We start from the raw sequence: 52,708 nt of genomic DNA on the forward strand, positions 1-52,708 counted from the left end.
TGCCTGAGCTGCCTGAGCTGCCTGAGCTGCCTGAGCTGCCTGAGCTGCCACTGCTGCCGTGACTGCCACTGCTTCCGCTACCTGTGCTACCGTGACTACCTGAGCTACCTGAGCTACCCGAGCTACCCGAGCTACCTGAGCTACCTGAGCTGCCTGAGCTGCCTGAACTGCCTGAACTGCCTGAACTGCCTGAACTGCCCGAGCTGCCTGAACTGCCTGAGCTGCCACTTCCGCTGCTTCTCTTTCTACCTTTCTTACCTTTTGGACCTTTTTTACCTTTTGGTTTTTTTCCGCTACCGTGACTGCCGCTGCTTCCACTACCTGAGCTTCCACTACCTGAGCTACCTGAGCTGCCTGAGCTACCTGAGCTGCCTGAGCTACCTGAGCTGCCTGAGCTGCCTGAGCTGCCTGAGCTACCTGAGCTACCTGAGCTGCCTGAGCTGCCTGAGCTGCCTGAGCTGCCTGAGCTGCCTGAGCTTCCGCTTTTACCGCTGCTTCCGCTGCCGCTTTTGCCTGAGCTGCCTGAGCTACCTGAGCTTCCGCTTTTACCGCTGCTTCCGCTGCCGCTTTTGCCTGAACTTCCGCTTCCACTTTTGCCAGAACTTCCGCTTCCACTTTTGCCAGAACTTCCGCTGCTTCCACTGCCAGAGCTTCCGCTGCTTCCACTGCCAGAGCTTCCACTGCTTCCACTGCCTGAACTACCGCTGCTTCCGCTTCCACTGCTACCCTTGCTACCTTTAGGACCTTTATGTCCTTTAGGGCTTTTATGTTTTTTAGGACCTTTTAGTTTTTTTCCACTACCAGAGCTCCCGCTGCTACCGCTACCAGAGCTTCCGCTGCTACCGCTACCAGAGCTTCCGCTACTTCCGCTACCAGAGCTACCGCTGCCACTTTTGCCAGAGCTTCCACTTCCACTTTTGCCGGAGCTCCCGCTTCCGCTTTTGCCAGAGCTACCGCTTCCGCTTTTACCAGAGCTTCCACTGCCGCTTTTGCCACTGCCAGAGCTTCCACTGCTGCTTTTGCTGCTACCGCTTTTACCACTGCCAGTAGATCCTGAACTGTCTGAACTTGACTTATTGTTACCTCCTTTTTTACCAACAGGATTATTATCTAGAAACCCAACTACACCATTTTCTTTAGCTTGTGAAAGTAATTGTTCAATATCAAGCTTTAGTACCATTATTCCACCACTTTCTTAACAAATTTTTCTTTTCTATTTCAATTTATGATGATTTTATCTATTTGACATAGACAATCATATATTTTTAAACCATATTTTTTAGTGTTTCTATACACAACCACCCAAGAGAATGCATATATCTAAAAAAAATGTTATTTAGGAGAATTCAAGTGTTAAAATATGAAATTTTAATAAATCCGAAGTGGTTGAAAAAATTGGATAAAGACATTTGGAATGATGAATTAGTCCCTGCAGTATTAAAGATAGGAGAAGATCGTTTTAATGTAAAAATTTCCTATCGAGGAAATGTAATAAGGGATAAGAAAAAAAAATCTTATCGAATTGTCTTTCAAAATCCTTACAAGGTCAACGGGGCACATGAAATTCATCTTAATGCGGAATTTTCAGATGTATCATTAAGTAGAAACAAATTATCGCTGGATTTTTTTGATCGAATCGGAGTCATATCTCCCCACTCCCGGCATGTTCTGCTGAATATCAATGGATACAGTAAGGGCATTTATTTAGAGATTGAATCTTTTGATCAATATCTTCTTGAAAAAAGAAAATTGCCGGATGGTCCGATTATTTATGCAACCAATAATCGAGCCAATTTCTCCTTATTAACTAAGAAAAAAGAAATAAAAAAACGATTAGACCAGGGATATACATTAAAATATGGTGATAAAGAAGATATCCTTGATTTAAAAAACTTTATTGCGATGATTAATGCCCTAAACAATCAAGATTTTGAAAATAAAATCCCACATGTATTGGATGTCGAGAAATATTTCAGATGGGTCGCTGGAGCTGTTTGTGTCCAAAATTATGACGGGTTTATCCATAATTATGCATTATATAAAAATGGTAAAACCGGACTATATGAAATTACTCCTTGGGATTATGATGGGACATGGGGTAGAAACCTCCATGGCAGAAAACTTGTTTATGATTATGTACCATTAACAGGATTTAACACACTTTCAGCAAGACTTTTCCACTTTAAACACTTTAGAAAACAATATAAAGAAATAATTTCAAGTATTTTGGAAAACGACTTCACTCTGGATGTCCAAAAACCAATTATTAATGAATTATTTAATTATTTAAAACCCCACATGAGTCTAGATCCCTTTATTAGTTCAAACCCAGCAACATTAGAACAAGAAAAAAAGGTTTATTTTAATTTTATTAAAAAAAGAAGCTCTTACCTTAAAGAAGAATTAGCTTTATTCGTATAGATAAGAGGTATATGAATCTGATCATATACCTTTTTTTTGCCTATTTTTACCCAAAACAGTAAAAAAAGGCTACTTTATTAGTACAACATCATTCCGTGATACATATAGATGCAGTGTAAATGTTTATTTAATTTAAAGGAGGATAATTCTTTTATGGAGAGAGAAATGATGGAACAATTTATAGGGAAAACAATTAGGGTTGACCGCGGAGGTCCAGAATCAAGAAATGGTAAATTACTGGCAGTATTTGAAGACTTCTTTGCCATCTTAACTGAACACGATGGTGTCGTATATTATAAGACAAATCATGTCAGAAGTATCACAGAAAGTGCTAAAGATGATATGAAGTTTGGTTTGAAGGTCCCAAATAAACTTGATTTTAAAACGGCCGAAAACTTTGTGAAGCTTTTAGGAAAAATAAGATTTCAATGGGTGAAAATTAATCGTGGCGGTCCTGAATCATTTGAAGGCGTACTAAGTGATGTAAACAAACACTTCGCTTCACTGATTGTTAAAGAAGAAGTTGTCCGTGTCTCGATGAAACACATTCGAAACATAAGCTACGGACTAAAAGTTGAGAAATCAAAAAAAGATCATTCCAATAAATCTAAAGGGAATGACAAAGGACGTAAGAACGACGATAAAAAAGACAGCAGTAGTTAGAACAGCAGTAACAAGAACAATGATAAATAAGATCACGAATAAAAATTTTGTCGCTTCTCCACTAGAGGAGCGACTCATTATCTCTTTAAGGAGGATTAAACATGGGGATAGATAAATTTTCAGCTGCATTGGATTTATTAAAAGGCTTTAGTGTAAATCTTTATGTAGGTGAAGACGTATTTAAAGGAAAACTAATTGGTGTTGAGGCAGACCATGTAGTGCTGGAAACCGAAAATAAATACATTTTTTATTATAACATTGATAAAATTCAAGCAATCACAAAAAATACAAGAGAGTTTCAACCTGAGAAAACAACGGCAAAATTTCTAAAAACACAGAGTTTAACAGATTTACTCCTTTCCTTTCAACATACTTGGGTAACGATATTGACTATCAACAAACAAAGATTTACTGGTGTATTAAGCGAAATTGATACAGACTTTGTTACTTTAATTAACGGTGATGAACGGATCTTAATAAAATTAACACATGTGTCCAACATCCTCAAAGGTATTATTAAAGAAGAGGCTGTGAAGACGTCTTCATCAAATAAAAACGAAAATAATAATAAAGATTCTAATAAAAAAGAATCAAAGGATCGTTCATCTTCTTCCGGTGATAAAGATGACTCAAAGAATCATTCATCTTCCTCCGGTGATAAGAAGGACTCAAAGAATCATTCATCCTCTTCCGGTGATAAAAAGGACTCAAAGAATCATTCATCCTCTTCCGGTGATAAAAAGGACTCAAAGAATCATTCATCCTCTTCCGGTGATAAAAAGGACTCAAAGAATCATTCTTCTTCTTCCGGTGATAAAAAGGACTCAAAGAATCATTCATCCTCTTCCGGTGATAAAAAGGATTCAAAGAATCACTCTTCTTCTTCCGGTGATAAAGAGGAATCGAAACAAAAAAATTCGAGTAGTAAAGAAAAGTTTGCTAAGAAAAAAGAAGAGACCGTTAAAGAAGAAGTGGTTGAACCTAACAATACAATGGTTTGGTCACAACCAATAAAAATAGAAGCTACAATGGTTCAAACCAAGGATGAGTTCATTACTAATAAATGTAAGATTACGAAATCTCAAACAGACGAAAAGGAATCGTCCAAAAATTCCACTGAAATGAAAAAGTCAAATGATATGAGCACTAAAGATAAAAAGTGTGAAGAAGCTAAGTCGACCAAATCAATATCTAGCGAACAATCGAAGGAAATGAAACAAGTAAAAGAAGTAGTTTTTATACAAAATACAGAAAATCAGCCTGCTCCACCGTATAAATTACTACAGAATGAAATAAAATCAACAAAAACAAAAGAAGAAGCAGAGAAAGTGGTTAAATCAACAACTACACAAAACCAAGCAACTAAGAAAACAGAAGATAATAAACCAAATGATATGAACAATAATAGTAACAATCAGAATGTATGGAAACAAAAGGAGAAAGAGCAAAGAGTTCTTCGTTTTTCCGGCGAACCAGTTAATACTGACAGCAAAATACCATTCCCGTTTTCCGGATGGCCAAACAGAAACAATCGAACATCAAGATTGAATTAATGAAATCTCATCGTAATAGTGAAAATATATATAAGATCATTCCTTCATATTTCCCCTGTTAAATCCCCAAAAACCATACAAATAGGAGTTGGGCAGTTCTAATCATTATACATGTTATAAGTAGTTAGTGATATCAGCCCTCCTCTATTTGTAAAATGGGATTACCTAGGAAAGGATGTGAAAAAATGAAGTTGAAAGATAATATTGGAAAATATATCAGACTTGAGATTTCGGGAAAGAAATTCATTGGTGGAGTACTGATTGATGTAGGAAGCGATTTATTGGTCGTTTTTAATGGATATGACTACCTGTACATCCCTGTTATTCATTGCCAAAATTGGCGGTATTTAAAACAAGATGAAATTAAAGAATTTGATGAAATTACCCTTAATGACGAACCCACACCTATTTATAATAATAACGAAGAAATTTCACTAAGAAAAACTCTGACAGCTGCTAAAGGTATTTTTACAGAAATATATGTAACAAGCAATCAAGCACTACATGGTTATATCATAAGTATTATGAATAATTATTTTGTTTTCTACTCGCCAATATACAAAACCATGTTTATATCTCTTAACCATTTAAAATGGCTAATTCCATACACAAATAATCAACGTCCATACGGTCTAAGCAATGCAAATCTGCCAGTAAATCCGAGCAATATCACCTTTGCTAGATCGTTTGAGGTTCAAATTGAAAAACTAACTGGAGAATTGATCGTCTTTAATATCGGAGAGAATGAAAATGTTATCGGAAAGGTAAAAGGGATTAAGGATAATTTTGTGGAATTAATCGGTGCAAAAGAAGATCCAGTCTTTATTAATCTTCAACATATTAAAACAATCCATTTGACTTAACTGGTTTATTTTTTCTTTAGCTTATTTGTAAACAAGCTTTTAAAACAAAAAACAGAGTGTCTAGAGACACTCTTTTTATTAAACTATTTTTCTTTTACATAAGCAGTTTCCGTTTTTCGAGTAAATGACAATAATTCAAACGCAATTCCGTATAGGAAAGTAACAAGGAACATCGAACCAATCATATCAAAAATGACATGCTGTTTAACAAATAGGGTTGAAATGATAATCAAAGTCCCGACAACATGGATACAAACATTGTTAATTAGATGTTTGTTTTTAATATGAAGTGAAGCAAGCATGATAACAAATGTGGTAAGTACATGGATACTCGGAAAACAATTAAATGGACGATCATTTGCATAAATCCACAAAACAAGTTGATTAAAGATATTATTACCTTCAATAGTTGGTCTTGGGACGGTGGTTTGAAAAAAGAAATAAATAACAAAACAAATCAGTTCTGCTACAACAATTAAAATTAACGTTTTAAGGTATACTTTTGTGTCCTTAAAACAAAAGTAGATTAAATAACAAAAAATATAAGCATACCAAAGGATATATGGAATGATAAAGACCGACAAAAACGGTATCACTTGGTCAATTGACGTACTAATATCGATTGCTCTATGTGAACGGGAATTTAATAATTCATAAATTTTGGCTAGAAGAGGAATTACAAGCAAAAATAGTAAATAGGGAGCTTTTTTTATTAAACTTTTCAATCATATTCCTCCCTTAATATATAAAAACCTAATTTTCTAGTTTACTATACAGAAATAGTCGAACACACTCCATGGTACCACAAATACGGTAAAAATAAACGAAATTTCCATACATCCCTCAAATTTTTTTAAAATTATGCTAAACTAAATTACAACACAAACTTAGTTGTGAAGGTGGTGGAATGGTGGACCGTATTATCTTGTTTGATGGGGTTTGCAATCTGTGTAACAACAGTGTGAAATTTATAATAAAAAGGGACACCTCGGGCTATTTTAAATTTGCCTCACTCCAAGGAGAGACTGGCCAAAAATTATTAAAAAAGCATAGCTTAAACTATGACCTAAATAGTTTCGTCCTAATTGAAAAGGAAAAGGTCTATATAAAATCAAGTGCTGCTCTTCGTGTTTGCAGTAAATTAGGCGGGGCTTGGCGCATATTTTCGATTTTCCGCTTCCTCCCTCCACTTTTCAGGGATTTCCTTTACGACATAGTTGCAAAGAATCGTTATAAATGGTTTGGAAAAGAAGAAAGTTGTATCCTCCCTTTGCCAAAATGGAAGCAGAGATTTTTGGACTAAGGGTGAATTGTTTAATACATCGGTAACTGGTAAATGGTGGCAGACACTCTAATTCTAACTAATATTTTATTCCCTATAGCATAGATATTATTAATACTATTTTTTACTGTAGGAGGGTATTTATGGAGGTTGTCGTTAGAAAAGGAGATTCATTATGGCATTACAGCCAGATGTTTCATATAAATTTGCAGCTAATAATTGATTCAAACAGAAATGTCGATCATAATAATCTTTCTGAAGGCCAACGTGTACGATTACCAGGCTTTTCTGCCCAGGATTATCAGATTCGCCCTGGCGATACCTTATGGAGTATTGGTCAACGGAGATCGCTTCCCCTAGAGGCTATTACTTTGGTTAATCCTAACCTGGATGAAAAAAATCTAAATGTAGGTCAATCCATTAAGGTTCCAACTAGGATCACTTGGAGATTAGTGGATAGTGGCCAAAGTTATGATTACATCAAATTGATGAATGATATCAAGAGATTATTAGATGTTTATCCGTTTATGCAGATACCTGTGATTGGTAAGACAGTTCTTGGGAAAAAAATTCCAGAGATCGTCATTGGAACGGGGGAAAAAAGAGTTCATTATAATGGATCATTTCATGCCAATGAATGGATAACCACATCAATCATCATGACCTTTTTAAATGATTATTTATTAGCTCTGACAAATCATAATCTGATCCGTGGGCTACCCATGTTTCCACTTTACCAACAAAGCATTTTATCTATTGTCCCAATGGTAAATCCAGATGGAGTAGACCTCGTTCTACATGGCCCCCCAGAAATCGAAAATTGGAATAAAAGAGTGGTTGATTTCAATAAGGGCAGTACAGATTTTACGGACTGGAAAGCTAATATTCGAGGGGTTGACCTAAATGATCAATTCCCGGCTAGATGGGAATTAGAAAAGGCAAGGAATAAGACTGAGCCTGGACCAAGAGATTTTGTCGGTGAAAAACCTTTATCAGAGCCTGAAGCAATGGCAATGGCGAAACTAATAAAAAAACGAAATTTTGTAAGAGTTCTAGCCTTTCATACACAAGGTGAGGTCATCTACTGGGGGTTTGAAAATCTTGAACCTCCTGAATCAGAGGACATTGTAAAAGAATTTAGCCGAGTAAGTGGTTACGAGCCCATCAAAACGATCGAGAGCTATGCCGGTTGCAAGGATTGGTTTATTCAAGATTGGAAACGACCAGGATTTACGATTGAACTCGGGCGAGGAATAAATCCACTTCCATTGTCACAATTTGATGAGATCTATCAAAAATCACTGGGAATTTTCTTGGCGGGACTTTATATGTAAAAAAGGAGGCCGAAAAACTCCTGCCTCCTTTCCCTCTGAATAAAATTAGGCTTTTGTATAATTAAGATCCCAAATCACACCAAAGGCATCTTTTACCTTCGCATATTTTGCTCCCCAAAAAGTATCTTGCAGCTCCATATATACCGTTCCTTTTTGACTAAGAGTATCATATATCCCACGGATTTCATCTTCGCTTTCGAATTCCAATGTTAATGAAATATTACTCCCTACTACGACAGAATTCCCCGGAAAGGCGTCTGAGGCCATTAGGAAAAGATCATCCTTTTTAAATTGAGCATGGATTACACGATCATGCGCCTCTGGCGGTGTCGGATAGTCTGCCTCTCCATAGGTTTGAAGATTTGATATTTCGCCGCCGAATACTTCACGGTAGTACTCTAATGCCTCTTTTGCATTTCCATCGAACATTAAGTATGGTGTCGCTTGACCCTTCATTTATAACACTCCCTTTTGATTAACATCAATATTATTTACTACACTTACCGCAACAAGACCTGCTTTTCCTAAAAATTAATTTTTATTTCCTCCGACTTCTGATCCCTGATAAGATGCCTTATGAAACTTCTCAATTAACTTAAACAGTTCCTCACCCTTTTCAGGCAAGTTGGTGTCAGGCACCATGTTCAAAAACATAGCTCGGTAAGATTCGGGCACCCATTTGTAATCATGTATGTAATCAGTTAAGGTAAAACCGCACTTTTTCCAAAAACGATTCCTTGAAAGTGTCTCAGGCGTTTCTTCGGATTCAACTTCAATCAACAGACTTTTCATATTTCCTTTGGTCATTGACCATTCTTGAATATACTTCATCATTTTCATGCCTATCCCACGATGCTGCCATTTGTGGTGGACAGCCAAATAATCAATTAGCAGGGCCAGCGTTCCTTCCAACTTCCCGGTCAATGCCATCGCCACTATTTGACCTTCTTCAAATCCTATATGTAGGAAACAAAGCTGTTTCTGAAACATATTCCGAATGATCTTCTCCGGCTTCGCTCCTTTCCCATCGAAAGCTTGATGGTAAATAGGACTTACCTGTTTCCAAAGTTTTTCATCCCATTGATTTATTGTTTGAAATTCCAAGGCAGTTTGCCTCCTACATTTTTCTTTTATTACCAAAATACCCAGTAAGGAAGATTTTTATAAAAAAAAGGACCTTTGAAATAAAATCAAAGGTCCAAATGAGAACTTGGTGGTCTAGGCCAAGTCCTTAATTAGGAGGTCTAAACTCAGAAGAATTTAAACATCTTTATATTACCATTTTCAAAATTTTCTTTCAATCATTATTCCTTTAAAGTGTAAAAGTTTCTGCAATTTTATAAAAATAAATTTTTTCCTTGTTGACATACCTGTATATACAAGTTAGAATGAAATCGTAATCATAACATGTATATACAAGCAACGATCGTTTATGAAAACGTACACATTGATTGTATATAGAGTGATAAAAAAATAGAGGATAGAAAATGGGGACATGCCCATTCAAACAGGGGGAAAGACAAATGACGAAGTACACAGATCCTTCAAATGATCTATTAAAACACATTGGCGGTAAAGAAAACATTGCAGCCGTTACCCATTGTGTTACAAGAATGCGGTTCGTTTTAAACGATCCAAGCAAAGCGGATATTAAAGAAATCGAGTCCATTAAGCTTGTAAAAGGTACATTTACCCAAGCCGGACAATTCCAAGTCATCATTGGGAATGAAGTATCTAGCTTTTATAATGAATTTGTAAAAATTGCTGGTGTGGATGGAACTTCTAAAGAAGTAGCAAAAGAAGCAGCCAAACAGAATATGAACTGGCTGCAACGAATGATGGCCCACCTAGCCGAAATCTTTACCCCATTAATTCCTGCACTAGTTGTCGGAGGTTTAATCCTTGGCTTTAGAAACATCATCGGTGATATCAAATTACTTGATAATGGAACAAAGTCCATCATCGAGGTTTCACAGTTCTGGGCAGGTGTTCATTCCTTCCTATGGTTGATTGGTGAAGCGGTATTCCACTTCCTTCCAGTCGGAATTACCTGGTCGGTTACGAAAAAAATGGGAGGTTCACAAATCCTAGGTATCGTCCTTGGTATTACACTAGTATCTCCGCAATTGCTTAATGCCTATGCTGTAGCAGGTGCAAAGGATATTCCTGTCTGGGATTTCGGTTTTGCAAAAATCGAAATGATTGGTTACCAAGCACAAGTAATTCCTGCAATTTTAGCTGGATTAGTGCTTGCTTTCTTAGAAACTAGATTACGTAAAATTGTTCCAAATTCCATTTCCATGATTGTCGTTCCATTCTTAGCGTTAATTCCTACTGTTTTAATCGCTCATACTGTTTTAGGCCCTATCGGTTGGAGCATCGGTTCTGGAATTTCTCATGTAGTGTATTCAAGCTTAACCTCTTCATTTGGCTGGGTATTTGCGGCAATCTTCGGGTTCGCATATGCACCACTTGTTATTACTGGGTTGCACCACATGACGAATGCGATTGACTTACAATTAATGAGTGAACTTGGCGGAACAAACCTATGGCCAATGATTGCACTATCTAATATTGCCCAAGGTTCAGCTGTACTTGCGATGATCTTTATCAATCGTAAAAATGAAGAAGAAAAACAAGTATCGATTCCAGCAGCCATCTCTTGTTACCTTGGAGTAACAGAGCCAGCAATGTTCGGGATTAACTTAAAGTATGGCTTCCCATTCCTTGCTGCGATGATTGGTTCCATGATTGCAGGCGTTGTCTCCGTTGGTAGCCACGTTATGGCTAACTCAATCGGTGTCGGTGGTCTACCAGGATTCCTTTCCATCCAAGGTCAGCACATGACGATGTTTGCCATTTCAATGGTTGTAGCCATTGTCGTTCCATTCCTACTAACAATTGTTTTTGCTAAAACACGCATGAATAAATTTTCTTTTAAAAAATAAAAGCTAAATCACATATTTAGGAGGGAGACATGCTCCCTCCTTTTCTCCATTAAATTACTTAATATAAAATAGGCAGGTGTTTGAAATGTCAAATGAATGGTGGAAAAAAGCAGTCGTCTATCAAATCTATCCAAAAAGCTTTCATGATACGACTGGAAATGGAACTGGAGATATTCAAGGCATTATTGAAAAATTAGACTATCTAAAAGAACTCGGTGTAGAAGTCCTTTGGCTTACTCCCATCTATAAATCTCCTCAAAGAGATAATGGTTATGATATCAGCGATTACTACGCAATTCATGAAGATTATGGAACGATGGATGACTTTGACAGGTTACTAGCTGAAGCACACAAACGCGGCTTAAAAATCATCATGGATATTGTCATTAATCACACATCAACAGAACATGAATGGTTTAAACAAGCACGGTCCACTAGAGACAATCCATATCGTGACTTCTATATCTGGAAAGACGGCAAGAACGGCAAGGCTCCTACGAACTGGGAATCAAAATTTGGTGGTTCGGCATGGGAATATGATGAGACAACCGAACAGTATTACTTACATTTATTCGATGTGACCCAAGCAGATTTAAACTGGGAAAATGAAAAGCTTCGTGCAGCCCTATACGAAATGATGCACTTTTGGTTAAAAAAAGGTGTCGATGGCTTCCGTCTCGATGTTATCAATTTAATTTCCAAAGACCAGAATTTCCCTCAGGATGACAGCGACGGCCGGAAATTTTATACCGATGGACCAAGAATCCATGAATTTTTACATGAAATGAACGAACAAGTTTTTTCAAAATACGATATTATGACGGTCGGTGAAATGTCATCTACATCGATTGATAACTGTATTAAATACACGAACCCAAACCAAGAAGAATTAAACATGACATTTAGCTTCCATCACTTAAAGGTCGACTATCCCAATGGTGATAAATGGACGAAAGCGGACTTTGATTTTCATACCTTAAAACAGATTTTATCTAATTGGCAGGTTGGAATGAATCAAGGCGGCGGCTGGAATGCCCTCTTCTGGTGTAATCATGACCAGCCACGGGTCGTGTCCCGTTTCGGCGATGATCAAAAATATCATAAAGAATCGGCTAAAATGCTGGCCACCACCCTTCATATGATGCAGGGAACCCCTTATATTTATCAGGGCGAAGAATTTGGGATGACCAATCCTAACTTCAACTCCATCGATGAATATCGAGATGTAGAGTCCTTAAATATTTTTAACATCAAGAAAAATGAGGGTATGGACCAACATGAGATTATTGACATCCTAAAACAAAAATCCCGTGACAATTCAAGAACACCAGTCCAATGGAATGCAAATGAAAACGCAGGCTTCACAAGCGGGACTCCTTGGATTCAAACGGCAAGTAATTTCCTGGAAATCAATGCGGAGCAGGCACTTAAAGATTCAGACTCTATCTTTTTCCACTATCAAAAACTTATACAATTACGAAAAAAGTATGATGTGATTACAGTTGGAAAATATCTCCCTATTTCTAATGAAGATGATGCTATATTTGCATTTGTTAGAACAAGTGGCTCTGAAAAATTACTAGTGATCAACAATTTTTACGATAAAGAGAAAGCATTCGTTCTCCCTACTGATTTACATCTTGATGAGTATGATAGTGAGATGTTACTCTCTAATTATGAGGATTCGGCACCAATTGGCCCGGAAATCTCCTTGCGGCCATATGAGTCGGTTGTGTATTACCTGAAAAGATGAACGGAGATGTCATAATGACGAACAAGTACCTAACGATCTACAACATTATTGTCGAGCAAATAAAAAGTGGAGAAATTCCGCCACAAACGCTTCTTCCCTCTGAGAACGAATTAAAAGATCAATTCGATACATCGAGAGAAACGATTAGAAAGGCGTTAAATTTGCTTTCGCAAAATGGCTATATCCAAAAAGTTAGAGGAAAAGGTTCGATCGTAATCGACATCAGCAAATTTGATTTTCCTGTTTCGGGGCTGGTTAGTTTTAAAGAACTGGCAAATAAAATGGGAAGTAAACCAAAAACGATTGTGAACGAGCTCTCGTTGATCAAGCCCGATGGTTTTGTCAGGCAGCAGCTACAACTGGGAAGTAAGGACCTGGTATGGAAGGTAGTTCGTACAAGGGAAATGGGCGGAGAGAAAATCATTTTAGATAAAGATTTTTTATCTAAAAAGCATGTTCCTTCGCTAACAGAAGAAATTTGTGCGGATTCCATTTACCAATATATTGAAAATAAATTAAACCTTACCATTAGTTTTGCCAAAAAAGAAATTGTCGTGGAAGAACCTTCATTCGAGGATCGCTCCCTATTAGATCTTGAAGGCTTTCACAATGTAGTCGTCATAAAAAACTATGTTTATTTAGATGATGCCACCCTCTTTCAATTTACGGAATCAAGGCATCGGCCTGATAAATTTCGGTTTGTAGATTTTGCTCGCAGATCCCATTGATTTCAGTAAGGAGACCTCCAATCCAATTTCGAGGGTCTCCTTTTTTTTACTTCATTTCATATTTAGAGTTTCGTATTAAAAGGATTTTGTCCATGATGTTTGTTACAATAGACGTAACCAAAATCTTGAGGTGAAAATAGTATGTGCGGCCGATTCACGTTAACAGCTACGTTCGAGGAAATCATTGATCGTTTCGATATTATATCTTTTCTTGAAGAAGAAAATTATTCTCCGAGTTATAATATTGCTCCATCTCAGGCCGTAATTGCCGTGATTAATGACGGCAAGTCAAATCGGATGGGATTTTTAAAATGGGGCTTAGTCCCGCCATGGGCAAAGGATGCTTCCATTGGCCATAAGATGATTAATGCCCGAGCAGAAACATTATCGGAAAAGCCAAGCTTCCGAACAGCCTTCAAAAAGAAGCGTTGCCTAGTCATCGCCGATAGTTTTTATGAATGGAAACGACATGAAGATAAAAGTAAAACCCCGATGCGAATTAAACTAAAATCCGATGATCTGTTTGCCATGGCAGGCATTTGGGAGTCTTGGAAATCACCTAAAGGAAAAACGCTCTATACTTGTTCTGTGATAACAACCGACCCCAATGAACTAATGAAAGATATTCATGATCGGATGCCCGTTATTTTGAAGCCAGACGATGAAAAAACATGGCTGGATCCATTCGTCTCAGATACCAATGATTTAAAAAAACTACTTATCCCCTTTGATGAAAACTTAATGGAGACTTACGAAGTATCTTCCTTAGTAAACTCACCGAGAAATAACAACGTTGAGCTTATTCAAAAGATTTGTTAGTACTTTTTAAAAAAATATGCTTAAATTTTAAAAATATTTTTTCCATATGGACATGTTTACTACATGCATGTCCAAGGTTCTACATATCATGTATTAACCCATAAAAGTTTTCCTTCTTTAGAAAGTGGTAATCGGCCACTTTCTTTTTTTTGTGGGAAAAAATGGGCAAAGTGTAGCTATCCGAGCTATAATAGCGGTAAGGAGAGTAAAAAATGAGAGGAGATTTCCTATGGACCAACTGGTAAAAAAATTCTATGACCTGCCAACAACTTGTATATCCGATGCGATGGATGGCTTAAATAACCTCCACCCTGCGATTAAACCTCTAAAAGAAGAATATAAGCTTACTGGAAGAGCTTTAACGGTGAAGATTCCTGTCGGTGATAATCTTGCCGTCCTAAAGGCAATCCGTGCGTCAAAACCAGGGGATATTTTAGTTATTGATGCTAAAGGAGATCCATATCGTGCCATTGCTGGTGATTTTGTTGTTGGCATGGCTCAAACACTTGGAGTCGGTGGAATCGTAGTTGATGGTGTCATTCGTGATATTGTTGGAATCAAGGGCTTGAACTTCCCCGTCTTCTCGAGGGGCACTACCGTTGCAGCTAGTGGTAAAGCAGGAGTTGGAGAGATTAATATCCCGATTTCATGCGGCGGAATGACCGTACATCCAGGCGATATCATTGTTGGGGACGCTGACGGCGTCGTGGTCATTCCACAAATGGTCGAACAAGCTGTATTGGAAAAGTCCATCGAAAAGTTAAAAAACGATCAGATTAGAGAAGAGCGTATAGCGGGTAATCGTGAGGCTATTATGAAACATTTAGATGAACTCATTAATAGGTAAAAAACTAACAAACCCCTTTTCCATACAGAACTGGGGTTAGCTATTATCTTATCCGCTCCCTTTCGTGTCCCACCATTCCCGAACCTCAAAAATGCCGATGACTTCATTTTTTGCTTTTTCAAAAACCTCTACCGTTTCGTTAGTGGAATAAGAGAAAATATAGTGGGTGGATGATTCGCCCATTAATCGAAAGGAACTGATTTCCCCATCTTTCATTTCAACCATATACACTTTCCCGGTCAAAACATCATTTGCTTCGGCTAAATTTTTCATGAATGATCATCTCCTTACATTACTTTACTCTCAGATTATCTGATTACATGCTTCATAATATGAAAGAAATTCGAAAAAATAACGAATATTAGTAACACTTTTAGAGAGAACAAACACCTACCTTATTTTTCATATAGGGAAATAATAAAAATAATTCGATTCCCTTTCAAAACCAATTTTTTCATAGAGTCTTTGGGCAGTAATGTTTTCCTGGCCTGTCTCTAGCATAACTCCTTTTGCTCCTGTTTCCTCTGCAAACAAAATCGCCTTTTGTATTAATTTTTCCCCAGCACCTTTTCCGCGGAATTGTTCCTTCACATATAAATCATTTAATACCCATGATCGGACCATGCTAACAGAAGAAAAGGATGGATATAACTGAACAAAACCAACGGGATGTTCCCCATCAACAGCCATAAACACAACGGATTCGTCGTTCAGTATTCTTGCTTTTAAAAACTCTCGTGCGCCCTCCAAGTCGGACGTTTGCTCATAAAATACCCGATATAAATCAAACAATACAGACAACGAATCGAGATCACTAATAGTTGCTTTTTGGATAATCAATTTTTAATTCCTCCTAGTTAAGAATAATTTACTAATCTACGAGATTGAGTGAAATTCACAATATTACAGAAGGATAATCTTAAGTGAATGCAGAATATTAAATCATTATTATTGAACCACGATATTTGGTCGTTTGTTCAACTCTGTAGAATAATTTTGCTTGGGGGTAAATAGACATGAACGCTTCTATAGACGTAAGGCACGCTTTGTCTGAAAGAATTATTCCTTTTAATGATAGGCTAGCACCACTATTCATTCGAGACAGATTACATTCTCTAATTCCGGAAGGCACAGAACATATTTACGTAATAGGGATTGGTTCAAATGTCATAAGTGGTGACAGTCTAGGTCCATTTGTAGGTACCTTACTACATAATCTATACCCCAAACACTTATCAGTAATCGGAAACCTTGAATCTCCCTTAGATGCACAAACGCTTATCCCACAGGTTTCTCGGACCCTGCCCCAAAATAGTTTTGTCATTGCCATTGATAGTGTTCTAGGGTCTGAAAGAATCGTTAACACTATTGTTGTTCGTGACGGTTCATTGTTGCCTGGAGCGGGATTAGGAAAAAAACTTCCTCCGATGGGAGATTGCAGCATTATGGGGGTTGTGCAGGAAAATGATCCGCGATTGGAATGCTCTCTCCTTTCCACGAATCTGCATCTAATTTTCACTATGGCAACAAATATTGCCAAAGGGATATCACTAGCTGTGAGGCAATATTACAAATATCCTTCGCTCCATCCGATTTTGCATAATTGCTGGTAATGGATGAGGTCGATTTAGGGACACTTCTTATAATACCAAATATTTCAATTAATTGAAACGAACCACTTCAAGAGAGAATGAAAAAATGGCCCGGAGGTTCCTCCGGACTACTATCTTCCTTCATTTACTATTCCTTTTGATCCCATAAATAATTAACAACGGCATCATATTGTTCTTTTGATAATGAACCTGGAGCGGACTTAGGCATCTTCTTTTCTACAAAACTATAAAGATCCTCTTTCTTTTGAAAATCGGCATGAATTTTCGTTGAATCCAGTTTTACTTGACCACCAGTAATGTCACCCGAACTATGGCAGGTAATACAGCTTTTTTGAAAGATGTCATCCCCTGCAACCGTGCTAGCGGTTTCACTTGTTGGTTTACTAGACGGTTCTTTTGATGTGTTATCATCATTACAGGCACTCAATAAACCAATCATTAAAATAAATAATCCCAAACCAAAAATCTTTTTCAACCTGCCACCCCTTTTTTGGTTTCCACGGGATTGCCTTCATATTGGAAATAGAGGCCTACTGGCAATCTCACAGGTAAAAATAAACATGCCCTATGACATATTATTTCTAAAGTCCTATGATTATTCCTTTATAAATACTATGGTAAAGATACTTAATTTTCTATTTGGATTCCACTATAAGACTTTTTTAACTGAGTGAGTTTTTTGTAAAGAAAAAGGATAGATAAAGCAGATAACCTGCCTTTATCTATCCTTTTTTCATTTATTCACTTTCGGATTCATCTTTATTAAACCAAAGTAGATCATTATTATCCTCTTCACCATTATAGTTAATAAGGATTTCTTCCCCTGCTTTGATATCCTTGTACGCGTAAAAATCAAACGTGTGATTCGGGAAGTTAATTTCATATGTAGCATTGGGCTCATATGAATGGTTAAACAACATCCCGTATCCTAAAAGAAGTGCGGTGTGGTTAATCCCATATTCAAATGCATAATCAGCAAGCAGTGTTTTCTCTATATGAACATGCTCCTCATTAGGATAAGGAATAACGGGTGCTTCATGGATCAGCTCCCCTTTTGCAATATCACGAGTCGCAAATACCCCTCTATTTAATTCCCCATCACTAAGCTTCGAAGTCTTAATCTCAATCATCTTAATCACCTATTTGTACTTTCCATTAAAGTTTTTAATCATAATATAGCTTGCCATTATCTACAGAAGAAAGCAAATGTTTTTTCTTTCCACACATTTTTCGCTGGTGCCTGACACCAAGACAGATAAAACTACAATCATCAAAAAACTGTCAAAAGATATTCTTCACAGCTTTAGGTGAATAGGTCATTTTTTTGAAGAGGAAAACATAAAATAGGAATATACGTTCGCAACAGGAGGCGAGGACATGGAGAACTTGATCACAGGAGAAATGTTGGTTAAGTATTACGAACTGAATAAACAGAAAAAAGAAATAGAAATGGAAATGAATGAATTAAAGGATGCCTTTCAAAATTACTTTAATAATCTAGTAGGATCTAATCATAAAGGTGAAATTACCATAAGCGGCTATAAGCTTCAACGGCAAATACGAAAAACAGAAAAATATGACGAGGTTGAAACCATTAAAAGATTAGAAGAATTACAGATGAATGAACTTATCCAAGTCGTGAAAAAACCAGATGATGTAAAAATCAAAGCCGCTCTTAACCTAGGCTTATTAAATCCCGATCATTTAGAGGGCTGCATAGTATCGACTAGCTCCCCTGCTATTTCAGTGAAACCAATCACACCAAGATAAGTATGATAAAGACCCCTCATCTACCCTTTTGATGCAGGGGTCTTTGTTCATAAAAACGTTGTAAATTAATGGAGGAATTTAGGAAGCAATAAAGATGTTGAAGTTACTTTTAAAGTATGGGATGAAATGTGGCATGTTTTTCAAACGTTTGCTTTTCCAGAAGGTCAACAGGCGATTGACGAAATTGAGGATTTTGTTCAAAAGCATTTGGTGTATTAGGTTTCCTTCAATTCATTAACTTTTTAAGAATATAACAAGTTCCATCTTCGGCAAAAAATAAAGATTCCCCTTCGTTCACGTTGAAATTAACATTTTTTTTGTCATAAATCAGTTTTGCTATTTTTTCATATTTCTCAACGACTTCTATTGGCGGGTTCACAATGATATCTTGTTTTCCATGTGTGGTAACAAATCCTTTTGGGTTATATTTCCTTTCGGGCTTTAATTCAGTGCTCCAACTGCCATCTAGAAGAACGGAACATGCGGTAAACTTTGTTTTTCTGGTTTGAACAGACCAAAGTTTTCGACAATTACATCGATGTATTTTGAATTTCATCACCCAATACCCTCTTTCAAACTGAAAAATTCAAAATATGATTATTGTAAATTGTATTCCCGCGGTTTAAAAATTATTTATAGTAGTCTGATTGAAGATAGGTCCTCCTAAGAATTTGATATTGTTCCAGTTAGTGGTACAATTACCATTGACGTTTATTTACAAAGGGGTTATCGCAAATGTCTGTTGATGTTTATCTTAATTTTAATGGAAACTGTCGTGAGGCGGCAGAGTTTTACGCAGAGGTTTTTGGTACAGAAAAACCACAAATTATGACTTTCGGGGAAGTCCCTCCGAACCCAGAATATCAACTTCCAGAAGAAGCAAAAAACTTGGTTATGCACACACGACTGAACATTGATGGAAGCAACGTCATGTTCTCTGATGTTTTTCCTGGAATGCCTTTTGTAGCAGGTACCAACATTAGCCTTGCTATTGTAAATAAGGACTTGGATAAAATTAAATCTTATTTTAACAAACTTCAAGAAGGCGGCACGGTAGTCATGGAGCTTCAAGAAACATTCTGGAGCAAATGCTACGGCTCCTTAAAAGATAAGTTTGGAATTGAATGGCTATTTAATTATGATAATGGCGAAAGCGTAATGTAATTGGGTTTAATAAGGAAGACCGGGCAAATTTGCCCGGTCCTTTTTTGGTTATTTTGAATTTTTTATAAGGGCATCATACGCTTCCTAAAGTTACCGTTAAGCCTCGATTTGCTGACTTAATTTTGCTTGCTCTTCGTCTTGTCCCCACCCTTTGCAAACATCAATCCATTCTTTAGCAAATGAATACTGATATAATTCATCTTTCGTTAATTCGATTGCAGAGTTCGTGCTGCCACAGGCGGGGAAAACTGTCTCGAAGCGCTGCATTGATACATCCAAATAGACTTCAAGCTCATTATTCAGCCCAAACGGACAAACACCGCCAATGGCATGACCAGTTTGTTCGAGAACTTCATCTGGTGAGAGCATCCTTGCTTTGAAGCCGAATTGATGACGAAACTTCTTATTATCAATTTTTGCATCACCTGCAGCAACAATTAAAATAGCTTTTTCCTCGCTCCCTCTAAAAGATAAAGTTTTCGCAATTCGAGCTGAAGCTACTCCAATGGTCTCGGCAGCCTGTTCCACTGTGGCACTCGAGGTATCAAATTCCATTACATCTTCATCACGATCCCATTGTTTAAAATGGGCCTTCACACTTTCCAATGACATCTTATACATCCTTTCCCTAACGTATTATTAGAATAATATCATACTTTAAAGGGATAAAGCGAAAAGACGTCTTATACCAGTAAGTCTGGTAATGTTTATATTTTTATTCCCAAATTTTATATTGATTATCAATATTGTCAAAATCAATTTTTCCTTTTTTCATCTTTGGAGGACAAATCGAGTTATATTTCAGGATTCTTTCATTAATGGCATCTATCAAGTTCATTATTTCAAATTCAGCGGATTCTAGTTCTTTTAATGTTATGGCTTTAGAAATCTCAAGTCTGATTTCCTTTTGTAAAATTACAAATGGCGGGAGATAACCAGCATCGCTAGCTGTGTTGAGGAAATTGAAATAGACATCCCCAGAAAATAGAAGGGATGGAATGGGTTTGCCGAATCGTGGGTGCTTTTTGATTTCCTCAGCTAATTGGGAATCACTTACTATTTGATCCATCAAATCTGCATGACCAGCTTTCTTATAGACCATAAATTCTCTTCTCCTCTCAACTTCTTACATATATTTTCTTTATTCGCTACTTCCCTCCCATAATCCTTCGATTAAAATTGATTTTTCCTTAAGTTTTTTAAACTGTTTCCTAAAAAGTGATATAATCATTGTTATATTTAAAAAATTAAGATATTAGTATTGTTTCATAATGGAGGGATCAAATGAATTCGCAAGTAGCAGTAATGTCCTCCCCAAGGATAAAAGGCATTTTTTTAGTATTGATTGCTGCAACATTTTGGGGTGTTTCAGGAACTGTCGCTCAATACTTATTTCATCAACAAGGATTTAGTACCAACTGGCTAGTTGTTAACAGGCTGATTTTTTCAGGTTTTGGCTTGTTATTTTTTTCTCATACAGTGGGTAAACAGAATATCTGGGCCATTTGGAGAAATAAACAGGATATCTTCCGTCTAGTAATCTTTGGTGTAATTGGCATGTTTGGCGTACAATATACGTATTTCGCTGCTATCGAACAAGGAAATGCAGCAACGGCAACCATTTTGCAGTACCTGGCACCAGTAATCATTGTCTGTTATTTAAGTTTTCGTGCAAAGGAGTTACCTAAAATACATGAAGTAATTGCGATTGGATTAGCCATCTTCGGAACCTTTCTACTCGTGACGAAGGGTAATATCCATTCACTCTCCATTTCATCCTCTGCCTTTACATGGGGAATTCTATCTGCTTTTGCACTCGCTTTTTATACACTCTATCCTGGAAGTTTGTTGAATAAATGGGGGTCGCTTCTTACTGTTGGTTGGGGAATGATGATCGGTGGGATTGGCTTTAGCTTGATTCATCCTCCATGGAAGTTTCAAGGCCATTGGAGCTTAACGTCCTTTCTAGCTGTAGTTTTTGTGATTATTTTCGGTACATTAATCGCCTTTTTTTGTTTTATGGAAAGCCTGAAATACATTCGTGCTTCTGAAGCAAGTCTTCTCGCTTGTGTTGAGCCATTATCAGCGGCCTTTTTAGCCGTAGCCTGGCTCCAAGTATCATTCGGCTCTGCCGAATGGATTGGTTCCATTTCAATTATTTCAACTATTTTTATTTTATCTGCTGTTAAACGGTAATCACAGTTATAAAAATGGTGCCTGACACCACTAAATATAAAAGAAGCAGACCTACAAAGGTCTGCTTTCATATTTACTCACCTAAATCAACGTTATGGTAGACTTGTTGAACGTCTTCTAGGTCTTCTAATACATCAATCATTTTCTCGAATTTAGCTTGTGCGTCTTCAGGAAGGGCGATTTCATTTTGCGCAAGCATCGTTAGTTCAGCCACAGTAAAATCAGTAATCCCCGCATTTTTGAATGCTTCCTGCACGGCATGGAATTGTTCTGGGTCAGCATAAACAATCACCGACTCATCTTCTTCAATAATGTCTCGTACGTCAACATCTGCTTCCATCAACAATTCAAGTACATCGTCCGCCGTTTTTCCTTCGACGCCGATAACAGCGGTTGCATCAAACATATAAGCAACTGATCCACTTACTCCCATGTTTCCGCCGTTTTTACCAAATGCAGCACGTACATCGGAAGCCGTGCGGTTCACGTTGTTTGTCAGGGCATCAACAATAACCATCGACCCGTTTGGACCGAAGCCTTCATATCGAAGTTCAGAATAGCTTTCCTCAGAACCGCCCTTAGCTTTTTCAATTGCTCGGTCAATAATATGTTTGGGTACATTGTATGTTTTTGCACGCTCTAAAACAAATTTTAAAGCTTGATTCGATTCAGGATTTGGTTCACCCTGTCTAGCAGCTACATAGATTTCAACCCCAAATTTCGCATAAATACGGCTTGTATTTGCATCCTTTGAAGCTTTCTTTTCTTTAATATTGTTCCACTTACGTCCCATTATGAACACTCTCTTTCCGCTTTTGAATCTACACAAAATTATTAATATGAAACTAGATCTACTTCAAGTCATGTTCCATATAATAATTAAGTGTTCATTACTTATTTGATTGTTTCTATCATTGACAAATAATATTATACAGTAATTGCATCATTTGTTAAGAGTCTATTACTTAAATTCAGTTAAGAAATTGCTTTTAGTATAGATTAAATGACAAAAAGAGGTCGAAACCGATGAGTTTCGACCTTTTTAATAGCATTAGATAACTAAACCAGCATTTGAAACAGAGTACTATCTTTATTGACTTCGCGATATAAAAAGCCCTTCGCTTTGATTCGTTCAATCAATGGTGTGTAGTCTTCCTTATCCTTTAGTTCAATTCCAACCAAGGCTGGACCTGTTTCTCGATTATTCTTTTTCGTATATTCAAAATGGCTAATATCATCGTTTGGTCCAAGGACATCATCCAAAAACTCACGTAACGCACCCGGGCGTTGCGGGAATTGGACAATAAAATAATGCTGCAGTCCTTCATAAATTTTTGAGCGCTCTTTGATTTCCTGCATCCGACCAATATCATTGTTACCGCCACTTACGATACAGACAACAGTTTTGCCCTTAATTTCATCTGCATACATATCCAAGGCTGCTACAGAAAGGGCTCCAGTCGGCTCCACAACGATGGCATTTTCATTGTATAACGATAATAATGTTGTGCAAACCTTTCCTTCCGGAACAACAAGAATATCATCAACGATTTCTTTGCAAATGCTAAAGGTCATTGATCCCACCGTCTTCACAGCTGCGCCATCCACGAACGGGTCAATTTCTTTCAATGAGGTAACTTCCCCTTTTAAAAATGATTCCTTCATACCAGGTGCACCTTGTGGCTCGACACCAATTAATTGCGTTTCTGGAGAATAGTGCCTTAAATACGTGCCGACCCCAGACAAAAGCCCTCCTCCGCCAATTGCGGCAAACAGATAGTCAATTTTTTCAGGGCAATCATTGAGCAGTTCAACGGCAACCGTCCCTTGTCCAGCAATCACATCGGGATCATCAAAAGGATGAATAAATGTCCGATTTTCCTCTTGACTGCATTCCCTTGCTTTTTCATAAGCATCGTCAAAGGTATCCCCAACCAAAACAATCTCAACATCATCTTTTCCCCAAAATTTAACTTGTTTTACCTTTTGCTTTGGTGTTGTACTTGGCATAAAGATTTTCCCATGAATATTTAAGAGATGACAAGAATAAGCAACCCCCTGCGCATGGTTTCCTGCACTTGCACAGATAATTCCATTCTTTAACTCATCTTCATTAAGTTTCTTAATTCGATTATATGCCCCGCGGATTTTAAAGGAACGAACGCTTTGTAAATCCTCTCGTTTTAAGTAGACATGGCAGCCGTATCGTTCTGACAACAAGTGATTGTATTGCAGGGGAGTTGGTGAAATAACATCCTTAATGGTATGGCTGGCAATAATAATATCCTCCACATTAAACACTTTCTTATCAACTTGTTGATTCATCTTCCTTTTCCCTCCTAATTTTTTGCATCCATAAAGAAATTTTCATAAGAATAAATACATTTTTTAAACACAAAAAACTCGCCCCCATAGTATAGGGACGAGTTAACTCGCGATACCACCCTACTTCCGCAACAAACAAACACTGCGGCTCTCGATCAACGTACCATTCTAAGTACGTGTTCCATTGTAACGGCGGAATTTCCGGTCTAGCTTACTTAACAGTTTCAGCTACACATCTCCGAGATGATCTTCGAATACGTCCTGACATCGACTTTCAGCAACTGTCGACTCTCTGTAGAACAAGGGCCTAATCTACTCTTCTCATCATTGATTCATCTTCAATTTTTATAAGGGTACCATTGAAAAAATAACTTGTCAATATTTTTTGACTATTTTAATTATTTTGTTAATTATAAAGCGCTTACATTGTTTTTAGGGTTCTTTCGCCTATTTCATTCCCTTAATTTTTATATTTTATTTCGCCACCGATGATCGTCATATCAATCTCAGTTTTGAGTAGTTCGTCAGGATTCTCTATTGTAAATAAATTATTAGAATAAACCGTTAGATCCGCTAGCTTACCTCTTGAAATCGTCCCTTTAAGATTTTCTTCATTGGTAGCGAATGCACCCCCAACTGTAAAAAGCTTAACGGCTTCAAGCATTGAGAGTTTCTCTTCGGCATTCCAGCCTTCATGTAGATCCCCAGGAGTTCTACGGGTAACCGCAGCATGAATACCAAGAAGAGGGTCTATAGGTTCAACGGGTGCATCGGAACCGCCAGCACACAAAACGCCCGATTCAAGTAACGTTTTCCATGCATATAAAAAGGGCTCCCTCTTTTCGCCTACTCTTTCTTTCACCCATGGATAATCACCCACCACGAACCTTGGTTGAATATCAGCAATCCGGCTCATATCTACTAATCGCTGAACTAAATCATTCCGAACCAGGGATGTGTGAATAATCCGATCACGGTAGTCCACTTTTGGAAATTGATCCAGTATATCTAAAATATTTTCTAAAGCCTTGTCTCCAATCGTATGGACAGCTAGTGGCATGGCGTGTTCTCGTACCTCTTTAACCACTCTATAAAGGGTTTCTTGGTCATACATGGCATCTCCAAACTGACTCGGGTTATCGTGATAGGGCTCTGATAGGAGCGCCGTTCTTCTCCCAAATGCTCCATCAGCAAAAATTTTTATCGCTCCTATTTGTAGTTTGTCATTTCCATAGCCAGCATACATTCCTCTTTCTTTCAATAGATTAAGATAGGGGTAATCAATGAGCAGATTACAGCGTAAACCTTGGCCTTCCTGGTTAATTAATTCATCATACATTTTATACGTGGAATCCAGACCGCCTAAATAAGCAGGATCATTGGTATGTACACTTGTTAGTCCCTTCTTCACCGCAAATTGCATCGCTTGCTGTAAGCCATCCTTTAACTCTTGATAGGTTCGTTCCGGGATGTATTTTGTTATTAGCTGGGAAGCCGATTCGAGCAGCATCCCTGTCGGCTTTTTGGTAATCGGATCAAGTACAACTGTTCCGCCGGTTGGAATAGGAATCTCCGGATAATACTGACTCATTTCAAGTGCCTTGCTATTCACTAAAAATGTATGGTGACAAATCCGTTTTAGATAAACAGGACAGTGCGGTGTAACAACGTCTAACTCATCTATGGTAGGAATAGTTCCTTCCGTAAAGAGATTTTCATCCCAGCCCATTCCGACAAGCCACTTTCCAGGCGCAACGGTATTCGCCTTTTCCCTAATTTTATCAAGCATTTCGCTTTTTGACTTTACACCGGTTAAATCAAGGTCTAAAAAGTTGAACGCCACACCAGAAAGGTGCAGGTGGCTATCAGTCAATCCGGGGGTAACCATTTTCCCCTGCAAATCAATAATGTTTGATCCATTTCTGCCCCATTGTAGGCTCATTTCGTGGTGAGACCCTATATCTATGATTCTTCCATTCTCAGCGACAATGGCTTCCACTACTGGTTGATTCGCGTCCAAAGTATAGATTGTCCCATTTGTAAAAATTGACTTTGTCATAATATTCTCCCCTTCCTTCATTATATTTCAGTTTTACCATATTGAAAAAAATGTGTAAAACTAATATGTTATGGAATTAGAAATGGAGGTAAGCCAGATTCTATCTTCTTTAGAGATAGAATCTGGGAATTACGACCAATTCGAACTCTATTCATATAAAGCTGCTGCCCCTTTTTGATAAACGGATTTTCCGCCCATAAATGTCTCCACTACCTGTATTTCATCAATCTTCACAGGGCTCACTTCAAAGATATCTTGGTCAAGTATAATAAAATCGGCATGATAGCCTGGTGCAAGCTGCCCAACCCTCGGAATGCGGGTAATTTCTTGAGCGGCCCTAGTGTAAAGAATGATGGCTGTCTCTAAATCTACTTTTTGTTCTTGCCCCGTGTCTTTCCCGTCATAGGCCCGGCGTGTAACAGCAGCTTTAATTCCTACAAATGGATTTACCGGATCGGCCCATGCGGTCGCAGGTGCATCAGATGAAAAGGCAATCTTGATTCCTACTTCTAGCATTGACTTTACAGGATAGGTCTTCTTTGTCCGCTCGGCACCTAGGTTATTATGGTAGCTTTCAATTTCTGCAAACAAGAAGATTGGCTGGGTAACAAAAGCTATTCCGGTTTCAGCTGCACGTTTTAATGCTTGCAGTGTTGGCATTGCTGCATGTTCAATCCTTATCGAAGGGGCATCTTTTAGCCAGCCTTGTTTACCATAAAATGTGTCAACAATTAAATCAATTGCCTGCTCACCCATGGCATGAACAACTAGCTGAACATTGTTTTGCTCTGCTGCCTCTGCCGCCGCCAATAATTCTTCCTCGGTTGTCATTTGGATCCCATAATTCTCCCCCTCACCTAAGAAAGGCGGATTTACCCATGCGGTTTGGCCGGATACACTTCCATCTGAGAATAACTTAACCCCGCCAATATGGATTTGGTTTTCAAGGCTAGTTTTTTCGTTTTCCAAGATCGGTTGTTTCTTTAAATCTTCCCAAATATAGTAGAGTACTGTACGTTGCTTTAGTCCTTTTTTGACTGCATCATTGTACATTTCCAAATAATCAGTTGGTTCCGTTCTACCCATTGCATCGGTGATCGCTGTAATTCCATGTGAGAGCAGCACATTACTTAACTCGGAAAGTATTTCAGCGTTCTCTTCGAGTGTTTTCACAGGCATAATCCGAGTGACAAGGTCCTTGGCATTCTCACGTAAAATGCCAGTGGGTTCACCGTCTTCATCCCTGTCAATCTGACCGCCTGGCACTTCAGGTGTATCCCTTGTAATTCCTGCTAATTCCAAAGCCTTGCTGTTAACAACCACAATATGTGCACACGTCCGTGTAATAATAACAGGTACGTCTGCAGCAGCTTGGTCTAAATCCCAGCGTGTGGGTGAACGTCTTTCCAGCAACTTTCCTTCATCATATCCCCAGCCTTCAACCCATTTATCCTTCCCTTGAGCACCGCGCAAACTTCTAACCTCTTTAATTAAATCTTCAATGGAATGAATAAGCGGAGGCGTACAAGCTATATGCTTGGATGCATTAGCAAGGTACAATGGGTGTAGATGAGCATCGATTAAGCCTGGCAGCACCCTAAGGCCATGGAGATCGACACATTCACCTTCAATTTTTTCTAAATCAGTTTGACTGCCAATCCATGCTACCTTACCACCACGAACGATCATCGCGGTTGCATGCGGTTTATCAGGATTAGCTGTAAAAATCTTTCCATTAATATAGGTACACTCAGTCTTTTTATTGATAGTCATTGTTTTCTCTTTCTCCCTTTTCTGAAAATTTAGCAAGTTGCATTGATTGTATAATTTATCAGTTACGCACTTAAATCCATTTCTATGTCTTCCTCCTTATACCCTCTGTTACCAACAGCTCCGATAAATACTGAGGCACAAAGTAGACCAGTAAAAAGGTCACCCGTCTGATAGGCACCAGTAAAAGCATTAGAAAATGCGTTTGGAAGTTTTGTATCAATCGGTGCTGCAACTGGATCGAATGTACCTTTAAAGATGATGAATAATAAAATAACTAATAATCCAGGTGTCAGCACTTTTCCCACTTTATCGATAAGATTTGATCGGTCATTGGCAAAATAATAATTAAGGGCAAAGAAGATAATCATCGTTCCAACCGCAGGAAAATGCGGAAATAGTGTATGAACGCCTATTTCATGAGTGGTAGCAGCCGTTCGAGGGACGGAAACGACCATGGCAACAATCGGTATAAATCAAACCGAGAAACGATAATGGTAAAAATTTTTTTATTTCGTAAAAGTATTTTTACCATAAAAAAAAGATCAAGGACTTCCCACACAATAAAAAATGCCCACGGATAAGAGGACATTTTTCTATTCATAGTCATTGGGACTAACAATCCAATGACTATGATTTTCTTAGCTTCAAACTCTATTGCTCAATAATGCTTGTCGATTTGGAACTTACGGCACGCGTAGCTTTTACCTTGTTCTTTGTGTCTGGGCTGTATTTCACCTCCAATTTATGGAATATATAAGTGAATATCCCAACAAGAATAAGATAAAATAAGCCAGTTACCATGTAGGTTTCCAATGGCCGGTAATTGGCTCCAGCAATTGACATCGTAGCACCCCATAAATCTGTCATACCAATATAGGCCACTAGTGCTGATTCTTTCAGCAATAGGATAAATTGGTTTCCAAGTGAGGGTATAGCCCGTTTGAAGGCCTGCGGTAAAATAATTCTTCGCATCGCTAACTTGTAAGTCATCCCAAGAGAGCGTGCTGCTTCCATCTGACCATTATCAATCGATTGAATGGCACCGCGGAAGATCTCCGATATATATGCCCCATTGTGAACGGATAAGGCGATGACCCCCGCCCAAAATTGCGGTAACGTTAAGATGGACGAAATTCCAAAATAGAGAATACAGATTTGGACTATCATAGGCGTTCCACGAACGAGGATTAAATAACCTTGCGCAATGAGGTTTAGGAATTTAATATTAGAGAGTGAAAAGAAGGCAAACACAAGGCCGATAATACTTCCTAATATAAGTGAACTAACGGTTACCTTCATTGTTACTAATAATGCTTCAAATAGTGAACTATAGTTTGATTGAAAAATTTCTAGCATGTCAAATCCCATCCAGTCAACAGATTAATTATTATTTTTTGATTCAACCTGCATTATTTCTCTGTTTCCATAAGATTGTAGCCAAACCACTTTTTACTAATCTTTTCATAAGTTCCATCTGCAATGATTTCGTCCAATGCTTTGTTGATTTTATTAGTTAGTTCTTTATCTTCTTTGTTCGTTGCGATGGCTTGATTATCTACTTGTAGTAATTCATCTACTGCCTTAATTTTTAAGTCACCTTGAGTAATGCCCACTTTACCAAAAATATCATCACAGATAACTGCATCAACACGTCCTGTCGCTAAGTCCATTAAAGCAGTCATATCCCCTTGAGAATAAACCATGACTTTATCCTGTTCGGTTAGCTCTTTTGCTAGCTTTTCATAGATTGTTGCTGGTGTAACCCCAATTTTCTTACCCTTTAAGTCTGCTTTCGACTTAATTTCAGTATTGTTAGCACTTATAAAAATTCTTGAACCAGATTTGTAGTAGGGATTCGTAAAATCTACAGCTTTCTGACGTTCTTCCGTTACTGTCATACTTCCAAGGATTGCATCAAATTTTTTATCTCTAAGTCCTTGAATAATAGTCTCAAATGGAAAGGTGATTGCTTTTGGTTTCATATCCATTTTTTTAGCCAATGCTTCACCAATTTCAACATCGAAACCTGTTAGTTTCCCATCTTCCTTATAATTGAAAGGCTTAAATAAACCGCTCATGGCATAAACGAATTCTTCTTTTTTCTCAGGAGTATTTGTTTCCTTCGCTGAACCACATCCCGCAAGAACGATGGAAATCATTAATATAGCTGACATTAAACGGAGAATCGTTTTCTTTTTCATTTTATTGCCCCCTGTTTTCTTTTATTTATTTTAAAATGCTATTTAAAAACTGTTTTGTTCGCTCGTTTTGCGGATGATCAAAGAAATTGTTCGGATGCTCTTGCTCCAAAATTTGTCCATCATGCATGAAAGCCACCCGATCTGCAACCTCACGTGCAAAACCCATCTCATGGGTAACGACCACCATCGTCATCCCATCATTTGCTAATTGCTTCATAACTTGCAGCACCTCGCCAACTAACTCAGGATCTAGGGCTGACGTTGGTTCATCAAAGAGCATGATTTTCGGCTTCATCGCAAGTGCTCTCGCAATTGCTACCCTTTGCTTTTGCCCGCCTGACAAGCTATCTGGATAGACATCTGCTTTATCTCTTAATCCTACTTTTTCTAGTAATTCATAGGCGTGCTGCTTTGCCTCGTCCACTTTTCTCTTTTTCACAAAGATGGGTGCTTCAATAATATTTTCTAGAACTGTTTTATGAGGAAATAAGTTAAAGTGTTGAAAAACCATGCCAACCTCTTCACGGACTTTATTCAGATTTGTTTTATTAGGGTCGATTGGTTCTCCTTCAATCTGAATCTCCCCGTCGTCATATACTTCTAAAAAATTTAGACAACGGAGTAAAGTGCTTTTTCCCGAGCCACTTGCCCCTATTAATACAACTACTTCTTTTTCATTAACCGTTAAATCGACACCCTTTAATACGGTTAATGAGCCAAAGGATTTTACCAAATTTTTCAATTGAATCATTTTTTGCTCCCCCTTTCTACGAAACGATGGAAATTAGTTATAAATTCTTATCAACTGTGGTTTTGCAGTTGATTACTTTTCCAAACACCTCCTTATCAACATGAGGACTTTTACATACTTACTATTTATTAATGCAATTCCTATGCCAACTTTTATAATATTTAAATTATTTAGTCAATTAGGATTGGCTAATCTATGCTACTAAAATGCTAAAAATCATTTAGAACTCTCCCAAAATTTTAAAACATAAATTATTTTTTACCCTTAGAATTTTCTGATAATACCTTTTGTTTTTTTCAACTATCTTTCTTTTTAGTGTAAAAATTTTTACTTATTCGTAAAATATTTTTAACGACAAATAACTAGTTTTTCATTTGAATCAAAAAAACAGCCACAGATTTTATACAATCCGTGGCCGTCCCTTTTTGTTTTTCATTGATATCATATGACCGTTTATCCTAGTTGGTACTTTTCGATTTTATATTTTAATAGTTGTTTCGATAGACCCAATTGTTTGGCCGTTTCTGTTAATTTTCCATTCGTGCTGCTAAGTTCTTTCATTATCAGCTCTTTTTCAAATTGTTCTACCGCTTCTTTTAAGGATTCGATCTTATTATCCATTTGATCACTTGTAGGTGATTCGTGATATTCCCTCATTCTTTTTGGAATATCCTCTATCGTGATATGATTGGTAGAAACATTATTATATGCCGTTTCAACCGCATTTTTTAATTCTCTTATATTCCCTGGCCAAGGATACCTATTAAAACACTCAATAACCTCAGGCTGACACCCTTCAATATAAATATTCATATTATTGTTATAAAAATCGATATAATATTCGAGCAGCTTTTCTATATCTTCTTTTCGTTCCGCTAAGGTTGGTAAATCAATCTGGACAACTCCCAATCGATAAAAAAGATCCTCTCTTAACCGTTTTTCTGTAACTAAAACATCTGGGTCCTCATTTGTTGCTGAAATCACTCGAATATCGACACTAATATTTTTATCTCCACCTATTCTTCTAATAACCTTTTCTTCAATAGCTTTAAGAAGTTTTACTTGAAGATAAAAATCTAAGGAATTAATCTCATCTAAAAACAATGTGCCGCCTTCTGCTTGTTCGAATAATCCTGTCATAGCGATCGCACCAGTAAAGCTCCCTTTTACCGTGCCAAACAAAGTACTTTCTAATAGGTTTGGCGGAACCGCACCACAGTTTAGTGAAATAAATGGTCCTCCATAACGATCGCTCAAATTATGGATCGACTGTGCAATCATTTCTTTTCCTGTGCCTGTTTTACCGTTGATCAATACAGTTGAATTTGTCATAGCAATTTTTTTAATTTTATTTTTAATTACTTCCATCTTTGGATTGACACTAATGATATTATCAATGGTGTAGATGGTATTGTTTCTTCGATAAACCTTATGACTTGCAAATTTGTCCAAGGATTGGATGTTTTCTTTTGTATAAAAGTGTTTTGAGAATTCAATTGCCCCAATTATTTTTTCATTATCTTTAATTGGATAGGTAGAATTTATCGTAACAAATAGATTTCCATTTTTCATGATTAGCTCTTGTTTTACATTGCATACCGCTTTTCCATTTTTTAAAACGTTCATAATGGTACTATTTTCATGCGAAAGGTTCTTATAAGAGGAGGTTACATGCTTTCCCATAAATTCTTCAGGTCTAAGGCCGATTTCTTTTAGTACATTTAAATCCGCTAAATCATTAAAGATAATAATCCCATTTTCATCTACAACTAAAACATTGTCATAATCTGTTAATTGTTGAAAATCCTTCAAATTAATATTCAAAATTCAACCTCCTATCCCAAGGCTTAATCATTATATAAACAATATTTTACCACTAGGCGGCGGTACTCATGCAAAAACTCTTTCCAAATAAACGGAAAGAGTTTTTTAAAAGTATATCGAATTCCTTAATCTGATCCTGTAATTAACAAATCATCTTGGATGGTTGCTAGGACTGTTTGAGTAGTAACTTCTTGGCCCTTCTTAATAGGTAAAGATGTGATATACCCGCTGATCCCGATCGAAATCTCTTCAATTCTACCGTTCTGGGTTTTTATTAAAAATAGTTTTTCCCACTCATATACATGGTCGTTTTCCTCTGTTAAAACAGTTTCTACGATCCCAGAACATGGACTGAAAATAACTTCTTCCACCACTACTGACAATTTTCGTCACTCCTTTTTTAATTTCGTACAGTCATAGAACAGATAGAGATTTTTCCGACCATCCTTGTAGGGAGATTTCAATCATTTAAAGATTACTCTATTCCTTTTATACCCATCCTCTGAAACGAGAGGCCTCAGCAACTTTCTTTATTCCCACCATATAAGCTGCTAAACGCATGTCTACTTGATGTGTTTTAGAAGTTTGATAGATATTCTCGAAAGAGTTGACCATTACCTTCTTCAGCTTTTCTTCTACTTCTTCCTCCGTCCAATAATAACCTTGATTATTTTGCACCCATTCAAAATAAGATACAGTTACCCCGCCTGCACTTGCAAGGATGTCAGGAACAAGGATAATACCACGCTCGGTTAGAATCTTTGTTGCTTCGAGTGTTGTCGGACCATTCGCTGCTTCCACTACAATCGCTGCTTTAATATTAGCAGCATTTTTGGCTGTGATTTGGTTCGAGATAGCTGCCGGCACTAGAATATCACACTCTAATTCAAGTAGCTCTTGGTTTGTGATCGTATTCTTAAATAGTTGAGAGAATGTACCGAAGCTATCCCTTCGATCAAGCAAGTAATTAATATCAAGTCCGTTTGGATCGTATATTGCGCCATACACATCGGATACAGCCACAACCTTAGCACCTGCATCATGCATAAATTTGGCCAAATAACTTCCCGCATTCCCAAAGCCTTGAATGACTACACGGGCTCCTTGCAACTGTTTTCCTATTTTCTTGACTGCTTCTTCAATACAGATTGTTACTCCACGGGCAGTCGCTGTTTCGCGGCCTTGAGAACCTCCAAGGACGATTGGTTTCCCAGTAATAAATCCTGGTGAATCAAATTCACGTAAACGGCTGTACTCATCCATCATCCATGCCATAATTTGTGAATTAGTATAAACATCTGGTGCTGGAATGTCTTTTGAAGGTCCCACGATTTGGCTGACCGCACGAACATAGCCGCGGCTTAAACCTTCAAGCTCTCTAAAGGACATATTTCGCGGATCACAAATGATACCGCCTTTACCGCCGCCATAGGGAAGATTCGTTATTCCACACTTTAAGCTCATCCAAATGGACAACGCTTTTACTTCTTCTTCATCCACTTCAGGATGGAAACGGACGCCGCCTTTAGTTGGGCCGACCGCATCATTATGCTGGGAGCGATAGCCCGTAAATATTTTGACAGAACCATCATCCATTTTTACTGGAATGCGGACTGTTAACAATCTGATCGGTTCTTTTAATAATTCATACATTTCGCTATTATAGCCCAATTTTGATAAAGCTTTTTGAATAATCGTTTGGGTTGATTTGAATAAATTTAATGATTCTTGTTCTTTTTGTTGTTCCTTTTCCATTTCAGTTACTATCGCTTTAACAGACATGATTGACACCCCGTCGTATAATAGATTATTAGTTTTTTTATTTAAAAATTAACTTAAAACCGTTTTGATTTTTTCAAAAGCCCAATCGATTTCTTCTTTCGTAATGGTAAGCGGTGGAGCAAAACGAATAACTGTGTCATGTGTTTCTTTACATAATAAGCCTGTTTCTTTTAACTGCTCACAATAAGGTCTTGCCGCTTCAGTAAGTTCAACTCCGATAAATAAACCTCGGCCTCTTATTGTTTTAATTTTTGGATTATCGATAGATTGTAATTGTTCAAAGAAGTATTTACCTAATTCAAGCGAACGTTCTGCTAGTTTTTCCTCTTCAATTACATCCAATGCTGCAAGCGATACCGCGCAAGCCAGTGGATTTCCCCCAAACGTTGAACCGTGGGAACCTGGATTGAATACGCCTAATACATCAGAATTAGCAACTACACAGGAAATTGGGAACACACCGCCGCCTAGTGCTTTACCTAGGATCAACATGTCAGGGTTCACATCTTCCCAATCACATGCAAACATTTTTCCAGTACGTGCCAATCCTACTTGAATCTCATCAGCTATGAATAATACTTTGTTTTCTTTACATAAATCAGATGCCGCTTTCAAAAATCCTTCTGGTGGTAAAATAATTCCTGCTTCACCTTGAATTGGCTCGATTAAAAATGCTGCTGTGTTTGGTGTGATCGCTGCTTTCAATGCTTCGAGGTCACCGTAAGGAATTAAGTTAATTCCAGGCAGCATTGGGCCGAAGCCGCGCTTATATTCCGGGTCAGATGATAGGGAGACAGCACCCATTGTACGGCCGTGGAAATTCCCTACGCAGGCAATAATTTCTGCTTGATTTTCAGCAATCCCTTTTACATCATAACCCCAGCGGCGTGCTGCTTTTAGTGCCGTTTCAACAGCTTCTGCTCCAGTATTCATTGGGAGTGCCATATTTTTATTGGTTAACTGACAAATTTTCTCATACCATGGACCAAGTTGATCATTGTGAAAGGCACGAGATGTTAATGTTACTTTATCTGCTTGGTCTTTCAATGCTTGAATAATTTTTGGATGACGATGTCCTTGGTTAACAGCAGAATAAGCACTTAGCATATCCATGTAACGATTACCTTCTGGACTTTCCACCCAAACTCCTTCTGCCTTGGCAATAACGATTGGCAGTGGATGATAGTTATTTGCACCAAATTTATCTGTTTGTTCTATAATTTGATTTGTTTTAGTTGTCTCAGTTACTGTCATTATAGTTCCTCCTTCAAATTTCCTCGACAGGTGGAGTAAAACTCATCTCCACCTATCGAGGCATCTAAGCTGTAGTTTTTATAGCGTTTCAGATGTTGTTTTAGCCTGCATGTGAAGCAATAAATATTCAGGACCGCCTGCTTTGGAATCTGTACCCGACATATTAAATCCGCCAAACGGTTGATAGCCAACAATCGCACCCGTACAAGTTCTGTTAAAATAAAGATTCCCCACGTGGAATTCCTCGCGTGCCCGTTCAATATGCTCACGATTATTCGAAATCAATGCTCCTGTTAAACCATAGTCGGTGTTATTCGCAATGGTCATCATATGATCAAAGTCACGTGCTTTACTAATACCAAGAACTGGACCAAAGATTTCTTCCTGCATGAGGCGTGCATTTTCATCTAAATCTGCATAAATAGTCGGCTGAATGAAATAACCCTTAGAATCATTGCCTTCGCCGCCAGTCATAAGACGTCCTTCTTGCTTGCCAACTTCAATATAATTCATGATTTTTTTGAAGGATCTGCCATCAATAACAGGTCCCATATAAGAATTTGCATCTTCAGGGTTGCCAAGAGTTAGTGTTCTTGTTAAAGCAACTACCTTCTCAAGTACGACATCATAGACATCTTGATGAATAACTGCACGAGATCCTGCCGAACATTTTTGACCTGAAAATCCGAAAGCAGAATAGACAATACTTGCTGCTGCTAAATCTAAATCAGCATCATTATCTACAACCACGGTATCCTTACCACCCATTTCAGCAATGACTCGTTTGATCCATTTTTGGCCTGGATGAACCTTGGCAGCACGTTCATTAATGCGGCAGCCAACTTCACGAGAACCGGTAAAGGATACGAAACGAGTTTTTGGATGATCAACAAGGTAATCCCCGATTTGTGCGCCGCTGCCTGGAACAAAGTTTAGAACTCCTTTTGGAAGTCCTGCTTCCTCCATCAACTCAACGAATTTTGCTGCTACTACTGGTGTTGAGTTAGCCGGTTTTAGAAGAACCGTATTCCCAGAGACGATGGCTGCTATTGTTGTTCCTGCCATAATGGCTAATGGGAAGTTAAAAGGTGAAATGATAATCCCCACACCTAGTGGAATATAATTATATTGATTGTATTCTCCGTCACGGCTTTGTACTGGTGAGCCCTCTTTCAATCTCAGCATTTGACGGCCATAATATTCGATGAAGTCGATTGCTTCTGCTGTATCGGCATCTGCTTCTTTCCATGGCTTTCCGGCTTCCTTGACAAGATAAGCAGAAAACTCATGTTTACGGCGGCGCATAATTGCAGCTGCCTTGAATAAAATATTGGCACGATGTTCAGGCTTCCATGTTTTCCACGTTTCAAATGTGGTTAATGCTGCATGCATAGCCTTTTCTGCTAACTCTTGATCGGCCATGGAAACTCTACCAATTATTTCTTCTGTATTTGCTGGATTAATAGAGATAATTTTTTCTTCTGTTGTAATTGATTCTCCTCCAATAACAACTGGATAATCCTTTCCTAACTGTGATTGAACGTAGGCAAGAGCATCTTGAAAAGCTAGTTTATTTTTTTCATCTGCAAAGTTTGTAAATGGTTCATGTGTATACGGTTTCAATGTTTGTTCCCCCTTGTCGTTTGCTACAGTTAAATAATATGCAAGTTCCGTGCCAACATTAATTTTGCATGAATAAAGGATTTTTTGTTCAATTAGCGCCAAAATATTTTGCGCAAAATATATAATTTATTGAAAACAGCAAAAAAATTTTGCATTTCAAAAAATCAATACTTAAATAGGTGCATACAAATTGTTTTACCAATCGATGCATTATTGGAATGGGTTCAACGCTTTTAGACAATGTAGAAGTTGGCGAGGATTGTATTATAGGAGCCAATACGCTGCTATCTGGAGGCATAAAAATTCCCCCTCGCTCCCTTGTGTTGGGTTCTCCAGGAAGGGTGGTCCGCGAAATTACTCAGAAGGACCTGGACTTGTTACAAATGTCCAGCGAGCACTATGTCCAAAGGGGAAAAGAGTTTAAGGAAATACTTAAATAAACCTTAAGAATAAAAAAGAGGTGCCTGACACCAACAATTGCTGGGTGTCAGGCACCATGAAGTTTAAAACTATTTACTCTCACTTAAAGCAGTTGTTTTAGCAGGAATGACAAAGCTGAGTACAATCGTAATTAAGCTCAAACAAAGGGCATAAAGAAACACGTTTTTCATTCCAATAACGATGCTTGCTGCCTGATTGATGATGAGTCCCATGATGGTAACCCCAATCGATGTCCCAATGTTTTTTAGAAACATTTGCAGCGAAGTAGACATACCTTTGATATGGGATTCAGCAAATTCTTGGGAAGCGATCGTTCCAACCGCAAATAATAAGCCAAAGGAAACTCCTTGGATAGTTAAGATTAGAAACAGACCGAGATAAGATAAATCAGTGATGAATAGGTATAATGCTAAGCCTGAGGCAGTTGTGATCAAGCTTCCGATAATAAATAAGCTTTTATATCCATAGCGTATAATCCACTTCCCTGCCGGGGTACTGCCAAACATCCAGCCCACCGCAATACTGAGAAGAATTAGTCCACTTTTATAAATACTCATATCATTTCCTTCTTGGAGATACAATGGAATAAAGTTGGATGTTCCAAAAAAGGACAGACAGTAAAATAACATGAAAAGGTTAGTCATGAGGATCCCTTTGTTTTTAAACAATGATACTGGCAAGAACGGATGTGCTTCTTTCCTCTCCACCAATATGAAGACAATCAAACCGATAATCCCAAGGATAATGTACCAAATAGAATTTTTTACATTCGTAGATAACAATAATAGCGTAATCGAAATCCCAAATAAGAAGAAACCTTTGTAGTCGATATGGGTCTTTTTAAATTCGATTTTTTCCTTATAAGGAATCATACAAAGAACCGTTGCAATTCCAATGGGAATATTGATAAAGAAGATCCATCTCCACGTTAGTGCTTCGACAAAGAAGGAACCCAATACAGGTCCAACGATGGATGAAATTGCCCATATGCTGCTAAAGACCGCTTGAATTTTCCCGCGGTTTTCTATCGTAAACAAATCACCTACGATGATCATGGAGAGTGGGATCATCCCGCCTGCCCCTATTCCTTGGACACCTCTATAAATAATCAGCGTACTAATGGAATTGGCCAATCCACAGAGAATCGAACCTAGGGTAAATATTGAAACAGCGATAATTAACAGCTTTTTCCGACCATACATATCAGATAATTTCCCGTAAAGCGGAACCGTAACCGTACTTGCCAACATATAGACAACAAATATCCATGCAAACAGCTCCATTCCTCCGAGCTGTTTCACTATAGTTGGACTTGCCGTTTGCATAATATTTGCATCAAGTGCTGATATTAGGGTTGATATTACAAGGCCCCAAAACACATACCTATTCTTTTCCATATATTCCTCCGACACAGTTTAATTAAAATTCCTTATACTTTTGATAAACATAACAAAATAGTTAAAAAAAGAACTTCACTAAGCATTTGTTTAGATTGTAACGAACCCACAATTCCTCTCCTAATTTCTTTCATCTAACTCTATTATGATATTTTATCATTTTTTCAAATAAATAGAATAAGCCATTCGTTATGAATGGCTCACTTCCATCTTCAATAATGGCTGAGTAATTGTTGGTAAAATTATTTCAATGGTGGTTCCTTCGTTAATTTTACTGTAAATGTTTAGTTCCCCATTATGGCCTTCGATAATTTTGTAGCAAGTCATTAGGCCAAGACCTGTTCCCTTTTCCTTCGTAGTATAAAATGGTTCCCCTAGTGTAGAAATCCGTTCTTGTGGAATTCCAACACCCTGGTCAATAATCTGAATTGAGAGTTTACCTTCTTCTTTTTCCTTAACTAAAAGATTAATATTGCCGCCTTTAGGCATTGCTTCAATCGCATTCTTAAGTAGGTTTAGAAAAACTTGTTTTAGTTGATTTTCTTCGCAGCTAATCAACGGCAAATCATTGTCAAATTCCACTAAGATTTGAACATTATTTAAAAGAGACTGGTTGTTAATTAAGGTGACAACATCCTTTATTAACATCTTTATATCCCGTGTCATATAAACGGCAGCTGTCGGTTTAGCAAGCACGAGGAACTCCCCGACGATATCATTAATCCGGTCAAGCTCTGTTAACAGAATATCAAAGTATTCCTCTTTCCTAGTGCTGGTCCTTAAGAGTTGGATAAAACCTTTTATAGATGTGAGTGGATTTCGTATTTCATGGGCTATACCTGCCGCCATTTGGCCTAATAATGCCAATTTTTCAGACTTTTGAAGTAGACGTTCTGTTTCTTCCATTTTTTCAGTAATATCCTTGCCAATGGACAACACCGCATCTTTTCCCCCAAAAACGATAAACAAGGAAGATACTTCAAAGAAAAATGGTGTTCCATCCAAACGTTTTGCTTTGTATTCGATTGTGTTTACGGGCAGCTTTTCTTTCTTTATTTGATTAAAACGTTCAAGCAAACGACTTTTATAGTCTGGAATAATAAATTCAAAAATGGATTTCCCCATTACATCTTCTAGTTTGATAGCACCAATCATGTTCATGGCAGCCTTATTTACATATAAAAACCTATGATTACTCGTAATATAGACGGGTGCAGGCAATGAATCTATTAACTTCTTATAGCTCTCCTCACTAGCACGTGCCTTTTTTTCATAATAGCAAGCTTTATCATATTGCCAACCCACTAACCATGAAATCAGAGTAAAAAGAAAAAAGTCTATCGAAAAAAAAGGATGATGATCGTAAATCTTTTGGTAACTGCTATATAAAACCGAAATCAGCACCAGGATAATTTGACCCGATTTATTCATTATTCCGCCCTCTTAATTAGGTATATTTAGTTATGCAATTCTACATAATTATATTTAATCCTTCATGAATATCAATTAATTATTATTATGAAGAGAAAAAGAAAAAAAGCCATCAAATTTCAATGGCAATTATCTTTAGTTCGACGATTTTTGAATTTTTTTCTGATTGTAAAATCATATTTTATCACAAAAAAAGAGTCTATAATATTTAATTATAAACTCTTACAATCTCATTTTTTTATATAAGTATCTCTTTGTTAACACTTTCCGGAAACCAGGATAGTTTCTCGGATAGTTTGACAACTTCTCCGATCACAATCATGGCTGGATTTGTGATTCGATTTTCATTTACAACTTCAACAATCGTCTCGAGTGTACCGACAACTGTCCGTTGATTTCCTGTTGTCCCTTGTTCAATTACAGCTATAGGTGTTTGAGACTCCTTTCCACATGATATAAGTTGGCTGCATATAAAAGGAAGATGTTTGACACCCATATAAATGGCAAGAGTATCGACACCATGGGCTAGATGGTCCCAACGAATGTTTTTAGGTTTGCCACTCAAACAGTGACCTGTAATCATAGCAAACGATTGACTCCATTCACGGTGAGTGACAGGAATTCCCGCATAAGCCGGGGCGGCAATACCAGAAGTAATCCCAGGTACAATTTCAAATTCGAGCCCATTTTGAACAAGCACTTCCGCTTCTTCACCGCCTCGGCCAAAAATAAATGGGTCTCCTCCCTTTAATCGAACAACTGTTTTACCAGCCAAGGCCTTATCAACTAATATTTGATGGATGGAATCTTGGGAAACACAATGGTTTCCCGGCTCTTTTCCGCAATAGATGAACTCAGCGTCGCTCTTACCGTATTTCAGCAACACCGGATTGACTAACCGATCATAAAGAATAACGTCTGCCTGCTCAAGACATTTCGCTGCTTTAACCGTAATTAAATCAGGATCACCAGGACCAGCTCCAACAATATAGACTTTCCCCTTTGTTTGAATCATAAAGACCTCCAATTTACTGAACTAATCGATTAAGAGAAATACTTCTTCCCCTTCTATTCTGGTTTTATAGGTTTTCACACAGCCTGCATCTGGCTCTTGCACCTTCCCATTATCCAAACATATTTTCCAATCATGCATGGGACAGAAAACAAATTCACCGCTTACCATTCCTTCGCTCAAAACCCCGCCTTTATGTGGACAGCGATTTTCAACGGCACGCACGCTCCCATTTAATAATTTAAATACAGCCACTTCTTTATCTCCGACACAAACAGTCTTTCCTAATCGTTCTGGAAGATCCCGTACAGAACCGATTGATACCATTTCTACGCTATTCTTTGTCATTGGACGATGTCCTCCTTAAATGTAAGTTCTTACGACATTACTACACTCTCAAACAATTCTTTTCTTACTTTTTCATCCTCTGTTATCGCCTTCCATGGATCCTTAATAACAGATAATGCATCATCCAAACGTTTATTTAATTCTTGACGTTTTCCCTTATCATCAAGAACTGTTCGAACATGGGTCAAACCAACACGTTCAATCCATGCAGAAGTACGTTCTAAATAGTTTGCTGTTTCACGGTAATATTGAAGGTACGCACCTGTAATTTCCATCGCCTCTTCTGATGTTTTCACGGTGTATAGTAAATCTCCCCCGCGTACATGTGTTCCGCCGTTCCCACCGATATAAAGTTCCCAGCCCCCGTCAATTCCAATAAACCCAATATCTTTAAACCCCGACTCCGCACAGCTTCTCGGACAAGCAGAAACAGCCATTTTCACCTTATGAGGTGTTTGCAGTCCTTCAAATTTCTTCTCAAGGTCGATTCCCAGACCCATGGAATCTTGGGTTCCAAAACGGCAGAACTGTTCACCGACACATGTTTTCACTGTACGTAGTGATTTTCCGTAGGCAGATCCTGACGGCATATCTAAATCAGTCCACACTTTTGGCAAGTCTTCCTTTTTTACCCCGAGTAAGTCAATCCGTTGTCCACCTGTTAGTTTTACTAAAGGTATTTCATATTTATCTACCACGTCAGCAATCCGTCGTAGGTCTTGTGAATTCGTTACACCACCGTACATTCGAGGTACAACAGAATATGTTCCATCCTTTTGTATATTGGCATGCATCCGCTCATTGACAAACCGAGACTCTCTTTCGTCTGTATATTCAATCGGATTGACCATCCCTAAATAGTAATTCAAAGCAGGGCGGCATTTTGAACAACCTTCCTCAGTACTCCACCCAAGAACATTCATCACTTCTTTGATATGGGTCAAACCTTTGGTTTTAATCTCTTCCACTATTTCATCTTTCGAAAAATGAGTGCAGCTGCAAATCGCTTCTTTCTGTAAAGTGCCGTCATACGCTGACCCAAGTGTATGTTGTAACACTTCTGCAACAAGCGGCTTACATCCCCCGCAAGACCGAGAAGCACTGGTACAAGCTTTGATTTCATCAACCGATGAACAACCCTGATTCTGTATCGCTTGGATAATCGTTCCTTTGGTTACACCATTACATCCGCAAATAATGTCCTCCTCACTCATAGAAGCTACTAAACTGCTTCCAAAGTCATCATTAAGAGGCTGTAAAAGTGATACCTTCGTGGTAAAGGAAACATCTGTTTGCTTTTGAATCATCGAAAATAGGCGATTTCCATCACTGCTATCACCAAACAGTACGGCGCCAACAATTTTATTGTCTTGAATCACGATCTTCTTATAAATGCTGTCATTTCCATCAAAGACTTTAATGGCTTCCTTTCCTTCACCTTCCATAAAATCTCCGGCAGAGAATACCTCGACCCCAGAAACCTTCAATTGTGTAGACAAAACGGAGCCATGATAGCCATTGGTCTTCGCTCCGCAAATGTGATGAGCTAATACTTTTCCTTGTTCAAACAATGGTGCTACAAGACCGTATACCGATCCGTTGTGTTCGGCACATTCCCCTACAGCGTAAATATTAGGAACACTCGTTTGTAGGAAATCATTCACGACAATACCGCGATTAATAGCAATACCACTTACTTTGGCCAATTCGATATTTGGCTTAATACCAACAGCCATCACGACTAAGTCTGCATCAAGGACCGTTCCATCGCCAAACCTTAAACCTTCTACGCGGTCGTCTCCAACAATTTCTTGCGTTTGTTTTTCTAATAAAAACTTCATTCCTTGTTTTTCTAATTCCGACTGTAATAGTTTCCCTGCCTGTGGATCTAATTGTCTTTCCATCAAATAAGGGGCGAGATGGATAACAGAAACATCCATTCCTAGGTTTAAAAGTCCTCTGGCTGCTTCGAGCCCAAGTAATCCGCCTCCAATCACGGCCGCTTTTTTATACTTCCTCGAGGTCTCAAGCATCACTTCGGTATCCTTTATATCACGAAAAGCTGTTACACCTATCTTTTCAGCTCCTGGAATCGGAAGGATAAATGGGAGTGACCCTGATGCTATGATCAGTTCATCATACGGTTCGATTCTTCCTAAGTCGGTTACAACGACTTTCTTCATCGGATCCACTTTGATCACTGTTTCACTTTTAAACAACTGAATGTTGTTTTCTAAGTACCAATCCCAGTCATTAAGCGTAATGTCTTTTACCTCTGTATCACCTTGTAAAACCTTTGAAAGCAGTATTCTATTATAATTCGGATGTGGTTCGCTTCCGAATATGGTAATCTCAAATAACTCATTAGATAGTTTTAAAATCTCTTCAATGGCTTTAACTCCAGCCATTCCATTACCTACAAGAACCAACTTTTTCTTATTCACGTTAGGTTTCCTCCCTTAGAATGTTTCTTAAACTATAGCACAGTACACTCAATAACTAACTCAATGTGTAAGGTCTTCTAACATAGAAATTTTAATTTAAGAAATCCTTAACTGGACTTACCTTTACAACACTGACTTTAAATCCAGGCATTTTACAGACAGGATCCAATTCTTTTGAAACAAGGAGATTAATATTTTGTGAGTCGGCCCAGTGGAAGGGAACGAAAATGGTATCATGGCGAATTGTTTCCGACCATTTGCTTCTAACCACAACACTTCCTCTTCTTGATTCGATTTTCACTAATGATTGATCTTGGATTTGAAATTTTAATGCGGTTGCTGGGTGAATTTCCATAAATGGTTCTACATTCCTTGCCGCTAAGGCTGGACTTTTTCTTGTTTGCACTCCTGTTAGGTAATGTGACATGACTCTTCCTGTTGTTAAATAGAGTGGAAACTCTTCAGATAATTGTTCTTTTGGAACCTCAGGAATATTCGGAACAACCACCATCGCTGCCTTTCCATCTGAATGGGCAAAGGATGTCTCAAACACTCTTTTCGTCCCGCCATGGTCAGGAGCTGGGCAGGGCCATAATATTCCGCCTTCCTTCCTCAGACGTTCATAGGTTATTCCAAAATAATCAGCGTTCCCGCCACGGCTTGCCATTCTTAATTCGGAAAAAATTTCCTCTGCAGATGAAAAGGAAAAATACTTTTCTTTTCCAAGTACACGGGCAATTTCACAAATGATTTGCCAATCATGCTTCACTTCTCCTGGACAAGGATAGCTTGCTTCCCGTAATGTTACCCGTCCTTCTATATTCGTCATTGTTCCTTCATCTTCTAGATAAGAAGAAGCTGGCAATATTAAATCAGCTAATCTCGCTGTTTCTGAAACAAACAGATCCACAGCGACAAAGAATTTTAATTTTTTAATGGCCTCTTTGACAAAGTGGGCATTTGGATTGGAGACAATCGGATTGGAACACATCAGAAACAAGCCTTGAATTTCACCTTCATGGATTTTCTCGATCATTTCATAGGCAGAAACACCTTTATGTGGTAGGTCGTCCTTGTTAACTCCCCAAACACTGGCCACATATTCTCGGTGTTCTTCGTTCTCAATCGACCGATATCCAGGAAGCTGGTCTGCTTTTTGGCCATGCTCTCGCGCCCCTTGGCCATTTCCCTGTCCTGTAATCGCCCCATAACCACAGCCCGGTTTGCCGATTTTTCCTGTAGAAAGCAAAATATTTAGTAAATTACGGACAGTCATCGAGCCATTTGTGTGCTGTTCTACCCCTCTCGCTGTAAATATCATTCCTGTTTCTTCTTTACCAAACCTTACTGCGGCTTTGCGAATGAGTTCAATTGGAACGCCAGTTATCTCTTCAATTTCTTCTAAATTAAGGGATAATACATACTCTCTAACTTCTTCAAATCCGTTCACACGTTCTTGAATAAAGTCCTTATCAACATAATTTTCTTCAATGATAACTTTCAATATCCCATTAGCTAACACAGCATCAGTCCCCGGTTTAGGTTTTAAATGCAAGTCTGCTATTTTCGTTGTTGCTGTTTCACGAGGGTCGATTGCGATAATATAGGCACCATTTTCTTTTGCTCTTTCAAAATAAGGCATAATCGTTGGCTGACATTCAGCAATATTCGTCCCGGCTAATATAATGCAACGAGCCGATGGAATTTCTGCCAAGCTGTTCGTGAATCCTCGGTCCAACCCAAAGGTTTGACTCGCCGCTGAAGCAGCCGCAGACATACAAAGACGTCCATTATAATCAATGTATTTTGTTTTTAATGCAACCCGGGCAAATTTACCCAATAAGTAAGCTTCTTCATTTGTGATCGACGCGCTCCCATAAACTGCTAAGGCATTCAGTCCAGATTCTGCTTGGATTTTAGTAAAGTTTTCTTTAATTTTATTCAAGGCCGTCTCCCAAGAAACACGAACAAATTCTCCATTTACTTTTAATAATGGATATTTCAAACGATCCTTATGAAAAGCATGTTGATGCGCGTTCATACCCTTTATACATAAACGCCCCTCTGAGGTTGGATTCTCTTTACCGATGGTTATATACTTTTTTCTCGTAACAATCGATTGTTCAATCAATTGCATTTTACATTGCATACTGCAGTATGGACATTGAGACTCGTATTTTTTTTCTGATTTCACTTCTTGTTCCTTTGTACGAAAATACTTTAAAAATGCTTCCGTCAAAATAGCTCACCCTTTTCTCACTTTTTTCATAATGTTAACTTTAACGAACGTTCCTTACAGGACAGTTGATGACCTAGAACTTTTTACTAAAAGCTTTTTGCGTAAGAAACGATCTTTCTCTAACCGCAGCAATAATTGCTGGCGATGTTCTAAGTCAAACAGAATTTCGCGCACATGCACTAAACCCACTCTTTCGATCCATTGCCATGTACGTTCAAGGAAATTGGCCGTTTCGCGGTAATATTGAATAAAGGCACAAATAATTTCGATCACATCATGATTCAATGATTCAAGGCATAATAACTCGCCTGCGCGTACATTACGTCCACTGCTGCCACCGACATAAATTTCCCAGCCAAGGCTAGTTCCAATCACTCCGATATCTTTCGTAGTCGAACCTGCACCATTATGCATACAAGCAGATATGCCCATTTTGACACGGTAGGGTGTGGTGAGAAATTCCAATTTTTTTTCAAGACTGACAGCCAGTTGAATCGATGATTGCTTGTCACATTGGCAAATATGCTCGCCGATACTTGTTTTAATATTTTGAACCATATTTCCATGAGTGGAACTAACATCCATGTTCAAATCAGCCCAAACATCTGCCAGGTCCTCTTTCTTTACCCCCATCAAATGAATTCTTTGTTCACTAGTTACCGCAACATTTGAGATGTTATATTTCTCCGCAACATCGGCAATTGTTCGCAATTGCTCTGCTGTCGTTTTTCCGCCGTACATCTGTGGGACAACGGTGTAAGTACCATCGTGTTGAACAATTGCATTCATTTGTTCGGATACAAAAAGTGATTCCTGTCGGCTCTCATACTCCGGATAGATCATTCCTAAATAATAGGCTAAGGCAGGACGACAGGTAGAACACCCTTCCTTATTTCCCCAATCAAGCACATCCATTACTTCTTGTACCGTAGTGCAGCTTTGCAATTGCATCTCATAAACCACTTCATCCTCTGTTAATGATGTGCAAGGGCACATCGATTTTTGTTCAATGACCTCATCAAATTCATCGCTCTGGATATAGGAAAGAAGATCAGATACTAACGGTTTACAGCCGCCGCACGAGCTGGACGCCTTGGTGCACTTTTTTACTTGTTCCACGGTAGTTAAATCATTTTTTAGAACCGCTTCAATAATGGCCCCTTTCGGCACTCCGTTACAATTGCAGATCATTTCACTATGTGCCATAGAAGCGATGGAATCTCCGCCACCACTTGAAGATTGAAACAAAGTAACTTTCTCTACGTCCGCCACATCTTGTTTTTTCGTGATCATATCTAGCAATCTTGTACGATCCCTTGTATCACCAAATAAAACGGCGCCAACTATTTTAGAATCTTCAAAGACAAGCTTTTTATAAGTACCATCTAACTCATCATAAATTTCAATTGATTTAAGACTTTCATCAGAGGCAAACTGACCAACTGAAAACACATCCACACCCGATATTTTTAATTGAGTGGAAAGAATAGTTCCTTCGTATCCTTTAGATTCCAAGCCGCAAATACGTTTGGCTAAAATCTTCCCTTGGTCATAAAGAGGTTTCACCAATCCATAGACAATTCCTCGATGCTCCACACATTCACCAACAGCGTAAATATTCGGTATATTCGTTTCCATATAATCATTAACGAGGATGGCTCGGTTAGTTTCGATTCCGCTTTCCTTTGCTAACTGTATATTGGGTCTTACCCCTACTGCCATTACAACCAAATCAGCTTCTGCTTCGGTACCGTCCTTAAATGACACTCCTTCCACGCGTTTGCTTCCCAAGATCTCCTTTGTTTCTTTTTCAAAAAGAAAATGAAATCCTTGCTTTTCTAACTCTGTTTGCAACAGTTTCGCTGCGGTTTCATCCAGTTGTCTTTCCATTAAATTTAGGCAATTATGCACCACGGTTACTTCCATATCAAGATTGAGCAGACCTTTGGCAGCTTCTAAACCTAAGACTCCACCGCCAATCACTACCGCTTTTTTATAATGCTTCGCTGTTTCAATCATTTTCTGACAATCTTCCATGGTTCGAAATGTGATGACTCCTTCTTTATCAACACCTGGCAGCGGCAGCTGAAATGGAACAGAGCCTGTTGCGATTATTAGTCGGTCATAAGGAACCTCCTGATTTTTATCCGTCTTAACAAGTTGTTCTTCCGTATCAATTTTTATCACCGTTTCTCCAGTAAACAGTTTGATGTTCTGTTGGTTATACCAATCACGATCATTGATTGTAATATCTTTAAACGATGTACCACCCTGCAAGACGGCCGATAATTGGATCCGATTATAGTTAGGGTGTGGTTCGCTTCCGAAAATCGTAATCTCAAAGGAATGAGGTGAATGCTTTAAAATCTCCTCAATGCTCCGCACCCCTGCCATTCCATTACCTATCAGTACGAGTTTTTGCTTATCCATTCTAAAAGCCTCCGTATGTTCGATATTTGGGTAACTGAAACCATAAATATCCCCTATTATTCCATAAAACTCATCAAAAGAAATTCAGTGTGTAACATTTTCTGACACAATAAGTTTCGTGTTAGAGTTCCTTACACGCTATGAGACATCTCCTGTTTCAATACGTTATTGTTTAACAAAGCAAGGGAAACACAAATACCAACAATGTTAAGGAGGGAAAGTGATGAAAAACAATATCGGTTTATTTTCATTCTTGGTTTTACTAGTAAGGGTCATGTTTTCAAAAGATAGCTGTTTTGAATGGTAATAAAAGTAAAAATGTATTTTGGTAGTTAACTATGATACAAATAGAAGGGAGAACAACAATATGAGGTTATCAGATCTAAAAAAAAGCGGGCATGCGCCATCATTAGCAGCGTCATTTTTATATTTTGATGTTAGTTTCATGATTTGGGTGATTTTGGGGGCACTAGGGGTTTATATAACAAAGGATTTTGGACTATCTCCCGCTCAGAAGGGTTTCATCGTAGCTGTTCCAATCCTAAGCGGATCGTTTTTCCGGCTCATCCTTGGAGTTATGACGGATCGTATTGGTCCGCGAAAAACAGCAATAAGCGGAATGCTCGTAACCATCATCCCGCTTGCTTGGGGCTGGTTATTCGGACAGACGTTAACCGAACTTTACTTGATAGGAATTCTACTCGGAGTAGCAGGAGCAAGTTTTGCAGCAGCTATACCTATGGCAAGCAGATGGTACCCGCCGCATTTACAAGGACTTGCAATGGGAATTGCAGGAGCTGGAAACAGCGGAACACTTTTTGCTACGTTATTTGGCCCGCGTCTTGCAGAAAATATTGGCTGGCATAATGTAATGGGATTAGCTATTATTCCTCTTATTATTGTATTTATCTTGTATATTCTACTTGCAAAGGATGCACCATCACAACCAGCTGCAAAACCGGTGGTTGAATATTTGAAAGTATTTAAACAAAAAGACACATGGTTTTTTTGTTTGCTTTATAGTGTCACCTTCGGAGGATTTGTCGGTTTGTCCAGTTTCTTAAGCATCTTTTTTGTGGATCAATACGATTTATCAAAAGTAAGAGCAGGCGATTTTGTCACTCTTTGCGTGGCTGCAGGAAGCTTTTTCCGTCCTGTTGGTGGTTTCATAGCCGATAAAATCGGCGGCGTTCGCCTTCTGACCTTTTTATTTATCGGGGTCGCGCTCAGTATGTTCGGCGTGAGCCAGCTTCCATCTTTGGCTATTGTGACAACCTTATTGTTTTTCGGAATGCTCTGCCTGGGAATGGGTAATGGAGCAGTCTTTCAATTAGTTCCACAGCGCTTCCAAGAAGAAATTGGGATGATTACCGGGATTGTCGGAGCAGCAGGCGGGGTTGGCGGATTTTTTGTACCAAATATACTTGGATCACTTAAGGAAATTACCGGAACGTACGGATCTGGATTTATCGTTTATACAGGGGTTGGAATCACGGCATTAATCGTATTGCTTATTGCGCAAATGTCATGGAGAAAAACCTGGTCACCAAAAGAAGCCTCAATTAAAAATTAGAGATAATTTTTTATGGAAGGCCACTAAAAGGTAAGAAAAAGAAGCAGAACCTGAAGAAGGCTATTCTTGAACCTAACGGGGTCCTAGAATAGCCTTCTTCAATTTATCTGCTTTTTTGCATAGGATTCCTTCTTCAATCTTCTAAAATCTAGGTTGTGGGGTACCGCTTGTAAGATGCGCATCAAACATATCAATAATTTCAAGAAATCTATCAGCCTCACGAAAAACATGGTCTGCTAATAGTGGATGGATGATACTCTTTATTTTACATTGCTCAATTAAATCACGTGCCGTTTTCTTGAAGTCACGTAGAGAGGAGACCGACACACGATTCTGATCCAGGAATTGATCTAAAAGAGGAACGGTTTGAGATTGTGGTTTCATAGATTCTAAGTCTCTTGCTTGATACATCAATTGATCAAAGTCATTGCTGAAATTTTGGGCGATATCAATTAACTTCCTTTCAGATGGATCCAGTAGATGACCTATAAATTTAGCATGGTCTGCCATAATTCTTAGGAAGAAGACATTTTCTTTTATGATGGCATCAGGAAGGGGTTTTAATTTACCTTCATTTAATTCTATTAATCGTTTTCTAAAATAATTAGCTTCTCTACTTATATGATCAACTAGCAGTGGAAAATTATTTGCCCCCGGCAATTTACATGTAAGTATTAATCCAAGTACTTTTCGTTTATATACAAAAATATTGGTTGCAGCTTGTTGTACTTCCGAATTAAATCTTCTTATTTGTTCAGGATCAGCTTGATTGGAAGTGGAATGTGCAGTTTGTTCGATACGTTCAAACAATTGATAAAATTGATTAGCCTCTTGGATTAGTTGAGTATCCTCTGCTCTAAAACCTAATCGAAGAAATAAAGAATGCTCTTTCATGATCCTAGACCAAAAACGTATTTCATTTAACGATCGCTCAACAAACATTCCGGATGTAACACCTGTATCAGGATGTTGTAAGTTTTCATCCCCATTCATTCAAAAACCCCCCAGTAAATACTTCATTCGTTCTATTCTTATTAATAAATTCATATAAATATACCCAAATAAGAGTTTCAAAAGGTTCCCCTTTCTAAAATAAATAAGAAATAACAAAAGAAAAGACGTGTGAAATCACACGTCATCAGGCTGTCGAGAAACTTTCGACAGCCTCTTATTTTCTACAATAACTTTAACCATTCACCGCGTTAATTTATTATAATATTATTAATATATAGGCTTTGCAACATGTCTGTTGATTTGCGCTTCAGGCACTTCGCTTTCCGCGGGCGTGCCTCCTCGGCGCTGAAGCGCCTGCGGGGTCTCCCCTGCCCCGTACTCCCGCAGGAGTCTACGTGCCTTCCGCGGAAATCAACAGGCCCATTAGCAGGTACAATGAATAATTAAATGCTGAGAATAAAAAATTGCCGAGAAAAATACTCTTTCTCGACAATCTGAACAGTTTAAACTGTCGTTTTTCTTTTGCTTTAATTATTGTCCTTGTGCTCCATTTGGGGTAACTCTCCGTACGTGATTATCCTCAAAGTTGTTTTTCCGAAGTGCATCCACTTTGTCGTTTAAGAGTTTCTTTTGATCAACTTCTGATGAAGGTGTCTGTTTATCTTTTGACATCTAAAAAACCTCCCTTTTTAATTCTAACCCTCTTTTATTTTGCTTATATTATTGAAAACTAATCAATCTTAATTGAAGTAATACTTACCAATACGCTTTTACTCTATTTACCGTTTATGGCTTTTTCCTCCTCTTCGGGCACTAAAGACCTTCAACATCAAACCTGACTATCCTACAATTTTTTGAAACGCAAAAAGACAACCATTACTGGTTGTCTTCAA

General features: G+C 38.2%; 50 protein-coding genes, 1 pseudogene and 1 other annotated feature. Of the genes and pseudogenes, 17 read left to right on the top strand and 34 right to left on the bottom strand.

Annotated elements, in window-relative coordinates:
* A partial coding sequence (locus ACSU6B_RS24600) for a hypothetical protein (RefSeq protein WP_410888942.1) occupies positions 1-720 on the bottom strand: 720 nt, incomplete at its 3' end.
* Between the two features lie 63 nt (positions 721-783).
* Positions 784-1,098 (bottom strand): hypothetical protein, encoded by a 315-nt coding sequence (locus ACSU6B_RS24605; protein WP_439277830.1) that lies wholly within the window; start codon positions 1,096-1,098, stop codon positions 784-786.
* 252 nt (positions 1,099-1,350) lie between these two features.
* Here ACSU6B_RS24605 and ACSU6B_RS24610 point away from each other — a divergent pair, with 252 nt between their 5' ends.
* The 4 genes from ACSU6B_RS24610 (at position 1,351) to ACSU6B_RS24625 (ending at position 5,500) form a co-directional block, all read left to right on the top strand.
* Positions 1,351-2,421 (top strand): CotH kinase family protein, encoded by a 1,071-nt coding sequence (locus ACSU6B_RS24610; RefSeq protein WP_410888946.1) that lies wholly within the window; start codon positions 1,351-1,353, stop codon positions 2,419-2,421.
* Between the two features lie 153 nt (positions 2,422-2,574).
* Positions 2,575-3,084, top strand: a complete 510-nt coding sequence (locus ACSU6B_RS24615; RefSeq protein WP_410888948.1) for a hypothetical protein — start codon at positions 2,575-2,577, stop codon at positions 3,082-3,084.
* A 101-nt stretch (positions 3,085-3,185) separates the two neighbouring features.
* The gene (locus tag ACSU6B_RS24620) at positions 3,186-4,637 is read left to right on the top strand and encodes a hypothetical protein (RefSeq protein ID WP_439277834.1); all 1,452 of its coding nucleotides are present in this window, start codon (positions 3,186-3,188) and stop codon (positions 4,635-4,637) included.
* A 185-nt stretch (positions 4,638-4,822) separates the two neighbouring features.
* Entirely contained in the window at positions 4,823-5,500 is a 678-nt protein-coding gene (locus tag ACSU6B_RS24625) for a DUF2642 domain-containing protein (protein WP_410888950.1), read from the top strand.
* 83 nt (positions 5,501-5,583) lie between these two features.
* Here ACSU6B_RS24625 and ACSU6B_RS24630 read toward each other — a convergent pair whose 3' ends face one another.
* The gene (locus ACSU6B_RS24630) at positions 5,584-6,225 is read right to left on the bottom strand and encodes a phosphatase PAP2 family protein (protein ID WP_410888952.1); all 642 of its coding nucleotides are present in this window, start codon (positions 6,223-6,225) and stop codon (positions 5,584-5,586) included.
* A gap of 182 nt (positions 6,226-6,407) precedes the next feature.
* Here ACSU6B_RS24630 and ACSU6B_RS24635 point away from each other — a divergent pair, with 182 nt between their 5' ends.
* Together ACSU6B_RS24635 and ACSU6B_RS24640 are read left to right on the top strand one after the other, a co-directional pair.
* Positions 6,408-6,803: a thiol-disulfide oxidoreductase DCC family protein gene (locus ACSU6B_RS24635; RefSeq protein WP_410888953.1), complete on the top strand. Its 396-nt coding sequence runs from the start codon at positions 6,408-6,410 to the stop codon at positions 6,801-6,803.
* Positions 6,804-6,925: 122 nt separating this feature from the next.
* A complete protein-coding gene (locus ACSU6B_RS24640) occupies positions 6,926-8,116 on the top strand; it encodes a M14 family zinc carboxypeptidase (RefSeq protein ID WP_410888955.1) in 1,191 nt (396 codons plus the stop codon).
* A gap of 45 nt (positions 8,117-8,161) precedes the next feature.
* Here ACSU6B_RS24640 and ACSU6B_RS24645 read toward each other — a convergent pair whose 3' ends face one another.
* Both ACSU6B_RS24645 and ACSU6B_RS24650 read right to left on the bottom strand, forming a co-directional pair.
* On the bottom strand, positions 8,162-8,572 hold the full coding sequence (locus tag ACSU6B_RS24645; RefSeq protein WP_214717173.1) for a VOC family protein: 411 nt from the start codon (positions 8,570-8,572) through the stop codon (positions 8,162-8,164).
* A 75-nt stretch (positions 8,573-8,647) separates the two neighbouring features.
* Positions 8,648-9,220 (bottom strand): GNAT family N-acetyltransferase, encoded by a 573-nt coding sequence (locus ACSU6B_RS24650; RefSeq protein WP_410888957.1) that lies wholly within the window; start codon positions 9,218-9,220, stop codon positions 8,648-8,650.
* A 419-nt stretch (positions 9,221-9,639) separates the two neighbouring features.
* On the opposite strand from ACSU6B_RS24650, the gene treP reads away from it, so the two are divergent.
* From treP to ACSU6B_RS24675, 5 genes are all read left to right on the top strand, one after another.
* Positions 9,640-11,064, top strand: a complete 1,425-nt coding sequence (gene treP / locus ACSU6B_RS24655) for a PTS system trehalose-specific EIIBC component (protein WP_410888958.1) — start codon at positions 9,640-9,642, stop codon at positions 11,062-11,064.
* 85 nt (positions 11,065-11,149) lie between these two features.
* Positions 11,150-12,817 (top strand): alpha,alpha-phosphotrehalase, encoded by a 1,668-nt coding sequence (treC, locus tag ACSU6B_RS24660; RefSeq protein ID WP_410888960.1) that lies wholly within the window; start codon positions 11,150-11,152, stop codon positions 12,815-12,817.
* Between the two features lie 14 nt (positions 12,818-12,831).
* Positions 12,832-13,545 (top strand): trehalose operon repressor, encoded by a 714-nt coding sequence (treR, locus tag ACSU6B_RS24665; RefSeq protein WP_410888961.1) that lies wholly within the window; start codon positions 12,832-12,834, stop codon positions 13,543-13,545.
* A gap of 141 nt (positions 13,546-13,686) precedes the next feature.
* The gene (locus tag ACSU6B_RS24670; RefSeq protein ID WP_410888963.1) at positions 13,687-14,364 is read left to right on the top strand and encodes an SOS response-associated peptidase; all 678 of its coding nucleotides are present in this window, start codon (positions 13,687-13,689) and stop codon (positions 14,362-14,364) included.
* A 229-nt stretch (positions 14,365-14,593) separates the two neighbouring features.
* Positions 14,594-15,211: an RraA family protein gene (locus ACSU6B_RS24675; RefSeq protein WP_410888964.1), complete on the top strand. Its 618-nt coding sequence runs from the start codon at positions 14,594-14,596 to the stop codon at positions 15,209-15,211.
* 48 nt (positions 15,212-15,259) lie between these two features.
* Here the strand turns inward: ACSU6B_RS24675 and ACSU6B_RS24680 are convergent, their stop codons facing one another.
* Positions 15,260-15,484 carry a hypothetical protein gene (locus ACSU6B_RS24680; protein WP_410888965.1) on the bottom strand — a complete coding sequence of 75 codons (225 nt, stop codon included), beginning with the start codon at positions 15,482-15,484 and terminating at the stop codon, positions 15,260-15,262.
* 129 nt (positions 15,485-15,613) lie between these two features.
* Positions 15,614-16,051, bottom strand: coding sequence for a GNAT family N-acetyltransferase (locus ACSU6B_RS24685; protein ID WP_410888967.1), 438 nt, complete (start codon positions 16,049-16,051; stop codon positions 15,614-15,616).
* A 176-nt stretch (positions 16,052-16,227) separates the two neighbouring features.
* Between ACSU6B_RS24685 and yyaC the strand changes: the two genes are divergently transcribed.
* A complete protein-coding gene (gene yyaC, locus ACSU6B_RS24690) occupies positions 16,228-16,824 on the top strand; it encodes a spore protease YyaC (RefSeq protein WP_410888969.1) in 597 nt (198 codons plus the stop codon).
* A gap of 127 nt (positions 16,825-16,951) precedes the next feature.
* On the opposite strand, the gene ACSU6B_RS24695 is transcribed toward yyaC, so the two are convergent.
* Positions 16,952-17,299 (bottom strand): c-type cytochrome, encoded by a 348-nt coding sequence (locus ACSU6B_RS24695; protein ID WP_410888970.1) that lies wholly within the window; start codon positions 17,297-17,299, stop codon positions 16,952-16,954.
* Positions 17,300-17,561: 262 nt separating this feature from the next.
* Entirely contained in the window at positions 17,562-17,954 is a 393-nt protein-coding gene (locus ACSU6B_RS24700; RefSeq protein ID WP_410888972.1) for an SET domain-containing protein, read from the bottom strand.
* 247 nt (positions 17,955-18,201) lie between these two features.
* Between ACSU6B_RS24700 and ACSU6B_RS24705 the strand changes: the two genes are divergently transcribed.
* Positions 18,202-18,594 carry a hypothetical protein gene (locus ACSU6B_RS24705; protein ID WP_410888973.1) on the top strand — a complete coding sequence of 131 codons (393 nt, stop codon included), beginning with the start codon at positions 18,202-18,204 and terminating at the stop codon, positions 18,592-18,594.
* Positions 18,595-18,820: 226 nt separating this feature from the next.
* Here the strand turns inward: ACSU6B_RS24705 and ACSU6B_RS24710 are convergent, their stop codons facing one another.
* Complete coding sequence (locus ACSU6B_RS24710) at positions 18,821-19,150, bottom strand: hypothetical protein (RefSeq protein WP_410889011.1); 330 nt, start codon at positions 19,148-19,150, stop codon at positions 18,821-18,823.
* 179 nt (positions 19,151-19,329) lie between these two features.
* Between ACSU6B_RS24710 and ACSU6B_RS24715 the strand changes: the two genes are divergently transcribed.
* Positions 19,330-19,758: a VOC family protein gene (locus ACSU6B_RS24715; RefSeq protein ID WP_410888975.1), complete on the top strand. Its 429-nt coding sequence runs from the start codon at positions 19,330-19,332 to the stop codon at positions 19,756-19,758.
* A 96-nt stretch (positions 19,759-19,854) separates the two neighbouring features.
* Here ACSU6B_RS24715 and ACSU6B_RS24720 read toward each other — a convergent pair whose 3' ends face one another.
* A complete protein-coding gene (locus ACSU6B_RS24720) occupies positions 19,855-20,370 on the bottom strand; it encodes a YbaK/EbsC family protein (protein ID WP_410888976.1) in 516 nt (171 codons plus the stop codon).
* A gap of 103 nt (positions 20,371-20,473) precedes the next feature.
* On the bottom strand, positions 20,474-20,860 hold the full coding sequence (locus ACSU6B_RS24725) for a hypothetical protein (protein ID WP_410888978.1): 387 nt from the start codon (positions 20,858-20,860) through the stop codon (positions 20,474-20,476).
* 182 nt (positions 20,861-21,042) lie between these two features.
* Here ACSU6B_RS24725 and ACSU6B_RS24730 point away from each other — a divergent pair, with 182 nt between their 5' ends.
* Positions 21,043-21,954: a DMT family transporter gene (locus ACSU6B_RS24730; protein WP_410888980.1), complete on the top strand. Its 912-nt coding sequence runs from the start codon at positions 21,043-21,045 to the stop codon at positions 21,952-21,954.
* Positions 21,955-22,027: 73 nt separating this feature from the next.
* Here ACSU6B_RS24730 and ACSU6B_RS24735 read toward each other — a convergent pair whose 3' ends face one another.
* The 13 genes from ACSU6B_RS24735 to pruA all read right to left on the bottom strand — a co-directional run bounded on the left by ACSU6B_RS24735 (position 22,028) and on the right by pruA (position 37,546).
* A complete protein-coding gene (locus ACSU6B_RS24735) occupies positions 22,028-22,747 on the bottom strand; it encodes a YebC/PmpR family DNA-binding transcriptional regulator (protein ID WP_410888982.1) in 720 nt (239 codons plus the stop codon).
* Between the two features lie 266 nt (positions 22,748-23,013).
* Positions 23,014-24,279, bottom strand: a complete 1,266-nt coding sequence (gene ilvA / locus ACSU6B_RS24740) for a threonine ammonia-lyase IlvA (protein WP_088087769.1) — start codon at positions 24,277-24,279, stop codon at positions 23,014-23,016.
* Between the two features lie 90 nt (positions 24,280-24,369).
* Positions 24,370-24,616 (bottom strand) — a binding site (T-box leader).
* Between the two features lie 123 nt (positions 24,617-24,739).
* Positions 24,740-26,338 carry an amidohydrolase gene (locus tag ACSU6B_RS24745; RefSeq protein WP_410888984.1) on the bottom strand — a complete coding sequence of 533 codons (1,599 nt, stop codon included), beginning with the start codon at positions 26,336-26,338 and terminating at the stop codon, positions 24,740-24,742.
* A gap of 147 nt (positions 26,339-26,485) precedes the next feature.
* Positions 26,486-28,111, bottom strand: a complete 1,626-nt coding sequence (locus ACSU6B_RS24750) for an amidohydrolase (RefSeq protein WP_410888985.1) — start codon at positions 28,109-28,111, stop codon at positions 26,486-26,488.
* 62 nt (positions 28,112-28,173) lie between these two features.
* Positions 28,174-28,566 carry a branched-chain amino acid transport system II carrier protein gene (locus ACSU6B_RS24755; RefSeq protein ID WP_410888987.1) on the bottom strand — a complete coding sequence of 131 codons (393 nt, stop codon included), beginning with the start codon at positions 28,564-28,566 and terminating at the stop codon, positions 28,174-28,176.
* A gap of 196 nt (positions 28,567-28,762) precedes the next feature.
* Positions 28,763-29,467, bottom strand: coding sequence for an amino acid ABC transporter permease (locus tag ACSU6B_RS24760; RefSeq protein ID WP_410888988.1), 705 nt, complete (start codon positions 29,465-29,467; stop codon positions 28,763-28,765).
* A 53-nt stretch (positions 29,468-29,520) separates the two neighbouring features.
* Positions 29,521-30,312 carry a transporter substrate-binding domain-containing protein gene (locus ACSU6B_RS24765; protein WP_410888990.1) on the bottom strand — a complete coding sequence of 264 codons (792 nt, stop codon included), beginning with the start codon at positions 30,310-30,312 and terminating at the stop codon, positions 29,521-29,523.
* 25 nt (positions 30,313-30,337) lie between these two features.
* On the bottom strand, positions 30,338-31,063 hold the full coding sequence (locus ACSU6B_RS24770) for an amino acid ABC transporter ATP-binding protein (protein WP_410888991.1): 726 nt from the start codon (positions 31,061-31,063) through the stop codon (positions 30,338-30,340).
* Between the two features lie 453 nt (positions 31,064-31,516).
* Entirely contained in the window at positions 31,517-32,887 is a 1,371-nt protein-coding gene (locus ACSU6B_RS24775; RefSeq protein ID WP_410888993.1) for a sigma-54 interaction domain-containing protein, read from the bottom strand.
* A gap of 125 nt (positions 32,888-33,012) precedes the next feature.
* Positions 33,013-33,270, bottom strand: a complete 258-nt coding sequence (locus tag ACSU6B_RS24780; RefSeq protein ID WP_168244145.1) for a hypothetical protein — start codon at positions 33,268-33,270, stop codon at positions 33,013-33,015.
* Positions 33,271-33,376: 106 nt separating this feature from the next.
* Positions 33,377-34,669 (bottom strand): Glu/Leu/Phe/Val family dehydrogenase, encoded by a 1,293-nt coding sequence (locus ACSU6B_RS24785; RefSeq protein ID WP_410888994.1) that lies wholly within the window; start codon positions 34,667-34,669, stop codon positions 33,377-33,379.
* 48 nt (positions 34,670-34,717) lie between these two features.
* Complete coding sequence (locus tag ACSU6B_RS24790; protein ID WP_168244146.1) at positions 34,718-35,923, bottom strand: ornithine--oxo-acid transaminase; 1,206 nt, start codon at positions 35,921-35,923, stop codon at positions 34,718-34,720.
* Positions 35,924-36,001: 78 nt separating this feature from the next.
* A complete protein-coding gene (pruA, locus tag ACSU6B_RS24795; RefSeq protein ID WP_410888996.1) occupies positions 36,002-37,546 on the bottom strand; it encodes an L-glutamate gamma-semialdehyde dehydrogenase in 1,545 nt (514 codons plus the stop codon).
* Positions 37,547-37,749: 203 nt separating this feature from the next.
* Here pruA and ACSU6B_RS24800 point away from each other — a divergent pair.
* A pseudogene (locus ACSU6B_RS24800) lies at positions 37,750-37,986 on the top strand (gamma carbonic anhydrase family protein); the annotation flags it as partial.
* Between the two features lie 69 nt (positions 37,987-38,055).
* Here ACSU6B_RS24800 and ACSU6B_RS24805 read toward each other — a convergent pair.
* The 7 genes from ACSU6B_RS24805 to nirB (ACSU6B_RS24835) form a co-directional block, all read right to left on the bottom strand.
* Positions 38,056-39,384 (bottom strand): MDR family MFS transporter, encoded by a 1,329-nt coding sequence (locus ACSU6B_RS24805; RefSeq protein WP_410888997.1) that lies wholly within the window; start codon positions 39,382-39,384, stop codon positions 38,056-38,058.
* Positions 39,385-39,573: 189 nt separating this feature from the next.
* A complete protein-coding gene (locus tag ACSU6B_RS24810; protein WP_410888998.1) occupies positions 39,574-40,815 on the bottom strand; it encodes an ATP-binding protein in 1,242 nt (413 codons plus the stop codon).
* A 238-nt stretch (positions 40,816-41,053) separates the two neighbouring features.
* A complete protein-coding gene (cobA, locus tag ACSU6B_RS24815; RefSeq protein ID WP_410889000.1) occupies positions 41,054-41,830 on the bottom strand; it encodes a uroporphyrinogen-III C-methyltransferase in 777 nt (258 codons plus the stop codon).
* 21 nt (positions 41,831-41,851) lie between these two features.
* Complete coding sequence (gene nirD / locus ACSU6B_RS24820) at positions 41,852-42,175, bottom strand: nitrite reductase small subunit NirD (RefSeq protein ID WP_168244151.1); 324 nt, start codon at positions 42,173-42,175, stop codon at positions 41,852-41,854.
* 29 nt (positions 42,176-42,204) lie between these two features.
* Positions 42,205-44,619, bottom strand: coding sequence for a nitrite reductase large subunit NirB (gene nirB, locus ACSU6B_RS24825; RefSeq protein ID WP_410889002.1), 2,415 nt, complete (start codon positions 44,617-44,619; stop codon positions 42,205-42,207).
* Positions 44,620-44,710: 91 nt separating this feature from the next.
* Positions 44,711-46,858, bottom strand: coding sequence for an assimilatory nitrate reductase catalytic subunit NasC (gene nasC, locus ACSU6B_RS24830; protein ID WP_410889004.1), 2,148 nt, complete (start codon positions 46,856-46,858; stop codon positions 44,711-44,713).
* Positions 46,859-46,912: 54 nt separating this feature from the next.
* On the bottom strand, positions 46,913-49,288 hold the full coding sequence (nirB, locus tag ACSU6B_RS24835) for a nitrite reductase large subunit NirB (protein WP_410889006.1): 2,376 nt from the start codon (positions 49,286-49,288) through the stop codon (positions 46,913-46,915).
* 367 nt (positions 49,289-49,655) lie between these two features.
* Here nirB (ACSU6B_RS24835) and ACSU6B_RS24840 point away from each other — a divergent pair, with 367 nt between their 5' ends.
* Entirely contained in the window at positions 49,656-50,861 is a 1,206-nt protein-coding gene (locus tag ACSU6B_RS24840; protein WP_410889007.1) for an MFS transporter, read from the top strand.
* Positions 50,862-51,002: 141 nt separating this feature from the next.
* On the opposite strand, the gene ACSU6B_RS24845 is transcribed toward ACSU6B_RS24840, so the two are convergent.
* Positions 51,003-51,854 (bottom strand): DUF2935 domain-containing protein, encoded by an 852-nt coding sequence (locus ACSU6B_RS24845; protein ID WP_410889009.1) that lies wholly within the window; start codon positions 51,852-51,854, stop codon positions 51,003-51,005.
* Between the two features lie 492 nt (positions 51,855-52,346).
* Positions 52,347-52,487: a hypothetical protein gene (locus ACSU6B_RS24850; RefSeq protein WP_410889010.1), complete on the bottom strand. Its 141-nt coding sequence runs from the start codon at positions 52,485-52,487 to the stop codon at positions 52,347-52,349.
* Between the last annotated feature and the right edge of the window lie 221 nt (positions 52,488-52,708).

Origin of the sequence: Neobacillus sp. C211, from assembly GCF_051842875.1 — a bacterium.
Classification (GTDB): domain Bacteria; phylum Bacillota; class Bacilli; order Bacillales; family Cytobacillaceae; genus Neobacillus.

Coding starts and splice junctions, on each gene's coding strand:
- ACSU6B_RS24615 (WP_410888948.1), top strand. CDS start 2,575: ATGGAGAGAGAAATGATGGAACAATTTATAGGGAAAACAATTAGGGTT.
- ACSU6B_RS24620 (WP_439277834.1), top strand. CDS start 3,186: ATGGGGATAGATAAATTTTCAGCTGCATTGGATTTATTAAAAGGCTTT.
- ACSU6B_RS24625 (WP_410888950.1), top strand. CDS start 4,823: ATGAAGTTGAAAGATAATATTGGAAAATATATCAGACTTGAGATTTCG.
- ACSU6B_RS24635 (WP_410888953.1), top strand. CDS start 6,408: ATGGTGGACCGTATTATCTTGTTTGATGGGGTTTGCAATCTGTGTAAC.
- ACSU6B_RS24640 (WP_410888955.1), top strand. CDS start 6,926: ATGGAGGTTGTCGTTAGAAAAGGAGATTCATTATGGCATTACAGCCAG.
- ACSU6B_RS24645 (WP_214717173.1), bottom strand. CDS start 8,572: ATGAAGGGTCAAGCGACACCATACTTAATGTTCGATGGAAATGCAAAA.
- treP (WP_410888958.1), top strand. CDS start 9,640: ATGACGAAGTACACAGATCCTTCAAATGATCTATTAAAACACATTGGC.
- treC (WP_410888960.1), top strand. CDS start 11,150: ATGTCAAATGAATGGTGGAAAAAAGCAGTCGTCTATCAAATCTATCCA.
- treR (WP_410888961.1), top strand. CDS start 12,832: ATGACGAACAAGTACCTAACGATCTACAACATTATTGTCGAGCAAATA.
- ACSU6B_RS24670 (WP_410888963.1), top strand. CDS start 13,687: ATGTGCGGCCGATTCACGTTAACAGCTACGTTCGAGGAAATCATTGAT.
- ACSU6B_RS24675 (WP_410888964.1), top strand. CDS start 14,594: ATGGACCAACTGGTAAAAAAATTCTATGACCTGCCAACAACTTGTATA.
- ACSU6B_RS24680 (WP_410888965.1), bottom strand. CDS start 15,484: ATGAAAAATTTAGCCGAAGCAAATGATGTTTTGACCGGGAAAGTGTAT.
- yyaC (WP_410888969.1), top strand. CDS start 16,228: ATGAACGCTTCTATAGACGTAAGGCACGCTTTGTCTGAAAGAATTATT.
- ACSU6B_RS24700 (WP_410888972.1), bottom strand. CDS start 17,954: ATGATTGAGATTAAGACTTCGAAGCTTAGTGATGGGGAATTAAATAGA.
- ACSU6B_RS24705 (WP_410888973.1), top strand. CDS start 18,202: ATGGAGAACTTGATCACAGGAGAAATGTTGGTTAAGTATTACGAACTG.
- ACSU6B_RS24710 (WP_410889011.1), bottom strand. CDS start 19,150: ATGAAATTCAAAATACATCGATGTAATTGTCGAAAACTTTGGTCTGTT.
- ACSU6B_RS24715 (WP_410888975.1), top strand. CDS start 19,330: ATGTCTGTTGATGTTTATCTTAATTTTAATGGAAACTGTCGTGAGGCG.
- ACSU6B_RS24720 (WP_410888976.1), bottom strand. CDS start 20,370: ATGTCATTGGAAAGTGTGAAGGCCCATTTTAAACAATGGGATCGTGAT.
- ACSU6B_RS24725 (WP_410888978.1), bottom strand. CDS start 20,860: ATGGTCTATAAGAAAGCTGGTCATGCAGATTTGATGGATCAAATAGTA.
- ACSU6B_RS24730 (WP_410888980.1), top strand. CDS start 21,043: ATGAATTCGCAAGTAGCAGTAATGTCCTCCCCAAGGATAAAAGGCATT.
- ACSU6B_RS24735 (WP_410888982.1), bottom strand. CDS start 22,747: ATGGGACGTAAGTGGAACAATATTAAAGAAAAGAAAGCTTCAAAGGAT.
- ilvA (WP_088087769.1), bottom strand. CDS start 24,279: ATGAATCAACAAGTTGATAAGAAAGTGTTTAATGTGGAGGATATTATT.
- ACSU6B_RS24745 (WP_410888984.1), bottom strand. CDS start 26,338: ATGACAAAGTCAATTTTTACAAATGGGACAATCTATACTTTGGACGCG.
- ACSU6B_RS24750 (WP_410888985.1), bottom strand. CDS start 28,111: ATGACTATCAATAAAAAGACTGAGTGTACCTATATTAATGGAAAGATT.
- ACSU6B_RS24755 (WP_410888987.1), bottom strand. CDS start 28,566: ATGGTCGTTTCCGTCCCTCGAACGGCTGCTACCACTCATGAAATAGGC.
- ACSU6B_RS24760 (WP_410888988.1), bottom strand. CDS start 29,467: ATGCTAGAAATTTTTCAATCAAACTATAGTTCACTATTTGAAGCATTA.
- ACSU6B_RS24765 (WP_410888990.1), bottom strand. CDS start 30,312: ATGAAAAAGAAAACGATTCTCCGTTTAATGTCAGCTATATTAATGATT.
- ACSU6B_RS24770 (WP_410888991.1), bottom strand. CDS start 31,063: ATGATTCAATTGAAAAATTTGGTAAAATCCTTTGGCTCATTAACCGTA.
- ACSU6B_RS24785 (WP_410888994.1), bottom strand. CDS start 34,669: ATGTCTGTTAAAGCGATAGTAACTGAAATGGAAAAGGAACAACAAAAA.
- ACSU6B_RS24790 (WP_168244146.1), bottom strand. CDS start 35,923: ATGACAGTAACTGAGACAACTAAAACAAATCAAATTATAGAACAAACA.
- ACSU6B_RS24805 (WP_410888997.1), bottom strand. CDS start 39,384: ATGGAAAAGAATAGGTATGTGTTTTGGGGCCTTGTAATATCAACCCTA.
- ACSU6B_RS24810 (WP_410888998.1), bottom strand. CDS start 40,815: ATGAATAAATCGGGTCAAATTATCCTGGTGCTGATTTCGGTTTTATAT.
- cobA (WP_410889000.1), bottom strand. CDS start 41,830: ATGATTCAAACAAAGGGGAAAGTCTATATTGTTGGAGCTGGTCCTGGT.
- nirD (WP_168244151.1), bottom strand. CDS start 42,175: ATGACAAAGAATAGCGTAGAAATGGTATCAATCGGTTCTGTACGGGAT.
- nirB (WP_410889006.1), bottom strand. CDS start 49,288: ATGGATAAGCAAAAACTCGTACTGATAGGTAATGGAATGGCAGGGGTG.
- ACSU6B_RS24840 (WP_410889007.1), top strand. CDS start 49,656: ATGAGGTTATCAGATCTAAAAAAAAGCGGGCATGCGCCATCATTAGCA.
- ACSU6B_RS24845 (WP_410889009.1), bottom strand. CDS start 51,854: ATGAATGGGGATGAAAACTTACAACATCCTGATACAGGTGTTACATCC.
- ACSU6B_RS24850 (WP_410889010.1), bottom strand. CDS start 52,487: ATGTCAAAAGATAAACAGACACCTTCATCAGAAGTTGATCAAAAGAAA.